This is a genomic window from Bacillus cereus group sp. TH152-1LC, from assembly GCF_027710505.1.
GTDB lineage: Bacteria > Bacillota > Bacilli > Bacillales > Bacillaceae_G > Bacillus_A > Bacillus_A mobilis.
On record NZ_JAQFNK010000001.1, the window covers coordinates 690,196 to 747,866 of the forward strand.

The window sequence follows — 57,671 nt, forward strand, 5'->3', positions numbered from 1 at the left end:
ACAATTTGTTGTTCTATTGGTTTGTGAATTTTATTGTTAAGTGTCCCCCAATATTTCCCTACACAATCTTTATCTAAAGAGAAGTAGTTAGTGCTGTATCCGTTTTTTATGTAGAAAACAACGAAGTCTTCTTTCTCTGTAAATTTCTTTATATCACTAGAAATGATTGAATAATTGTGATTTAACAAATCTAAGTAAGTGTTCTTTGAATTAGAATTTTTTCGTATCAAAAAGCAAATCTCATTGCTCTTTCCTCTATTCAGAGTAACATTTATCATGTGAAATGGTAGAGAATGCAAAACATCTTGGAAAAAATCATGAAGTTTATTCATAGATTTTTCAAGAAGTTCTTGTTTCTCATTCTTCATTTCTTTAACATGGTTACGTACAATTTCATTTGATTGTGTAATCAAATCGTTCATCAGTTCAATGTTTTTTAATCCTTTGTTTGTCATAGTGTATTCCTCCAAAATTGTTTTTTATATTATAAGTTAATATTGAAAAAAGTGTTGGAAAATATCGATTTATATTTTGAAACGCAATAAAAAAGATACCTGTAAAAGACAGGTATCTTAGATGATTAAATTTCTGTTTCAATAAACTCGTTTAAGACTTCAATATTTTCTACATTTTGCTGTAGAATTTGAGAATTGTGATTTATTCTTTTTTGCGTTTCTTCTAAAATAGTTTCTTCAGTTGCCTTTTTAATTTCTTTGAAATTTTGAATCAAGAAAATTAATTGTTTCTCTTCGATAGATTGTACGTATCGACCAGCCCAATACCATTTCCCCCAATCATCATTTAACGAATAATAATCGCCGGTGTTATAGGAGTTAGGGTTAATGTTGATAATAACGAAATCTGGAATTTCTGTCACTGGTGTTGCAAATGAACTTGACTCATTCTTTAAGTAGTCGAAGTTTTCTTTTCTAAGAGAATTTTTTCTTATATAAATATTTAATCCGATACCTTCTATTGACACATTTACCATATTTAATGGAAGTGATTCAAGAACGTTTTCAAAAAATGTATTCATTTTTGCTTTTGCTTTTTTTAACAATTCATCTTTTGATTCGTTTGTTTCTTTTTGATGATTTAATCTAATTTGGTTAGATTCTTTCATTAGTTTTGCCATCATATCGATACTTGCTATTCCTTTGTTTTGCATAGGTAATACCTCCAAAATTGTTTTTAACATTATAAATGAATATTAAGAAAAGTGTTGGAAAATATTTAAAAGTTGCGATATTTTATTTTCTGGATAAAAACGAACTGAAAATTAATTTTATTCAACACAATAACTTATGTGTTGAATGATATATTGAACGGATAAAAATAGAGGTTTTTAAAAGGTCGTTTTTTTCGGGAGTATTGGTAGAGAAGATGTAATTTTGTAATAAAATAACATTAGGTTGGAGTGGTAGAAGAGAAAAAATAAGAGTTATTTTTGGGGATTTCACCAAATTATCAAAAACGATTACAATGACATGTTTTTTGAGATTATTGCTTGTTTTCATTAAGTAAAACATTCTGTGTTTTTAAAATAGGAAAATAATAGTTTTAAAAAGGGGCGAATTCAGAACGAGTGTTGACTGAGATATGGAGATATGATAGTTTATATCTAGAAAGGCAAGAAATTTCTTTCTAAAAAGGTGGTTGAAGTGTAAGTTTCCACGCCTAATTCGTTCCACTCAAGTCAAGATTTATTCTCTAACATGTAAAAACAATGACTAGTTTTTTATAAAACAGGTTCTTTTTTTTATGTCTGAAAAGGGGATAAACAGAGGAATAAAATGTGAATAAACATTATCGGATAAAAATGAGAAGATGCGAAAAAAATCCATTCTATTAAACTATTATTTAGTAAAGATAACACTCTATTATCTATACTAAAGATTCTGGATTAGTTGATAAATATAAATAAATACAGAAAAAATAATAAAATGGTGTTTTCCACGATGTTTTTAAAAAGTACATAAAGATATATGCATATTATTTCTTATAATTGCATAAAAAATCTAGTCATTACTAAATGTTTTTACATAAGTAAGGTATATTTTTATCATTTATAAAGAGAAATTTTTGTCTTAAGCGCGAAGTGTTAAGTAAGAAGGTGGTTGCTCATTATTGCTAATTCCTATAGGTGTTAAAATATATTCCTTATAAACTTCGCATCATTAAAATTAGATTATGAAAGGGAATAGAATGCTCTATTCCTTTTTCTTATTAAGAACCTGTATTTCGTGTTCCTAATGAATAAAAAAGTAATGAAATCCTGACTTGATGTATGTAATATGCTTTTTACAAAAGACAGAAAACTAATTTTTTGTTTTTAGATTTTTTTTAAAAGGAGTGAAGAGTGTGTTTTTTGCTATACCTGGTTTAATAGTTTTATCAATATTTCAATTCATATCTGGTTATAAAAAAGAATTAGGAAAAAGTTTAAAAGGTATCGCATTTAAAAGTGTACTATCTGTTATTTTTTCTTTCATTACAGCTATTTTATATGCTTCATTATTTACTAATCCAAGTGATGCCTTTGGAGACTATATTGGTTTTGTTATGATTATTGAAGTGCCATTTATTTTTATTTTTTCTTGGATTATTCTTGTGATAGTTCACTGGATTGCAACGGTATTACGTAAAAAGAAAGAGAAATCAAGCGACAATAAAAATTTAGATAGTTAATGATTAAAATCCAAACTAATAATAAAATGGAGAATTATATGACTACATATCAAGAGAGTAAAAGAAAAATGGAGTTGGCATTAGAAACATACAACAAGAAGTGGACAGATTATATCTTAAAAATTAGGGATGAATCAGAAGATAGGTTAGAGTATTTAATTGCTTTATCTGATAAATCTAAGAGAATTTTAGAAAATTTATCATTTATTGATGCAAAATGGATAGCACATGAAATATCTACTTCTAAAAGTTATTCGTATATCGGTGCTGTTTCGGAATCTCAAAAATACGTAGTACATATATCAAAGAAAGATGAACAACTAGTAGATTTCAATTTTTATATACGTGGAACAGAAAAGATAGTCGCTGGAGACGAAGAGTATGAAGACCTTATTGAAATTGATGTGTTTACTAAAAAAGAACTAGAATTAGTTCGTACATACTTAGATGATTTTGATATTGTTGAGATGTGTAATGCAGGAAATGCTGCGTGGAGATAAGATAGAATGACATTAAGATTAATAAATATATTGGTGAAAGAATATGTTTATTAAAACTAGTTAATGGTTGACACAATGTGTGTTTTGCATAAAATAAGATATCGTGAAGGTTTTTTAAAAACTAGGAGTCGTTACATTTAACTTTAAGATATTTAGTCCAAAATTATAAATACATGCTATGATTTAAGAAAGATTTGGGAGGAAATACCTATGCATATGCAATTAACAAAAGAAAGAACTACTGTGGAGAATTTATCTAGGGAAGTGGATAGCAAAGAACTAGCCAAGTTGTTATTAGTTACAACTTGCACAATCAACAATTACTCAAGAGAAGGTATGCCACATGAAGAGAAAGTTAATAAAGAGAAGCTAGGATGGAATAAAAATCAACAAAAACGTTACTTTATTATAAAAGACTGTTTGAAATGGCTTACTGAGAATAAGTCGAAAACGAAAGCTGGTAAAAAGGCAAAAGTAATTATTGAAGGAATACACTAGAAAATATATATGGAAAGACTTCTTCGGAAGTCTTTTTTATCTTATAAATAAATGAAAATAAATCCATAATTAAAAATTGAGAAAAGAGGAAGAATTAACATGAAAATTAATCTAAATACAAAATTCAACGTAGATGATAATGGGTATGTATGGGTGTTTAATGCGTATATTCCTGTTCAAATTATAGGGATTAAAGTCCTTGTTGATAAAAAGGGTATCGAAGTTAGTTATGAAGTTGATGATGCGTTAGTAAGAGAAGTAAAAGAATCTGATTTATTAACTGAAAAGGAAGCCGAATTAAATAACGTTTGAAAATAAATAGAATCTACATAATGAATGGAATAAGGTGAACTGCTAATGGCTAATAAGGAAAATGAATTATGGATTAAATTTCTGGAAGATTACAGATTAAAACATGCATTGGAAGTAGGGGAGTTGCAGCAAGAGTTAATATCTTTTTCTGTAGATAAATTTGAAATCATCCCATACTATGAGGGATTAAGAGTTTTTATGAAGTATAGAAATAGAAAGTTTGCCATACACGAAAGACCTAAAAATGCTAAATCGAACATCAAAATAGGTGCTCGTTCTTTAACGTTTAATATAAAGTATGAAGTTGAAGACTTACTAAATGAACTATTTTCATGGTTTGATTTTTATGAGGATGGTAAAGAAAAAAGAGATGGTATGATAAATGTATTGAGTGATTTTGTATTTTACGTAAAGCAACAAGTTAAAGATAAAGAAACGGATATTGTGTTGTACGCAAAGCAATAAGTTAAGAGAAAAGAAAAATCATAAAAAGAGCATCTGTTATGGATGCTTTTTTGTGTTTTAAATAGAATAAAAAAACTAGTGCAAATGCACTAGTTTAAAAAATTTAAATGTTTAACCTTGAAAGTGTTCGGAGAATACAGTGTCTTTAGGAAATTTATTTAATTCTTCTTTGGTTAAATTATATAGTCTTTGGGAATGTCCTAAAACCGTATAAAATTTTCCTGGAGAATTGGCGCTAACATAAGACATTTTTAAAATAAACGTTGAGTCATGTTTTAACTTTTCGTAAAAGTAATTAGAAACAATTATGAATAGAGGTGGATTTAGAGGTTCCTCTGCCCAAGTTTTTATGTCGTTCAATAATTGTTCTTTATCAATGTTTAAAGGCAATCGCTTCTCCAATTCTTTTCCTAGTTCATCTTCTAATAATAAACGACGATTTTTTAAATCATTAATATAATTTTTATCAGAAAGCCGCTGCTTTATTATCTCATCTTTAATTTTAATTAGGGCATTATTTAAAGCAGAAAGGTGATAATTTTCTATCTCATCTTTGATTTCAATTATAGAATTAATTAAAGAAGAAATCTTTTCATCTGTAGACAGTTCCTTAGAAATTTGAATTAATTCATTTAACATGAAATAACCTCCATTTACTCTTTGTTTTTTGTAGTATATCATGGATTGAAATCAAATGGAAAATTTATCATATTCCTATAGTTTGTATGTATAAGATAAGTAAACTCCATTATTTTCGATGTTAGTTAAGATATATTTATCCAAAGATTTATCTTCTAAGAAAGCTTCAATTTTGCCGCCACTCTCAATTACGTATAGTTGAGGACGGAATTCATCTTGCTTAACATGAGCAAAGGTAATTGTGTTAGACATAACCATAATTCCAACGCTGTCAATAATCTTAAGGTTGATTACCACAGCGCCTCTATATTCATGTAAATAGTCCAACATATCTCTCATTGTTGTTCGTCCTTCTTTAAAAGATTTAATCTTTGCAAACGGAATTACATTTGTCATCATTATTTCCTCCAATGTTGTTTTAAATAGTATAGCTTAGTTTGGATAAATGTAAAATGATATTAGAATTAGTTCGTTTGTTGTTGAACTACAATAGGTTATTAAAAGATGGGAAATTAGAATGGATTACATTATATGGTACTTGTTTGCCCTAAATAAAAATTGCATGGTAAAATTAAAGAAAAAAAACACAAAGGATGATTCAGTATGACTAAAAGAGAAAAGATTATGACAAAGAAAGATAAGTTTCGTAGAGTTGCTTCTGCACTCTTTGATATTGTAGGAGTTGAAAATTACTTTTATCATAGATACGAAGCTTTAAAACACAGTTTAACAGAAGAAGAAAAAGCTATTGAGAAAAAGTTGTGGAGAGTTTATATGGATGGATTAAAACCTAGACATGAAAACAATGAAGAATACGACCATTACATTCAAATGGCTTTAACCTTTGTAAAAACGGTAGTTGGAAAGTATGTACCGGAAGAAGAAATGAAACATGCAAATGGTCACGACTTCACTTTCGAGTTTTTAGAAAGAGACTTAGATTGCAAAGAAGTTGAAAGTTGGAAAGTAGGTAGTGAATTTATCTGTATTTTAAATGGAAATGTTTCTGTGAAACGTATTCCATTAGAAACTGATGAAAATGGTAATTGGAAAAACCATCTGTATGGAGCAATATATGAATCTGAATTAATTGATGAAAACTTTAAACCAGAATTTGCTAATATGGATGGAGGCTTATATGAAGTTATTGAAACTGGAGAACGTTTTGATATAAGGGATGCATGGGGAAAAACATTAGAAATTGATAGTGATACAAAGAAATCACATACCATAATTAAAGCATTCGAGTATGAGAAGGAACCTGTTGATGATGAAATGGATGATTTCGGTCTTGGATATGGAGAAGTGTCTGAGTGTTCAAGATGTAGAGGCGGAGGATGTGCTCAATGTGACAGAAGTGGATTTTTCACAGGATTTCCTATTTATGAATAAAACATTATAACCAAACAGGCTGCTCATGAGAGCGGTCTTTTTTTAGTTGCAAAGACTATTGATAAGGATAATTTAATAATGAGAAAAATAATAAAAAAGAAGAAAATAATAGAAATTTAAAATAAACGTGTTTATGTATGAGGTATTTTAACAAAAATGCTTATTTTGATATAAAATATTAAAAATCTATTAGCGAAATCAATAACGGGGAGAGTTTAAAAATGTCAGATATTCTTATTTTTACAGATATAGTAAATGAAGTTGCAGGTCCACATATTGAAAGTTTAAAAAACGAATATGGATTCCCTGGGGAGTGTGCACTTTCTTCTCATTTGATTGGGGGATATTTACAGAAAGAATTTGATGTGAATATTGTGTACGGGACATTTGGCGATGATGATTTTTTCCATTGTTGGTTGGAATATAAAGGAGTAATTGTAGATTTTACATTGTTTCAATTTCTAACTAGGAAAAAAAGACAAAGTTTCTATCAAAAAAGCACGGCGAAAGAAATATTGGACTACATGTTAGAACATCAAGAATCTTATTTTATCCATCAACAGGATGATAGATATTATGATTATAATCCAATAACTTATGTACCGTCTGTATTTGAAAATAGTTATATGCCATCTGAGTGTAAACATACTTGTGGAATAAAAGAATCCTATGAAAAGTTCCTTCAGAAATCAAAAGAACAAGAAATATATATAAATCTAAGTTGGTATCACTCAAAGGACATAAATAATATAACTTTTCATCAATTGCTAGAAAAACTAAACTTAAAATTAAGTAGAAAGTTTGGAACAAAGTGGGTCATCCGTTCATTAAAAAATAGAACGAGAGAATTAACAGTCTAATTAACCTCAGGTGTAAGTATTTCCTTGGAATAAGGATATTCTTACACTTTTTTATCATTTTAAGAGGATAAAACGAAACAGTAGATGAGAGAGCTTAATAGATATAGATGCTATTTAAGAATGTAAATTAAGTAGGTATGAAAATATGTTTCAAATACTTGATTTAATTATAGTTTCATTATATTAAAATTAAAAATCAATTGAAACGGAGGTGAACATGGTTGAAAAAAATCGTAATCATAGTAATAGCTTTACTTGTTATCGGCGGTGGTGGTTTTGCAGGATGGAAGTTTTTCTTGCAAAAAGATAAAGGTAAAGAAGAAACAGTAAAGGTTGAAGATTTATCAGCAAGCGAATTGCTTGGTTTAACTGTAAAAACAGAAGGAGAAAAAGGTGAAATTTCAACAGAATTAGTAGATGGAGGAAGGATAACAGTTGCATTTGATGTTGTTCTTGAAAATGCAAAAGCTAAAAAAGAACTTGAAGAAAGACATTCTCAAATGGTATCTACAGCACTGGAAACATTAATGTCTAAATCAACAGAAGATTTAGCAGGAGCTCCAGGAAAGCAAAATCTTGAACTTGCTTTACAAAAGAGATTTGGTGCATGGATGAAAGAGGGTAAAGTAATTAAAGTTTTTGTTACTAAAATTAGTATTAGCTAATATTGAAGTTTAATTGTATCCAATAAAGCAAAGGGAGTCTAAGTCTAAACACTTAGATTCCCTTTGCTTTTTGTAGGTTTCTTTTTATTTGTAACAGTATTCTTATTCTTGTTTTTAGAGCCTAATTTATATCCCAAAAATAACAATAAAAATTGATATAGTACAAAAAAGAGAAAAACAAGAACGATGCCTATTCCAGATTGTATCCAGCTAACTACTGTGCCCTCTACTATAAAAGCATATAATGTAACAATTAAGATGCTTAGAGATAAAATAAAGAATGTTCTTGCGTTGCCAGGTTCTTTCAAATTGTTCTTCATTTCTTGTAGTGGTGTTAATTTTCTAGGCTTTCGTTTGTACGTGGATTTGTTTTTAATAGTTTTTTTCTTGGGAACAGATTGTTCTATGGATGAATCATTGTTTTGTTCGCTGGGTTCTAATTTTCTCGGTTTGACCTTTTTAGTAACTTGTTTTTTAACTGTTCCTTGGCGTTTTGCCTTTACCGTATTGGCACTATCATTTTGAGAATTTGTCATTATATAAACGTGAGCCTCCTTTGATTGGAATTCATATAGTCTAGTTTGTGTTACACATTTAATGAGAATACGATAATTATAATTAATTAATTATATTCTATGAAATGGGTAAAGTTTCCGTCAATATAAGAAAAAATTATTATTTCTCTAGTTAATATTAATATGTATATGAAAAAAAAGACAAGGAAATTCCTCGTCTTTCTTATTATTCAAATTTAAATTGATTCACTCTATTCTTTAATTCATCAGCAATTTCAGATAAAGTTTTAATAACAGTTACTACGTCTTCTGTTGAAGCAGTTTGCTCTTCTGAAGATTGTGCTACTTCTTGCGCTAACTTAGATGCAACAGCAGTAGCTTCCTTAATGATTTCAACAGCTTCAAGAATAGATTCAACACTATTTTTGATGTATTGGGCAAAGTCAGATGCTTCTTTCATTTGATGATTAATTTCTTTAACAGAAACAGAAATGTCTTCGAATGATTGTTTAGCATCTCCTACTAGAGTTATTCCCTCGTCAACTGAATTAGAACCCTCAGTAATTGCTCCTACCACTGTTAGTGTCTCTTTTTGAATTTGATTAATTAATTCACTAATTTCTTGTGTAGCTTTTCCGGATTGTTCAGCAAGTTTTCTTACTTCGTCAGCTACTACTGCAAAACCTTTTCCATTTTCGCCAGCACGAGCTGCTTCAATGCTTGCATTTAAAGCTAATAAATTAGTTTGTTCAGCAAAGTCAGTGATAGTAGAAACAATATTGCCTACTGCATCAGATTTTTTCTTTAATTCACCCATAGCATTATTAATTTGCAATGTTTTTTCAGCGATGTTTTGCATTTGCGTAATCGTATTTTCAACAACGATGTTTCCTCTGTCTGCTTTATTAGAAGATTCAACAGATGAATTTTCAGCTTCTATAATGATTTGAGTCATGCTATTAACATCTTCAAAGATTTTAGTGATTTCTTGATTTACTTTCACAGAAGTATCTACTTGTTCAACATTACTTGTAGCTACATTTTGAATATGAGTAGATATAGATTTAGAGTTTACTTCTAAGCTTTCAGAATTCATTTTTAATCTTTGTGATGTTTCCGCAACTTGAAGTGAATTTTTTGAAACATGACTAAGTGTTTCTCTGAAATTACGAACAAGTTGATTAAAACTCTCGGTTAGTTCGCTTATTTCATCATTTCCTTTCACTTTCAGTTCTTTGATACTTAAGTCACCTTCAGAAACGGTTCTTGCATAGTTTTTCAACTCAACAAGTGGTTTAATAGTAGCTCTGATTAATAAGATAGTTAGAACTGTAACTATTAATATTGGAATCAAACCGAATAATAATCCTGTTCCAATTGTTTTAATCGTTCTGTCTTGTACTATTTTAGCATCAAAATCTATTGCACTGATTGCTACTACTTTTTTTGAAGAGTCGTGGTCAATATAAATAGGAGCATATCCGCTGATTCTGTCATAGTTTCCTTCTTTATATATATCAGAATATGCAGTATGCTTGTGATGAGTAACCATTTTCAAAGATTCTTCAGAAATTGGGAACTTATCACCTATTTTATAACCTTGTTTAGCCATATTTTCATCTAATGCTAAAATTGTGCCATCTGTAGAAAGAATATATTGATTAAGGAATATCTTTTTGTGAGCAACAGTCCAAGAGATAGTTTCGCCCACTTTTTTCGATAATGTTTTATCCTTACTTACTAATCCTTCGATTTCTGCTGGTGTTAATAAACCAGTGGTAATATTGGCACAACCCACTAATTCTACGCCGGCAGCATCTTTAATTTCTCTGTAGCTGATGTTATAGTTTACGACTGACATGGCTACAACACACAGCAAAAACATAATACTGATAATAAAACCTAGTTTTTTGGTTACAGTGTTCCTCATAATTCAGGAGTCACCTTACTTTCTTATTAAAACGCATTGATTATAGTGCCTTTGTTGTTTGTTTGCAACAAAAAACAAACAAAAGGTAGAAGAGTTACTCTTATATGATAAAGAGACCTATCATATTGTAATACAGGGCTCATTTATACATTATGTATGAATGGGGAAACCCCTACATTTAATCAGTAAAATTAGGCGTGAATTTCGTTTTATAAGGAATTTTCACGAAAACTAAAATTATGTGATATTTTAATAGGGAAAGAGGTGATGGTTACAAATGGAAAAAATATTTGTAAGTGTAAAAAGAAAAAAATATGGTTTTTTGAGTGTGAAAGGAAGAAAATATGAGTTGGATTTCCCGAACTCTTGGGATAAAAAAGAAATTCAAGAACCTGAAATTTCTGAACCAAAACAAATAATAATTAAAGAAATGTCTAAAGCAGCTGCTAATCCAACAATTTCAAAAATAAAAGATGATTTAAATAAAATGAAATATAGTTCACTTTCAACATTAGAACAGAAACTTATTAGTTTTGAAATGCTGAATAAAATGCATAAGGGTGCGAAAGAAAATCTTATTTGGCTTTGTAGGTATATAGCAGAGCAGGCGGGATTACATCTTGTTGATTCTAGAGAAATGAAGTTAGAAATAATGGAGAATGATTCAAAATTGGAATTCTATGAGGTGGGACCGACAGGAAGACCACTATAAGCACCTACATAATTTGTGGGTGCTTTTTATTTTGTTGAGAAAAATTCTTCTTGAAGGTTTTAATGTTTAGGAATGGGAGGATGTAAATATAAATGATAAACCCTTACTTTTATTTTAAAAGTAAGGGTTTTAAAGTTATTTTTTATTTGAGATATATGTCCATTTGTAAGAGAACTCTCCGCCTGTTGGATGGTAATATAAATCTTTTATATTTTCACGTTGCAACATAGCGCGTCCTCTTTGATAAACCGGAGAAATTGCCATATCGTCCAGTAATACTTTTTCAGCTGCTAACTCAGCATCAAAACGCTCTTGAGGGTTAATTGTGTTTTTTGCTTTTTGTACTAATTCATCATACTTTTTATTAGAGTAAGCCATTTTGTTTTGAGCATTTTCCGTTGTGAACATATCTAAGAAAGTCATTGCATCTGGATAATCTGGACCCCATCCAGATAAAGAAATTTGATAGTCTTTATTGGTTTCTAGCTTTAATTTTTGTGCGAATGGCTGTTGTTTAATTTTAATCGTTACACCTGGTAATGTTTTTTCAATTTGTTCTTTATAGTATTCGCCAATGCGTTTTGCACTATCATTGTCGAAGTTTAATAATTCTAGACTAATCGTATTGATACCAGTTTCTTTCTTCGCTTTGTTCCAATATTCTTTTGCTAGAGATTCATCATATTTACCAAGGTCTCCATTTACTTTACGGAAATCTTCGCCTTTTGCATTAGATACAAAGTTATTTGGGATAAAGTAATAGGCTGGAGAAGAACCGTTATTCAGAATAACATCCACTACGGACTTTTTATCTACAGCAGAATCTATAGCTTTTCTGAAGTTAACATTAGATAATAATTTATTTGATGATTCATTAAAACGTAAGAAATATACTGTCGGTTCATTTATTTTTCTTAAATCAGGACTAGAATTGTACTTATCTACAAATTCAGCAGAAATGGTTCCTCCATCAATTTGTCCACTTTCAAATAAGTTAACTGTAGTAGATACTTCTTTTACTACGTTAAAATCAACTTCTTGTAATTTAACTGTTTTGTTATCCCAATATGAATTGTTTTTCTTTAATTCCCAACCTTTTTCATGTTCCCAATTCGAAAGAATAAATGGTCCGTTATATAATGTCGTCTCGTCTTCTAATCCAAATTTACTACCATGAGAAGTAACGTATTTTTCATTCAATGGGAAGAAGGTAGGGAACGCAACCAATTCAAGGAAATAAGGTACCGGCTTTTCTAGTTGAACTTCTAATGTTTTATCATCGATTGCTTTAACACCTAATTGTGATACTGGTAATTCTTTTTTATTAATTTTTTCTGCATTTTTAACATCAAACATAATATATGCATATTGCGCACCGGTTTCTGGATTTACAGCGCGTTTCCAAGCATATTCAAAATCTTTTGCAGTTACTTGTTCTCCATTAGACCATTTTGCATCTTTTAAGTGGAACGTGTAAGTCTTTTTATCTTTACTAATATCAACTGACTCTGCCATTCCAGAAGTTGCTTTGTTGTTCTTATCTAAACGATATAAGCCTTCCATTGTATTCGTTAATACTTTAAAAGATACGGCGTCAGTTGCTAAGGTTGAATCCATAGTAGGGATTTCAGCTGTTTCTACAAGATGTAATACTTGTTTTGGCTTTGCGGTTTCTTGAGTTTCTTTTCCGCAACCCGCCATAGTAAGCGTTGCTGCCAAAGATAAAGAAGTGAGTAATGCGATTTGTTTTTTCTTCATGATGTTATCCTCCATTTTTAATTTTGATAGTTTAAATAACTAAAGTTCTAAGGTGTGATATATATTTACTGATAATTCAGTAGATTCCTTTTTGAAATAAAACAATTTTCTAAAAATTAAAAACAATATATTAAAATGCAGAGGAATAAGTGAGAGAAGAGGGAAATAAAAAATGGGATATATATAGATATATCCCATTGTCATTTAGTATTGTCTTTTTAACATTTGTTCCAATTTAGGAAGGCAATCAATTACTTCTGCTATTAATTCTAATCCGGAAGCATCACAAATAGTTGTAATTTCTAGTCTTGAAGAAATCGATTGTACAAGTTCTGCAAAAGATAATATATGCGCTGCGATGTTTTCAAAATCAGCAGGGTTTCTTATTAGTATATATAATTCATCTAATAATTTAACTACATTTCTCGTCTTTTGAAATAATCCAAGATTACCTTGAATTACTTTGTTGTTAGGAACTATTTCATTATTATCACTTTTACTAATTAAAAAGGAATAATCATATAATTCATGTAGAAAAGGACAAAATTTGAATTCCCTTATTTCTGAAATTTCTTCCTTGGATAATGTATGTCCTTCTAAGAGGTAACATTCAATGCTGTTCTTTAGAGTTTCCATATAACATGCATCGAGATGAGGGAACTGTTTTAGTGTTTCTATGCATAAATCATAAAGCATATAATTTTCTTCGTTTTGATGAAATTGTATATAAGATGGAATTTTCGGGATTGTAGTAAGTCCCATATAGTAGTGTAACCATTTAGATAAGACTGTACTGAAGATATTACGAATAAGATGAATAGCATCTTCTTCTAAAACAATTATTTTATCCTCGTTGTCTTCCATGAGAATTCTTAATTTTTCAGATTCGAATGTATCGTAAAACATTATTTTTCGTTCATCTAAAGTTATGTTTTTATGTACTGTTAATGCATTATCTACACCTAACAAGGCGAGTTTTACAACCCTTAATCGTGTATTTTCCGTCATTCTTTCAATTTGCTTCTTAGTGAATGGAATTAATCGACTAAGAATATCTTTTAAGTCAAAATTCATATATGTCGTCGTAATTGGATTTTGTACCATAAATGGACTAAGCTTCTGTAGGGTTTCGATTAATACATCATCAACTTTGGATATGTTATTTAAAGAATTATTGTTTGGATTATAAGGTTTCCCATTAATGTTTTCCCTTATATAGTAATCATTTTCGCTTTCATTAGTTTGCACTAAATTCATAAGTTGTTTCCTTAAAATGTGCAGTTCAGGTGAGTTTATCATACCTTCAATGTTTGTTTGTAGAGATATAGTATTTTCTTTCATGGAGTTTCTCCTTTTTTCAAAATTATATCATTGTTTTAATTTAATTATAGAAATTGGTAATAAGGTTTTTAATGAAATAGATTAATGGGTTAATTTTCAATGAATAGAAGGGAAGAGGGGATAGCAATTGCTAGAAAGATAATTATTGTAATTAAAAAAAGCGAGCAAATGCTCGCTTATAGATGTTTACTGTTAATTATGAATCTTAAAGAATCAAATTGTCGACTTTTTGACCATTACGTTTTAAATGTTTGTAAAAATATCTAGATATCAATTCGTTTTTTCTATCTTCAAGTGACATATCACTTTCTAGTTCATCCTCATTTACTAACGATGATAAATAAGTTGTCATTTCAGGAGAAACTTCATATAGTATTTCTGCTAGAAAAGCATTTTGTGCGGATTTATCATCCATTTTAATGATAAACAACTTAGCTAAATCATCTTCTTTTTGAATATCTAGTACCTTTTTATTAACTGCTTTCTTTAAATAAGAAATTACAATAGAGCTGGTTAATTTCTGAAATGGTAGGTTAGTTAAACAACATGTATTATCAAAAATTAACTGAATCTCATTGTCATTTAGTATTTGGTTTTCTAAACGATTTTCTAGAATTTTAGCGATTAATGAATTTATGTTTTTTGAGTATTTCAATGCTGATATCTCTTCTTCATTAATCATATCTAGTTCAATCTGTAAAATGTCGTTTGAATAAAAAGAAATTAATTCTTTCATACGTTCCGAAAGACGGACATTAGACAAAGGGAGTATGAATTTGATAACAGAACGTTGAATGTCTTCAATTACATCATATTCCGTAACAGATAGGTCTCCTCTTGGAGCATCGATATAGTTATATCCATTGCCTCGTACTCTAATCGTTTTTCCTTTCCACTTTCCGATTATTTCTCCGTTTACAAGTTGCATCTCGTAAGTTAAGCTATTTTCCCTCAAGTCGCGACCTGTATCCAAAAATATTAATTCATCTAATTCTGTATAAGTAAATGGTGTTGTCCAAATTTGACTTATTTTAGAAGCATCCTTATGTTTCAATCGAGATGTTATTTCTTCTAAAAGAATCTCTGAATGGTCAACAAAATGCTGCGCAAGTGTATCACTTAAATGAAAACTACTTTTTAGAAAACGATAATGAAGATATGTCTTTTCCGTGGAGCCAAATACACCGGTATTCTCCAGTTCATCAAGGAATAAACAATATTCTATATAAAACTCCTCAATTGTTTTGCATGGCAGCGGATGGTAGTACATGTTATTTAGGTCTTCTTTTTTCCTGTTTTTAAAAACCATATGAGGTGCATAAAAATGAAAATTCATTTTCTTTGTTAGTTTTTTCATGGAAGTAATATAAATGGGTAATTCAGATTGATTTGCCTCATGAAAAATTCTTGGTTCATATTTATGAAGTGCATGTTCTACAATTTTATAAAAATCATCTTCTTTATAAAGTTGTAGATTTTCTAAAATACCTAGAAATGCTGTCTTAGACATTTTATAAAGAGGCGAAGTCAATTCAAGCTCACCAAATTTGATAGGTTTCTTTTCTTCTTTGTGTTCTAATAATAGGGGATTAGACTCCTCGATATTGCGAATCACATTATCAAATATTGTGATGATGTCATTATTATTTTTGGATTTGTTTAGAATTGTTTTTAACATTGAAACTTGATGAGATAATAATGAATAATCTCCTTCAAATGCCTTTTTATCAACCAATTTTTCAATTACTAGAATAAACTCTTTAGTCAATGCAAATAAATATTTTGCATGCTCTTGAGGAATCTCGTCTGTAGAAATCGATTCATATTTTGCAATCATATCAATCACTTTGATAGTTTTCGGAAGTGATATATCAATATGCAAAGAAGTTTTTCCAAGATGGAAAGAAAGTTTATTTACGTAGAATGCATTAATTGTTTCTTCATATAAATTGAAATCTCTCTTTTCGTGGTAACGTTGAATCAATTGCTCAAATAACGATAACTTTGTTTTCTCAGATAAAATACTTCTTGTGCTGTTCAGTAAAATCAATAAATCTTCAGTAGTTAGTTTGAATTCTTTTGTGTTCATTTCATCATTTCCTTTCGATTGAGAAGGCATAGTACCTTTTCAAGTTTTCTAGATTGTATCACAAAATATTATTATCGTGGAAATCATATATGGTTGTAGTTAAAATGTATTTTTGAATTAAAAAGACTCGATTATACAAAAATAAAGCCGCGATGCCGCAGCTTTATGATATGTAGACTTTATTTTATTTTTTCGTAGTTGATTACCATTTCAGGCTTTAGATTGTAGTAATTCATGTAGTAATCTAATACTTGCTGTGTTGGAACTTCACGAACTGATACATCTCCGCCCATACGATTATACAGTTTGTCATTCCCACTATCTACATTATTTATTTTCGGAATAATATAAAACCAACCATCAGAGTCTTTTTCTGAATTAACAACTTTGTCTATTACTAATTCAGATTCGACGACTTTACCTCCGCTCTGCTTAACTAAAAGGTAATTGGATGAGCTCATGTGTTTCCCAGTTGCTTGCATTGAATTTGCAGCACCAGAGCAAGCAGACATAATTGTAACAATAGCTGTTAGTAAAACAGTAATCATCATTTTCTTCATATTAAATTCCCCCATCAATTAAATATGGCTATTGGTCTTTATAAGTGAAATACTAGCATAAATAAAATCCATTTTGCGGGATTTACTGTTTTTTATTTATATGGCATAAATAATTTTTACCCATTGAATTTTACTGTGATAAAATTGTAGTATAAGAAATGCAAAAAGGAGAAGAGGGTATGATACATATCGGCGTAGCAATTATGTACATCACAATAGGTTTGGTGACATATAGATTTGCTGACTTTTTCAAAATTAATAAGAATAGGGTGTCTCATAGAATAGGTAAATGTTTATACGTGAGTGGAATTATCATTTTCTTTGGATGTATATCTACACTATTACCAGGAGTACCTAATGTTACTTCTACAATTGTTTTGGGAATAACCGTTACAATTATGGCAATAGTCATGTTAAAAACTATAAGAGAATTTAGAGATAGAATAAACTATGGTGAATTTTATTTTGCAAATTCGATTAGAAGTAGAGACAAAAAGAAGTTTGATATAGGTTTTAAGAAATTTCCAGAAACTATATTTGAACCAGGTCATATATTCGACTTAGTTGAATTGTTAGCAGAAGAGGGATTATTAGAATTGTGGTTAGAAGATAAAAAACACAAATTCACACAAGAACAAAAAGAAAAAATTGAATCTTTTCGATTATTAGATGTAATGAAAAGGGAAGAGTGGTAGAAAATAATAAATGGAAAGGGTGTAATATATACACTCTTTTTTGATTCGAAATTTTAATTCATTATGTTTAATGCATACAAAAAACCCTACTGTACATATAAGTAGGGTTTTCTTTATTATAGTTTCGGATTAAAAATAAACTTACTAGTTTAATAAATTGTTGATTGTGGATTGTACATCTTGGAATTCTTTAATTTTACGTTCCAAAAGAGTTGTTACTTTTTCTAAGGCTTGCTTCTTACAATCTTCAAGATTTTCAAAATCAAGTTGTTCTGTTTCGATGCCTAATGCTCTTGAAGACAATACCCATCCTTTATAGAAAATATGTCGATGAACAGTGATATCTATTTTTCCAATTGTTGCTGTTAATACACTTGGAGCCTGTTCTCGTTGGGCTCTACTATATGAAGATTTATCCTTCCAAATAATATTTTTATCCATCGTTTGCATCCTTCCTGAAAATGTGGTTCTTTGGTCCTTATTATTAGGTTATTTCTTTAGATAGCCCTTGGTTCTCTCCATTTGATTTGTAGTATCTTCAATGTCTTTTTCATGAATATAGATAGCGTTATTAATTGTAGATTTAACTACTTCACTGCTGATGTTTAAGAATACGTCTGATTTAGAGAATGACACCAATTCATTAAGCTTGTGATTTAATTCTTCTAAACTATTTTCTTGGTTTAATACTAATTGAATGCCTGCTCTAGTATTATAATTACGCTTAAATTGTTCTTCACTGACACCTAGTCTCAACGCATGGTCTTTTTGCATTTCCCACTCATCTGATACTCTTTTTTCGTATTTAACAATATCTACATATGTTTTTTGAACACGTCCAATTAATGCCTCGACTTGGGCTCTTTCAACAGTAGAACCGTCAGTGCTAATCCTTGAATCATTTGCATCAAATGGTTCAAATCTATTGAATCCGCCATCCTTTAAACTTTTATTCCATGTAAAGTTCTTCACGCATCCTGCATATACTTCTTTTCCATCTGTAACATCGTATACATGATATTCCTTTTGTCCATCTACTTGTTTTTCTCTTGTTTCAAATTGAATGTTCATTTTAATTTCTCCTTTAATTGTTTTTTTATTTTTTTCCAAAAAGTTAAATCCTTTGAGATATATAAACCTTTACCATTCTGTATGTTTAAGGTTCTTTATTATTATAAGGCTATTTTGAATAAATGTATAAAAATATTTATATATTTGATTTACCGTTATAAAGAAAATAAAAAGCGCAGCGGTTTAAAAACCATTGCGCCTTAAATGTATTTGTATTATCTTGCTTATTTACTAGGAAAAATGCAATTAAGGAAGATACTCAAAAGAGTGCTCAATAACTTAGGTCGTCGAAGTACGGAACTCCCGCAGCTCGTAACCTACTTACTTCAGGAATATGGATTTTTCTAACGTAGATATCATCTGGTAGTAATCCGTTATCGTTCTTCTCTTCCCAATAGTATCCTAGTGCCTCGTAACCACTATGAGCTTTAATTACCGCTAAATATTCTCCGCTTTCGCTTCCTTTTTGTATTGAATAGTAGTTCATTTTAGTTTCCATTGTAGTTCCTCCGTAATCCAAGAATAATTATTTTTTTCAATGCCTGTGTTTAAAAAGATTATTTATTTACATTAAATTTCTCATATGTATCCATAAATAAGTCCCCTTAAAAAGCATTTCATAAATTATAATACAGGAACTAGATTTAGGTACAAAAAGATAAAAGTTATTGTTTTAAGCGAGAGAATCGATAATCTGCACTCATAAATGCAAAATCTATGTTTGGTTTATCATATAAATACTGAGAAAAAGGAGTTATTTTTCTATGCTTAATTTTAAATGACGTTCAAGATAAGGAATTAAATCAGAAAGAGTGATATCAATGTATTCTTCAAAGTCGTATGAATATTGATGGTTATTTATTTTTTCTACGGAAAGCCATACTTCCACAGTAGGAATATAAAATGATTTTGTTTTTCTTTTATTTTCGATGGAAAGCTCATTCTCTGTTGTGAGAAGTATTGATTTTTCTGTATCATGTGAAATGATTTCTAAAATGACAAAACCTAACTTACAATCATTTCTTTTAATGTTTTCCCTGATAGTGCCTGTGTATTTAAAATTAATGTTATTAATCTTTGCCCAATCCATTAATTCTTCTTGAAACAATTCATAATGAATATAATCTAGCATATGAAAGACATCTTTTTTCATGTATTATTCCTCCCAGCGTTGTTTTTCATATTATATAAGTTTGCATGTGAAAAGGGAAGGAAGGCTTATGTTAAGCGTGTGATTAATTGGGTATATTTGTATATGATAAAAAGGTTTCCTGATTTTACGTCGAAAAAAACATATGTTCTAAAAAAATTCTGGATTTGAGTAAATAGAGTTTGAAAACGTCTTAATATTAGGTTACAATATTCTTGTTTCCAAATTCAGAAATCGAAAAGGGGAATTTATGTTGAAAAAAGTATTAATTGGTTGTGCTGGTGTGTTTGGATTCCTGCTATTAACGGCAATCATATCCTTCTCAACCATCTGGACCCACCGTAATGAAGTTGTAGCTTTAGATGAAGGCATCAAGTCGCAGCATGTTGCGAATAAGAGTGAATATGATAAGATGTGGAAATCATTTAAAGAAATGGCGCAAGTTACGGATATGCAAGCAGATGATATTAAAAAGGTTTATACGGATATCATCACAGGTCGTTACAAGAAAGATGAAAATGTTCTAATGAAGATGGTTCAAGAAAACAACCCGCAATTAGACACAGGAGTTTACTCTAAACTTCAAACTCAGATTGCTGCTTCTCGTGAACAATTCAACAACAGTCAGAAAAACATCTCAGATAAAGTAAGAGAATACAATACTGCTGTTAGAAAATATGTCATTATGAATATAATTTTCAGATTTGAAGAAAAAGATGCGAACAAATATGTTGTAACTTCAGAAAAAACAGAAAAAACATTCGAAACAGGCAAGGACAACGAAATTAATATTAAAGGGGAATAATGATGTTCTGGATTCCAGCTATATTATTAGGACTAGCCTATTTTATTTTCGAATTTTGTACAACTCAGAACTGGCTTCGAGTAATCCTAGTCACCATACTTGGTTTTGCTTCTATGGGAATTATCATAGGGATAGACTATGCAGCAAAGACTAGGGCTACAGAAGTTCGGAGTGGTTATATAGAAGATTGGAGCCATGATGAAGAATGGGATGAATGGATTCCACCGAGTACAACATGTACAACGGATTCAAAAGGGAAACAAAGCTGTACAACTACTCCTGGTTATTGGGTGCATCATGATGCAGAGAACCATATTAAAACAACCGATGATGGTTGGATTTATGTTTCAAGGACACCTGATGGCAGAAGAATGGATGATTCGTTCCCAAATCATAAAAGTGAATTAGAAAAGATGTTTCCTTATAAAACTCCAACTGCTTCTACACATGCATATACAAATAAGGTTCAGGCTTCTTATAGTATTTATAAACATCCTGATATTGACTTGAATAAGTTTCCGGATTTGCCAAAATACCCATCAGAAGTACAAAATTATTTTTATGTAGATAGAATAGTAGGTAAAGTTCCAAATAAAATGGAAGCATTGAAAGTTTTAGCTCAAAAGAACACGGAGCTCAATAAAATGGTGCCTGACCCTGAAAAGCCTGGTAAAAAACGTTCATGGAAGCAGGTAAATCTAATTTTCGTGAATGTAGGAGACAAACCTGAAGATTATGGTTTTGCTCTACAGGATGCATGGCAAGGCGGTAACAAGAATGATTTTGTTGTTGCGTTTTCCATGAAAAAGGACGGGACACTTAATTGGGTGTATCCATTCTCGTGGTCAGAGGTAGAAATCTTAAAAATAGAGATTCGAGATTTCATGATGGAGCAAAAAGAGATAAAAGACTTTGTTCCTATTGTGGAAAAGGTAAGTGACATGGTAGCGGATAAGTTTAAAAGAAAAGAATTCGCAGATTTTGACTACTTACATATCGAACCTAGTAACGGTGCTCTTATTACAATATGGGTAATGAATATACTAATTGGTGCGATAGGGGTATGGTTCTCTGTAGCTTACAGACATGAATCCTATAACAATAGAAGAAGTTTCTAAAAGATATCGATTGAATTCGATATCTTTTTTATGAAAGATGGAATTTGGACGAAAAGAGGAATTTTTTTGGATAGGGTATTTTTAGAAAAATTATTAATCTGGCTTGGCATTATATTAGGGATTATATTTTTTGATATATTAATAGTTTTTTCTGCTAATGTGGAATACTAATAGAAATATAGAGCAATGGAATCACTTCCATTGCTCTTTTTGATGAAAATAAACCTTTTTCTGAAATTATATATATAATATAAAAAACAAAAACAATATCGGAGGTTATTCTCATGGAAAAACAAAATGATTTTAGAATGTTACTTATTGAACCAGAAGTGGATGAAATTATGGAGAAAGTACAAGATGTTCTATTTAAAGACCATCGAATGAATGAAGATAAGAACATTGCAGTAGAAGATATTTGGGGAGAAAATAACAATGTAACAGTAGATGGATTGCCACACTTCTTTCAAGATTTAAGAAATCGAAATATCATACAAACAACTTTAATGTTACATTTTAGTGTATATGATTCAGAATCAAGTTATGAAGATATGAATAGTCGTATTATCATATTTGATTCATTAAAACCAATATATGTAACATGGCATGATGAACTGATTGATGGAAGTAACTTTGAATATGAAGGATTACTAAAAGGAGGCTTTAGAAATCTGCTAACAGCTGTTTTAATGTATGAGAAACATAAGGAAATAACGATTGAAGATATTTAAAAAATAAATAGAAAGTAAAATAAGAGAGTCCAAATACATATTTGGGCTTTTTCTTATGATAAGCAGACACATAACCAAACAAAAAGAACGCCATTAGGCTTTTGTTCAGGAGGATGCGAATAGCATGCTCCTTTTGTAAATGTTCTCATAGAAACAAAATATAATTGATAGGTGTTGTCGGATGGATAGTAAGGATTGATTGGGAAAAGAAAGGGATATGTATTTCTAAGTGATTATAATCCTTGCTACTATAAATAAAGAAAGGTGAGGAAAGATAGGGTAAGATTTATGGTGATTAATACATAGGAATAGGAAGTAATTGTACATAGATAAAACGGAGTGCAGTAAACAATAATATATATATGTACAGGTATCTTATATACAATGTATATAAATAATATAAACAGAATGTAAAAAGGTTATATACACAACTTCGAGCGTAATAATGTATTTTGCTATGAGCAATTAGCGATGGTTTATTTAGTTGTTATAACAAAGCGAAGAAGTTTGCTTTCCCCATATAGAGGCGGGGATAAAAACATATAAAATCAACTAAATAAATATATATATTCCTCTTTACTAAAATGATGAAAAATTATATGAATGAGATACATAGAATATCGTCATAAGTTTGCGTGTTTAAATGAGGGTAAATAGGAATAGATAAGGAACAAAAACTCGAAACGAAGTGAAGAGTGAAATATATGAATAAGACTGAAAGAACAAATAGGAATAAATAGGGGTAAATAAGGAGGTTTAAAGAAACAGGAATCAACTTAGAACGAAGTGATAATGAACAAATGGAAAGGAAACAAGCGAAGCGCTGAATAGGCGACAGAAGCCCGGATACGGAGTGAAGGGCGGTGTTTTTAAAATAAAGAACTACGCAAGGCGTAGAAAGCAGCTCGCTGCTTTTTTATTACAATACATATATGTTTGTTGACAACAACTAGATGTCTCTTATTATATATAAAATATCAAAGGAGAAATAAGATATGTTGCTAACTAAAGAATATAAAGATAATAAGAAGCTTTCTAGCAAAACCGGAGTGGAAATGATGAATGTAAATAGTTTTGTGGAATTAATAAAGAATGAACTATTAAAGGAGACAAGCATAAGAAGTGAAGATGAATTTGAGCCTGTGGTAGTTAAATATATTCCTAGAGCTTGGAAGTGTCTAGGAACAGGTAATTATGCCGCAGTATTTATGCACAAAGAATATAAAGAATGGGTAGTGAAAGTTTACGCGCGAGAAGGAGAAGGCATTGACAAGGAGTCAGAAGTATACCGAAGAATTGGAAATCATCCTTCTTATTCGAAGCTTATATATAAAGGAGAAAATTTCATAGTATTGAAACGATTAAGAGGAATTACATTATATGATGCTATTCATAAAGGTATTAAAATTCCAAAGCAAGTAATCCTTGATATAAACGAGGCTTTACAATACGCAAGAGAACAGAGGTTAACTCCTTGTGATGTTCACGGAAAAAATGTGATGATGGAAAATGGAAAGGGATATGTGGTCGATGTATCGGATTTCTTAAAAACAGAAGAAGATAGTAAGTGGAAAGACTTAGAAAAAGCATATTTTACATTTTACTTGCCTTTCATTTATAATTTACCTTTCCCTGTTAAGATACCGTATTTCATGTTAAACATTGTTAGACGTTCATATAGAAAATATAAAAAGTTGAAAAAGAAATTTAAAGTGTAAAAGGACCGAATTCGGTCTTTTTCTTATGTTCAAAAGCTTTAGTAAAGATGAAAATGCCATATACTTTTATAAATCCAAAGAATCACCAAATGCGTTTTTATGCAAGTAATCAAATATTATTACGGAAAATACGGGTTTTTATATTCATAAGATGTATTTTTATAGATTAAGGTCGATGTGAATAATCATTTTTTTTACTGGTTATTTGTTTTAAAAGATAACTAAAAATGATGATATAATAATACAAAAAACAAAAGGAGAATTTTAAAAATGGGAGCACCTAAACATTACACAACACCTATCTATCAAGCTTTGAAAATAAACGCATATGGAACGGCTGGAAATTTCTTAGACCAATATGATGAAAAAAATAAATTAGTCGTTTTCCAAGAATACTATGGAATCATATCAGAAGGAAGGAATAATGAATTTATATGGAAGTGCATTGAAAAATTCCATGTTTTGCAATACGACAATACTATTACGTATCATAAATTTTTCAGAGATATCGAAGAACTTAAAAGTCATTCTAGAAGATTAAACTTTATGCTAAAATCTAGTATAAGAGACGACGCCCCTCATTTGTTTAAAAGTCATATGTTACCATGTGCACATGATAATAAAGTTGGACAAAAAACAGATATTATTATTGAATTATTAAAGCAAGGAGCTGACCCAAACGAAAAAATTGAACAATTCAAATTCCAAGGACGAACATTTTTAGAGAAAATAATCCAAAAAGAAGACAAAGAAATGTTTGATATTATATGGGAACATAGTCAAGAATCTGTATTTTTTGGAAACAATGATGATTATGACGTAATAATCTTGTTAGCAGAAAGTGGTTTATTAGAAGAATGGTTAGAAGATAAAGTTCAACAAATGAACCCAGAGCAGCAAGAAAGATATCAAGAAAATTTGTTATTAAATCTTATTAAACTAAGTGAAAGAATCAATTAGGAGGAAATGTCATGGGAAGAAAGAAAAATGGTCTATTAACGGAATTAGAAAAGGATAATCCTATTGGGAAATTTATAACAGGAGGACTATCTACAGTACAAATTATCGATAAACTAAAAGAAGTGGATTTCTTAACTGATAACTTAGAATTAACTCGTAGAGGGAAAGAATATGCTATAGGTAAATTAGAAAAAATGGATAGTGTTGAAAGAATCATGTTAGAAAAATTCATTTTAGAACATCACAAATTGAAACCAGAAGTGAATTATAGTGATAGTGATGAATAACAGTATAATTTTAAAGAGTGCAAATGCGCTCTTTTTTTATAATGAATAAAACAAATGATATAATTACCAAAAACAAAGGAGAAAATTTGTGGAAACTGTTATTTTTGAGACTATGGATAATATGAATATATGGAGAAGTTATATAGAAGAAAATCGCTTGAAATTTCTAATGGAACTTGGAGAAATAGTGGAAAAGATAGAAGAGTTAAATATAGATAGAATAAGGCTTATGAAAGAAGACTTCGAGCGAAACGAAGAAGATTTGCGTAACAGCAAGAAATACTTATATAAAGATATGAATTACAAGGTTAGTCTTTATACTTTAGAAATTATGTTTCGTATAGAGGATAAAATCATTCCACTAAAGAAAATGGAGATTTCAAACGAGTATCTATCGGATGAAATAACATCATTTGAATTTGTAGTAATAGGCGAACGAAAAAATGAATTTACAGTAAAAAAAGAGAAAGAAGAAGCCATAAAAAGATTTATGTCTAATCTAGGAATAACAATTGATGAGCAAATGGAAATCATTATGGAAAGGTTTTTTATTAGATTCTTCCCTGTATTAGAAAAAGCATATTTATATGAAACAAACATATTAGATAGACATTTAGCGAAATGTTGATGAAAAACTAATGTAATAAGAAACCTGTTTCTATGAAGTTTTGTAATTTTAATCAAAATCTGCATTTGTATACTATAATAGCAAAAAAACAAAGCTGCGAAATGCAGAAAGGATGATAAATATGGCGGAATTCAATCGAGAAGAAACAAACAAATTAAAAGAAAAATATACAAGTGATAATTGTTGGGCACAGGAATTGTTTAGGCTGTTTTATAAGCTTAATTGGCATCTACCTAATGAAATAACGGCTATGAGAGAAATTATGTATGAAAAAACAGGTGTTCGTGTAGTCAAACCAGGTAGTGCAAAAATTGTAAAAGATAGTTTCCGTCTGAGTGACCTTCACAAAAAAACATCCGATGGAGACCATGAAGATGATTTCGATTGGTCGAATTATGATAAGTAATTATAATTATAAAAAAATCTTGAACATTGTATTTGTTCAAGATTTTTGTTTGTAATGTGATTTTTAATTATTTCTTATTCCATTGCACTACACGAGTGCTGCTTTCATCATGTAATTCAGATACAGATTCTAGAGCTTTTTTTGTTTTATCTTTTAATTCTTCGTATATCATTTCTGTTCTCATTATCTGTTTTTTGATTGCTTGGATACTTTTATTAACTCCATCTGTATATTCAGGAGAATTCTTTAAAAGCAAAGCATCGTCATGTTTTTTCTTTGCTTCTATTATTTGGTCAATTAAGCGTTTGAATGTACCCTCGCACTCTTTAAGAATTCGGTCTTTAGGGATATCTATAAATTGTAAATACACGGAAATATCCTTTAAGATAGTTGTACTTAATTTATAAGAGTCTGTTTCTAAAGCTTGTTCTACAGATTCATCTAAAACTTTGTATTTTAAGTTTTTATAACGAATAATATCTTTTGAATCGATTTCTTCCTTTTGAATAATTCTCTCAAAGTGGTCTTTTACATAAAATTTTGCTTCTGAGTTTAAGTTTGAAGTAGCTTCAGCAGCTCTAAGAGATATTTGTACTATTGCTTTAGACGCTGCAAAAGCAGTTTTTTTATCAATAATGACTTGTTTTGTTAAATACACAATGGGTGATGTAAAAATATAAGCTAATGCTTCATCTGAAATATCTAAATCAATATTTTCTAAGATTTCTTCTTTGTGATTAGAGATATTAAGTTTGATTCCATCTTCCCATTTCTCTAATACTGCTTTTGTACCTGCTTCACCTAATTTTTTTGTAATAGCATTAGATAAAGGAAATAGCTTTCGAATATGACTTTCTATTTCTCTATAAGAAGAATGATTGTATTTCATAGAATCTTGAAAAGGATTTACCATATTGATAAATTGAATTAACTCCTCGTTATTTTCCGATAATTTCGCTAGAACGCTCTCTCTTGGGATGTAATTTTCATCTTTTTCTTCTCTCTTTTGTGCATTTTTATCCTCAAAAATTTCTAGTTCTAACATTTTAGCGAATGGATTATTTTTCATAATAATTCTCCTTAAAAAATATTTTTAATACTATACCACAATTATTTTGAATTAAATAAAAATAAATAAATATCGTGGGTATATTTATTTATTCTTAAAGTAAAATGAAAATTATATGCTATGATAGTAAAAAACAGAGGTGCAAATATGGAGCAGATTGTATTTGAAATGAAGGATGAAAAGAACGTATGGAACAATCATATTAAGGAAAATCTACTACGAATATTAATAAAAGCAGAAGAATTAGAACAAGTATTATTAGAATCAAAAGTATTAAATATGAAACTTACAAAGGAATACTTTGAAAAGTACAACATTGACTTATACACATTCGAGGTTAAAATTTCATATAAAAATACGGAAATAAACATTCAGAAGTTTGAACTTCTTAATTCAGTTGCATGGCAGCGGAATAACATCAAGTTTTTAAGAAATATGTTGGTTAATGGTGAACGAATCGATGAATTTTCAACAAGAGGTCAAGAATTCCTTATTTTTGCTAATAATAATTATTATTTGAACAGGGATGAAAATATTTTTAGTGAAAACATGTGCGTGGCATATGAAGGGCAAGAAATGTTTATATCTTGTTTTGAAAAACTAGAAGAAGAATACGTATATTCTCTCAATAAAATGCCTCGTAGATTCGAAAAACTAGAAACGGTGCATCCGGATGACTTACCATTTTAAAAAAGATATATAGGAAATTTTAAAAATAAACTTATGACAAAAGGATACAGCTATTGTATCCTTTTTAATAACGAAAGCAAAAAGAGGTGAATAAACATGGAACAACTACTGTTCTCTGTTGTAGATAAAAAAGAAATATGGAAAGAAACCTTTGAAGAAGACAAACTATTAAGGTTAGTACAAATAGGAGAAGTATTTGATGATTTTTTAAATATGGAAATACAGAAAATATCTCTTTATGAAGAGGATTATAATAAAACTCAAGAAAAATTACGAACACTTGAAATAGTTTTAGATGATAAAGGGAATGAAATTGTACTTAGATGTATTGAGATTATCAGTATAGATATATTGAAATTGCATCATAGATTGGGTAATTATGTTCAGATAGGTGGAAAAAGGGTAAGTCCGAACAAGGTAGAGAATGGAATTGCATTACGCAATTATATAGAAAACAGATACCAAGAAAAAAATAATTATCAAATTCTAAATTTAATAGTAAAGTGTTTGGATAATATCCAAAATGAATATCTCATAAAACAAGGTCATGAAATCATGAGAGGCTCAATTGTTTTAGGATGAAAAAACTTCGAATATGAAAAGTGGAGGAACCAGAAGTGAAACGACAAAAACTAGTTGCAAAAGGTGAAACAGCAATAGAATTATTACAAGAAATATCGGACCCAAATCGTTTTAAAAGAGCGGAAAAGTTGTATAAAGAAGCAATGGCGCTGCGAGAGAACAAGCATAACAAGAATAAGTGAATATGCACTATTTGGATATTCTAAATTCGTGTATCTATAATCTTTAAGTTTTTTGATGATAATATGGAGCAGAAAGAACTAAAAAAGACAAAAGGGATATATAATTCCTTTTGTCTTTTTTGAATTGATTTCTATTTTTGTTCTCTCTGTTTTTTGAATTGAGATAAAAGAATTGATATAATTACACCGCACAAAACATAAGAAATATTTAAAAATAATTCTGGTGTTTCAATCATTGGGAGTTCAAAATTCTTTGTTGTTTTAATAGTATGTACAGTGTCGTATACTATTTTAAGCGCAAACGTAATCACCAAAAAAATAACGATACGATTTAATAGTTTCATCACTCATTCACCTGTTTCCTTATTGTTAATGATAAAATCATTATAGCAAATTCAGAAACAAAAAAGTATAGAATCCAGAAAAACATTTTCACATATTTTAAGGTTTTTTGTTTTTTATATTTTTTGTATTAAACCTTACTATTCATTGGTGTTGGTAAAAGCACCGAAAAGAGACAACTTTTTTGCGAAAGAAGTTAAAAATAAGAAGCCTATATATAATCAATAGGCTTCTTGTGATAACTTTATAAAAAACTTAGTTATTATTGTTCAGATTAGAAATCATTTCTTCCATACCTTTTGCACCAGAGTCTATCCAATGCTCATACCAATCTAAAAAGCCATAGGGGATAGTATAATGACCAAAACCATATTTTACTTGGTGCATACCGTAACTAGCTGCTCTGCTATCATTCCATATGTTGCCGGATTCCTCTACAGTTAACGCTAGTACGTAATAATAACCACATCCTTCATGAGAAAGTTGAAGAAATTCTCCTTCGAACATTTCTGTTTGCAATTCGTCTTTTAAATCATCATTATTAACAGATTCAACTGCTGATTTTTGCAAAGGAATAAGACCATAATAAGGTCCAGGACCACCATTTCCTACAAATTTTAAAAATTCTCGGTATTCTTCAGGTAATGTTATCTTATGTGTATCCTCAAAATTCTTAATTTCTTCTTCCGTAAGAACTGGATTTAATCGGATATTTTTCTCGTTTAGTTTTCGAATGATGTTTCCTAATTGTGTAAAAATAGCTGATGATGATTTCATCTTTTTCAACTCCTGTTTATTAATAGTTGTAACATACTATGAAATGTATGCGAATAGCAACCAAAATAACAAAATAGAACGTTTTTGTGGAAAATTAAGATATACAAAAAACTATGTTATACTTATAATGAAATGACATAAATAAAAAAACATTGGAATGAGGGAGATTAAATGGATAAAACTATTTTATTGAGTTGTCCAAATTGTCACGCAAGACATAGTACAGAAGCTTGGACATATAAGACGAGAAAAGAACTGGATTTAGATGATATAGATATTGAAGATATTGTGCATATGAACCATATTGAAACATTATTAAAATCAGAAAATGAATTTTTCTGCCCAAGTTGTCATGAAAGCACACTAGCAAAAGTAATTTATGATTTCGAAAATAAAACCATACATGAAATTAAAGAGAAATTAACAAATATACTTATTCATTTACAACAAGCCGAAGAAGAAATAAATTTAAAAGGATTACAAGCTGAAGATAACAGTGAAATTCAAGTTTCATTTGAAGATGGAAAGTGGTATGTAAACACTTCTTCCTTGAATGATAATTGGGATAACTTTTCTGCTATCGATGAAGCATTAGAATATCTACTAAAATGTAAAGTAAGCTTATTTTTGTAAACTAGAACTAGTTGTTTAATCTAACTCGATGAAGGTACATAAATTAAAGAAAAATTTTTTCCTTACTAACTACTAGACAGAAAATGCTTAGCTATATCAATTGAAAATATAAATTATAAAGAAAACCAGTTAATAGAATAAATATTAACTGGTTTTTTGTATGTAGAATGTCGCTTAACGGAATCGATAGAAATAACCGTCTTTTTGTTCTCTTAATTTAGATAACCGAATAAGAGCATCTTTGTAATTATCAAGGATTTGGAATTCTTCTTGATTTCCATCCGTACTCTTATATCTATAAATCGTATACATATTAACAGTAGATACGTATTCGATTTTTTCTAAAGCTAATCCTTTAGGACCGTTCTGTTTTACGATGTCTTTCACAGTGTAAAATTCTTTGTTGAAAGAAATTACTTGATTCTTATTTACTCGTCCTTCAGTAGATAAGAGAACATTTTCAAATTGATATAACTGCGATGGTTTCAATTGATTTTCCTCAGGTACCACGGAAAGATTCAATACCTTTACAAGAGCTGCATTCAATTTGTTGTCATGAATGTTTTTGACCTTAAATAAGGCATTATCATCCTCGTAAATTTCATCATAAATCGTAATGTATTGTTCTGGATTAATAGCATCTTTCGAATAAATTGTTCTAAATCCATCTAATTCTGTTTTGTAATACATATTCAGTCACCTCAAAAAGTTTTACAGTTATTATACTTTGTTTTTGAGAGTCTAGGAGGAAAAATAAGAAAAATATTATGAATTAAGATAAGAAAGTGTCATACAAAAAGATGACCATTTAAACAGTCATCTTTTGTTGTTTTAAAAACAAATATCGTAGAAATAAGAAGAATTCAATATGTTTTAAAGATATTAATCCAATTGAAGTATATCTTTAGCCATAACCATTCTATCCTTCCAATATTGCGAGAACGTAGTGTAATTTACGCCTTTTGAAGTAGTAGCGTGTAATAAAGTGTTAGCATCAATATAAATAGCCACATGAGATACTTTGCCTACATTTTCAATATCAAAGAAAATTAAATCTCCTGTTTTTAGTTTATTCATATTCACTATTGAGCCAAGTTGTGATTGTTGAATAGATGTTCTAGGAAGTTGAATTCCACTTTCTCCAAATACCTTTTGTACAAAAGATGAACAATCGAATTTTTTATCTTTTTCATATGTGCCACCAAATAAATAAGGTGTTCCTATATACTTTTGACTATTATTAATTACGCTGGTTGCAATAAAACCTCTGTCTGTTGTGATAGAAACAGTTTGTGCCGTTCCTGACCAATCAACACGATATCCAAGTATTTCATTAATAAATCGTAATGGTAGCATGGTTCTGTTGTTTAAAACAAATGACTCAGGTAATTCAGTTTCCACGCCATTAACTAACGCCTTGTTGGTTCCTATAACGAATTCTATTGTTGTGCCCTTTTTTTGAATCGTTACCTTTTTGTCTAAGTTGCCAGAATATTGTACATTAGCTCCTGTGTCTTCAGAGATTCCTCTTATAGGTATAAATACTCGATTGTCTCGCATGATTGGTGTTTGGTCATATCCACGAGTTTCTCCATTTATTTTTACTTGAATTGAATCTGCGAATGTTTCTGTATTTGAAAATAAAAGAAACATTCCAAAAGCAGAAAAGAATAATGTTTTTTTCAAAACTTTCACCTCCAACTGACGGTTCAATACTAGACATTTTGAAATAAATCAATAAAAAGATAATAAAAGGTTTTCAGAAATAACAAGAATTATATAGAGAAGTCTTTTTATGAAAGGGGATATGGATTCGTTTTTGAATCCATGAACAACGATTATGAAAAAGCAAATTAAATTAGTTTCCACCAATGTATCTATTGCATTGGCTATGTTATGTTCTTCTGCTCCAGTACATGCTCAAAGCAACAAAGAGTCTGGAACAACAGAAGAAGAAATTAAGGCTCGTTTTGATAATATTGAGAAGGATACATATAAGAAAGAGATTCAACCATCTATGAAAAATGTAGTTACAACTAAGGCATTGGTAAGGTCTTTATCATTAGATGAACCTTCTTACTCTTATACAGCTTATGTACATAATAATGAAAGATTAAATTTACACTTAAATCCAAATGTTGATAGTGTAACGAACAGTACGGTATCACCGCAAAATCTTCAAGTATATCAAATACATGGAGAATGGATACAAGTCAATACATGGATGGGTCCTAGATGGATACGAAATGTAAATGGAGCTGTAGAAGAAATAAAAGCGATGCCATATAGGAAACAAATAAAATTAACAGAAAGAGTCTTTTTGTATGAACTGCCATTTGAAGAAACGAAAAGAACAGAATCAATCGCTCCACAAACTGTTCAAGTAGTAGGGAAATCAAAAAATGGATGGTTTAAGGTTAAAACATGGTTAGGGGAAAAATGGACATATACCACTTCAGGAGAAATTCAAGAACCACCTGTAAGAAACGATATTATTCTCCCTAAACCTATGGCTCTAAAAGCAGTTGTCAATGCAACAGACTTAAATGTGCGTAGTGCACCTTCTACTAATGGTGTCGTTTTAGGTAAATTGACTCAATATTCAAATATAGATGTGAAAGAAGTGCAGTCAGGATGGGCTACGATACAATACAACAATCAAACAGCTTATGTCTCTGCGGCATACTTAAATTTATATCAAGAGCCACAACCAGAAACAAACGTATATAAAGAGGGGACTATGCTGCTTAATAGTCAAAGTAGATTGAATCTATATAGAACGCCTTCTAGTGATACGTATGTAGGTGCTACAGTAGCTCCTCAGGTATTAACTGCATCAAGGCGTGTTGATAAATATTGGTATGAAATTCAAACATGGCTTGGACCAATGTTTGTGAATTTAGAAGAATCATCTGGTGCAGAAGCAACGGATGTAATTACGTATTCAAAAGGGACATTGAATCTGAATAAAACTACGGAAATATATGATTATCCATTTGCTTCTAGTCCAGTTATACAAGCAGTTGCAGCACAACCAGTTCCATATGTAGCAAAAACAAAAGGATATTATTTAATTGAAACATGGCTTGGGCAGAAATGGATTAAAAGTGAAGAATCAAGTTATCCTATTATTGATGGTGGTTCTTCCGAGGTTCCTATGAGTTCGTATAAAGTTACAACAACAAAAGGAAGTAACTACTACAAGGACTTAAATACTGCAAAGATTAATTTTGCTAATTCAACAGATAATGATGCATATTTAACAGTAAATGATGCTGTCATAGATATGAAAAGCGGTTTTGCAAGAGCGAATAAAGTAGCAGATATTTATAATCTATCAGGAAGCAAAGTTACCTATGTAGAAGCAGATACAGAAATGACAGTAACAAAAATTACAGATGATAAAGTGTATATTAGTTATGCTGGAAAAGATGGATTTATTGCAAAAGCAGATGTTAACTTAATTCCATTCGCAAAAGGAGAAAATCGTTCGTCATTTAAAAAAGATTCTAGAGGGAAGTTAATCCATAGAATCTATAAAGGAAATAGTAGTTATTATGATTTAGAAGTTGGTACTGCGCCGGATTATTTAGTAACAGGACAACAATATTACACATATAATCCGAAACAAATAGATGGGAAAGATAGTTACCAATACTTTATGTATATGCCAATTAGAATGAAAGCTTCTTACACAGCTGAAGAAATAGATAATTATATTCGTGCTAATTCTCCAGATAGTCCACTGATTGGTACTGGAAAGTATTTTGTAGGAGCAGCTAATAAATACAATATAAATGTTGGTTATTTCTTAGCACATGCGATTCATGAAAGTGCTTGGGGTAAAAGTAAAATTGCGAAAGAGAAGAATAATCTATTTGGATTTAAAGCGGTGGATTCAAATCCTTATGATGGGGCAGCAGCATTCGCTACATTAGAAGAAGGTATTTATTATTGTGCGGATTATGTATCTAAGAATTATATAAATACAAGCGATTGGAGATATAACGGAGGATTTGTGGGAGATAAAGCAGAAGGTATGAATGTTTATTATGCTTCCGATGCGTATTGGGGAGAAAAAATTGCAGGTTACATGAATAAATTAGACGCAATGTATGGAAATCGAGAAAGAAAAAAATATCCACTAGGAAAAGTGTCTGCTGGTGTAACTGCATATACGATGAGCAATAATAATCCAATTAATGCGAAAAAATTAGCTATAGGTACTTACGCTTTAAAACTATCGGAAGTTCAAACAACACAAGGAACTTTCTATCAAATCACTTCAGATGATGCAGTTTATAATAATCAATTGTATATCAAAGCATCGGATTTCAAAACAGTAAGTAGTTATTGATAAAACTATTTGCATTTAAAAGGATAAACTCACCTTAAATTAAGGTGGGTTTTCTTTTATATGAAATGAAGAAGCAAGGATAGTGTTTTCTGCATTAAGTCATTGATATTTTTTAATGATTTTTATATAATAAAAGCAACAATCAGAACATTTGTTCTTGCGGAATCGAGATGAAAAGATGAAAGAGCTATATAATGTAGATGTTGCAAAATTAGCTGATTATGAAATAATTGGTTTTGAACACGAAGAAGTAAGAGGAAAACAGGCATGTTCACATTGTGGAACGGCTATTAAAAACATATTCATTGTCTCAAACGGTAAAACCATCGTGAAACTAGGTTCTGAATGTGTGAAAAAGGTTGCAGAGAAAACAAATACAGAAACGTTAAAAGGAATTGAAAATGTTCCTAAAAAGTATCAGAAATCAGCAAAAAGAAAACTAACGAGCAAGGAAATGGATGATTTACTTCCGTTTTAACAAATGATATAAAAAACAAAAAACATATTACAAGGAGGAATAAATATGGATAAAGAAGCATTAGAATTCTACGTCAAAGAGTTACTTAGTGGTGAAGAAGTGAAGCTTTATGAAAAAGAACATGAAATACAATTCGAAAAACATCTTGAAGACATAGGTGAGTCTCAACATGTTAATAAAGACTACGGTTTTGACTATGTTGTTTTTTGGATTGGTTAAATGAAATTCTCTTTTAAAGGGGGATGATGATTATGGATTATGGTCAGTTAACTTTAGAACAATTATGTGGAAAATTATTGAACTTAGGATATCTTTTCCACCATACTCCAAATAAGGAAGAGTTACATAAGCAAGTTGAAGAAATAAAGAGAGAATTAAACAAAAGAATAGAAACTTAATTTTCAAAAGGAATAAATATTCATATAATATGTCGAATAATCCACCTAGATATAGCTTAAGAGGTTTTTCATGAAAAGAAGAATAAAACGTATATAATAGAGTTATAATTATTTAAATCCAAAATGGAATAGGGGAATATATATGACAAATGAAGAGATATTGAAATGCGCTCAGGGGTTGTTCGGAAATGATTTAGTTAAAAATGCTTATGCGGAAGACTTAAAAGACTATGATAAAAAATGGGATATAGTAACAGAAGATGATATTGACGTGTGTAGCTTGTCAATAATTGTGGAGTTTATAAATGGAAAAACAATAAAGATTTGGTCCTCCGGGTCAGGTGGGGTATCTCGTTACTAAATAATGTGTGATTTACTTCCAAGTAGTAATAAAAGCATTGTTTTGTGAAAAACTAGGGCAGGAAATAGTATGACTAAAAAATAGATATAACTAGACGAAAAACCGCAAAAATAATTTTTGCGGTTTATTTTTTATGATTCTATTTGCTCGATACTTTTTCAAAATCCCCTAGAAATTGATTAAACTAAGAAACTATCCTTTTACATGTATTGAAAATGAGATTCTGAAAAGGGATTTTTAATTTTTTTTGAAAAAGTTTCTCCTTAATTCCTAAATTTCTGTTTTAATCTAAAAAACAAAAAAACAATTCAGGGGGAACTAAAATGAAAACATGGAAAAAGACCTTTGCTAAAGTTACTGTGGGAGTTCTAACAGTTGGTATTGCGTTTGGTGGTGGTATGCATTACTACAGTGAACAAGCGAAAGCAAAAACAATTGAGGAGAATCATCGTAAAGCTGAATTATTAAAAGCGCAGCAAATTAAAGTATCTAAGATAATTACAGATAGACTTCGAGATGAGCTTAGAATAGGTGGTCCTGTAAATGATTTTAAATATACTTTTAATTCAGTAGATGCTTTCCATAAATCACTATTAGACAGTGAAGAGGATGGCATGGTAAAGAAAGCATTAAAAGAAGTTGCGAAAAAATTGATTGGAAAGGAATATAATGCTGACTTAAAAGCAACATATACTATGGACTATGTGTTTCCTGATAAGAAAGAATTTGTTAAAGTTGATGGTAAAAACATTACCATTTACTTAGACCAACCGAAATTAGATTTTAGGACGGATTTTGATAAATCGAGATTCGATACTGAAGTTGGTGTAGTATTGCAGAGTATAGAAAGATTAGTTCCATTTGTAAATTTCACTTATACGGACGAAGACAGAAGATTACTTTATCTAAAGGCTGTTGAAACAGGTAAAAAACAACTGATGAGCAAGAACAAAGAAGATGTAGAAAAATTGGAAGAAGACACAATTTCAAAAATAGAAAACTTCATTTCTGGTATGGTAGAAGCAGAAGGTTATAAAGTAAATGTTGAAAAAAGGTATGACCAATTAAAAATTTAACAATAAAAGCTTGAGAGAGAATTCATTATGCATATGAATTCTCTTTTTTTATTTTAAAATCCAAAATGGTTATTTTTAACAGCGAGGGATTTAGTAAATAAAAGCTTATAAAATCACATAAAAAAGAGATTTTTTTGTTGAAAATGTTGAAATCTGTAGTATAACTTAAAAAACTAAAAAAACTTTCCCTCAGACAGAAGACATCGGACAGAAAATAAAGGGAATAAAAAGGAGAATTCACATGAACTTAAAGTTAAAGAAAACAGAAAAAACAACAACTGGACTATCAAAAAGACAAATCGAATTGAAACTAAAAGGAAAAAAAGTAGTGTTATTTAGTAAGGTATTTGGCAAGGTAGTGCAAGAAACTGCTGTAAAAACAATTAGAGAAGGTTGGACGAAATTTAAAAATGCATCAGACGCTTTAAGCGAAGAAGCTAGTGTAAAAATTGTTCAGGCGGAATTAAACAGATTCAAAGAGCAGAAAATGAAACTAAAAAAACTTCAGGCAGATTATAAGGCTGTTAAAAAAAGATTGGATTGTCTAAAGAAAGATATTAGTGTTTATGACAAAAAGCAAATGCGACAAAATGCTGAAAAACTTGAATTAGACCAAAAGAGAGAAAAAATGGCACCTGAAAATCCTACTTATGAGTATTTACTGCAAAAAATCGATGATATAGAAGAATCTCTAGCAAGAGATGAGAAAAAGGTACGGAAAATTCAAGCAGATATAGAAGTTCTTAATATGGAGAAAGAAGAAATAATTTCTCGTTATGCAAAACTTAAACCACAACATAATGAAGAGTGGAATGAGTTTAAGAGAGCGCATAACATTGGAATTGAACAGAAAGAGGAACAACCGAATTTTCAACTTGTTGATTCTAATCCAATTGCACAACAAACTGAAAAAGTTTCTTTCGAAGATTTCACTGTTGATGAAGAACTATTCAAAAAAACACCTCGTAATCTAGCTTTTCTAGCTGGAAATCCAGCAACAAAAGCAAGAGCGAAAATCAAAGATGTTGAGGTGATTAAAGAGTCGTTGTTATTTGAAATTATGTACATGGCTCAAGAGTACGATTTAAAGCAGAACGACGGACTAGGATTATGGGAAAAAGATGGAGTTTCTGTTTGTTTTTATCAAGATGCTTACCTGATTTTTATTGAAAAAGACACAAATCAAGTAAAGGTTGCTGAATTCGATAAGCAAAATAGCAGACAAGATATCATTGGAGAAGGAACATCACTTAGAGATATTATTTGGAATGATGTTGATAAAAAACAAAACTATGAAAATCTATTAGTAAATATCTACAATGACATCATGGAATTAAAGCTGGCTATATAATAAATAGATTCGTGAAAAATAAAAAAACAAAAAACAAAAAAACAAAAAAACAAAAAAGGAAAAGAGGCAAAAAAATGAGAACACCAAAACACTTGGTACTAGTAGAAGATTTAGGATTTATGGACCCAGAATTAGATGTGTTAATTGCAAAATTAGCGCCAGAGGAAAGAAAAAAGATAAATCATCTACTTACTTCTAAAAATGTAAAAAGAGCAACAATTATTGCTGCTTTGTCTGCGATGGGATTTACTGGAGCAATGCAAGTAAAGGAAACATTTTCATCGTTTCCAACAACTTCATCGTCAGATACAAATCACGTAGCAAATGTTCAAAAAGCAAAGCAAGCTGATACAAAAGTTCTTGGAGAAGTAGTTTATTCACCAGAAAGTAAATTTGGTGTAAAAGGAGAAGACTTCAAAACTTCTGCTGGACATGAAAAAATTGGTACTCTTTATAAGTCACAGTCTGAAAAAGTAAAATACTCAGCTATTCGTCCTGTCTTAATGAAAGAAGGAGTAGCTGTGTCTACATCAGAGGTGAAAGATAATCAATTTAAAGAATCTGTTACCTACAAGGCTGCGGACCAAAAAGTATATGCACCAGATAAAGGAGAAGTTTTTCAAGTTTCTAAAGACGGTTTAGTAATCGAACATCAAAAAGGGAAATTAACATACTTCTCAGTAATGAAGGGAATCACACCTGCTGATTCTATAAAAAAGGGTCAAAAGATAGACCAAGCTACTTTTCTTGGTTCAGCATCGGAATTAGACTACTCTGTTGCTATGAATTACGATAGCAAAGCAAAAGAGTTTTATGAATTTGTTCATCCGAACGAATTCGTAGATATCGAAAAAAGTGATAACTTCCGTTATGCAACTGGGGAATATAAAGCAAAATCTGAACCAGTTATCAAGGCAAAAAGCGCAAGTCTACAAAAAGAACTTGAAAGCGAACTAGCAGAGCTTCCGAAAGAAGTGAAGGAATCTGTGGTGACTAGGGGTCTTGTTATTGAAAACAAACAACAAATGGCATCCCTAAAAGGAAATAAAGACTTCTATAGAGAAGAAAACCTCCCTATTCAATACTTAGAAAATGGGAAGGCAAATGTATCTCCAAAAGTAGAAGCATTACGTCCTATGCTAATGGCTGAATTAAAAAAGAAAGGATTAGAACGTTTTTGTGATTTCTTGTTAGCAAAAATTCAACAGGAATCAGGCGGAGATGAAAAAATTCTTTCAGCTGACCCAATGCAAAGTAGTCAATCGAAAAATGAGATTCCGGATTCAATTACGGACCCTAAAGAGTCTATTGAATATGGAGTAGCTCATTTTGAAAATATGATGAAGTTAAACAATATGTTTGACCCACTTGCATACGGTGATGTAAGACAAGCTATTCATTCCTATAATTTTGGTTCTAGGGTTTCAGTAATTGCAAAGAAAGAGGGAATCCCTTATTCTTTAGCATTTATGAAAGAACAATCTAGTAATCTTGCAAAAGAATATTATCAAAAAACAGGAATGGCACGTTTCAAACCGAACCATGATTGGCGCGGAGAAGCTGCATATGGTGACGTAACTTACGTTGCTAAAATCTTTAATGTCTTTGAACCATCTAAGGACTGGGAAAGTCGTTCAGAAGAAGCTATTAAAGAAGCTCACCAAAAATTAGAGGAAAAAGAAAAGCAAGAAAATGCGGTTAAAAAGGCTGCACCAGTTGAGAAGAAAGAGGAAGTTAAAAAATCCGAACCAGTTGAGAAGTCAGCATCTGCTGAAAAGAAAAAAGAGGTTCAGAAACCTGCAAAGGGAAATGGTAATGGTCTACCGTATGAACTGTATGATGGATTTAAAAACAATCAAGCAGCGGTTATTGCAGAATACAAGAAAGAAGAAGATAAACTTAATAGTATTTCTTCTGATTATAAAACAACTACACTTACAGAATTACCAGATTCTAAAAGCTTAGAGGGAGTTATCATTGCAATAGATGCAGGACATGGTAAACATGATACAGGAACAGTTGCACTTGATGGGCATCACGAAGCGGATGACACAAAAAATACTGCTGATTTTGCTGAAGAATACTTCAAACGACAAGGAGCAACTGTTATCAGGGTTCGTAAGAATAACGATGACTTTGTTCCAGTTGTAGAAAGAGGAAGAATCTTCAACAAAAATAATGTTGACATGGCATTTTCATTCCATGAAAATTCAGCAGATAATCCATCTGCAAATCGTTCTGAAGTTTTGTTTAAAGCGGGACATCCTGAGAGTCAACGATTAGCCGAAATTACAACAGGTTATGTAAAACAAGCATTGCCTAAGGTTCAAAGTGGAAAGGCTATTTCAAGGTCAGATTTAGGAATGTTCAATGCAAGTAAGAGACCAACGGTAATTTTGGAACCATATTTCGTTTCTAGTCCTTATGGAAATGATTTATCCAAAACAGATAATGCACTGAAAAGTGTAGCATTAACAACGGTTTATGCTGCATATGAATACCTAGGAAAAGAACTTCCAAAGGAAGAAGTGAAAAAAGAAGAAGCTCCTAAGGATTCTAAAGAAAAAACAAAAGAGAATAAATCTGAAACAAAAGAAACTCCGAAAGAAGAGAAGAAATCTTCTGGAGTGACAGAAGAAATTGAGAATTTCATTTCTAACGTTTTCAAAAAAGACAAAGAAAAAGAAGAGCCTAAAAAAGAAGAACCGGTTAAACAAGAAGAAACGAAGAAAGAGGAAACTTCTAAAGAGGAACCTAAAAAAGAAGAAACTAAAGAAGAAGATTCAAAAAAAGAAGAAACTTCTAAAGAGGAATCCAAAAAAGAGGAAACTAAGGAAGATGATTCTAAGAAAGAGGAAACTTCTAAAGAAGAATCTAAAAAAGAAGAATCTAAAAAAGAAGAATCTAAAAAAGAGGAATCTAAAGAAGAGGAATCTAAAGAAGAACCAGTTAAAAAAGAAGAAACTTCTAAAGAGAAATCTAAAGAAGAATCTAAGAAAGAAGAGTCAAAAGAAGAAAGTAAAAAAGAAGAATCAAAAGCTGTCAGCGTGAATACAAATGATAATGTAGTTCATTATGATTTTGTAAATAAAAAACAAGTTGCAACAGCTTCTCCTAAAGAGGAGAGTACAAAAAATGAAACAAAAGAGTCTGCTGATGATGTATCATTCGTTTGGGACTTTGTACAAAAAAACAGAACGCGTGTGTAATAACACATGCGTTTTTTTATTTTTATAAAACAAGTTTTGAAATTCAGAAGTGGAAAGACGAACGAAAACAACGTTTGTAATTTATAAAAGAATTTATAAAAGAATTTATAAACGATATGAATAGAAAATAATTGAATCAGAAAAAGCAATGGGAGAATGAACACCATTGCTTTTTCTATTGATATATGAACTACGTACTTCTCAAACTATTTTTAGTCTACTTTAATCCTTTGATAACATTTTTATTTTGCATATTTTTCGCAAATGCATCTACACTGCTCTGTGATGTTCCAACACTGAAATTATAATTATCATGCTTTGCACTAAACCATAAAGCTATTTTAATGTTTGGGTATTTTGTAGGTATTTTTGCAAAGAAATCTGAAATGAATTTTGCTTTACTACCACCGTTTTCTACGCTACCAAATTCACCAATCAACATAGGTTTGGATGAAAAGGCACGGCTATAGTCATAATAAAGATTTTCATATAAAGAATCAAAGTATAAGAAACGACTAAATGTTCCATTTCCGAAATTATAAGCTGTTAACCCTATCCAATCTACATATTTGTCTCCTGGATAATACATCGTCGCATGATTCCATTCGTAATTGGGTGAAGATGAAATATTCGGATTCCAAACGAAGTAAGCATTATTTGTGTTATTTTTCCGGAAAATATCTACAAAATGACGATAGGCAAGTTTATATAAATCCGGGTCATTATAGTTGTTTTGGTGACTCCATTGCGCCCAACTTCCATTCATTTCATTTCCAAAACGAATAAAAACAGGACCATTTAATTTTTTAATTTCTTGCGCCCAGTTTTGAATATTAGAATCATATTTTCCAGAAATAATGTCTCGTGTAATTTGTGGATTTTTAACACCATTTCCCTGTTCTAATAAAAACGTTACAACAGGTAAACGTTTCTTATTAAGAAGTTCTTTTGTGTATGAATCAAAGTTAGAATCGATTGGTTTATAGAAGAACTGTGAACCAATATCACTTTTTAATTTACTACTCAACAACTCAACATCACGACTATTTGATGTATATAAACCCATCATAAATGAATTTTTAGGAATACGTAGTGAATTCCCTGGATAAGAATAAGAAATATCTGGATTACTTAGTTTTGTTGTCTTTTTTAAATCAAATTTTTTAGGTGTTGTAGCTTGGAAAGTTGACGCGATATACAATAAGTCTTTTCGTTTTTGTGCATAGTGTTTGTCACTTGTTTTAAGCTGGAACGTGTAAACAAAGTTTCCTTTTTCAACAAATAAATACGCATATTTGTTCATATCATCAGAAATTCCTTTGATTACAGGTCGGCTGTATTCAACTAAACGGAATTTTCCATTAGATTTGGACCAACTAGAATCTTTTGTGATGTATTTTTTAATATCGGCGGTCGTTTTAGATATATACGCAGCATTCGTCGAATAAATTTGAGCTGTGTTTTGAACTGTAATATCTATTCTGAAATTATAATGATACAAACGTGCATAATTTGGAATTTGATGAGCATCTAAATTCCATGCATAGGGATAATAAAATGTATAACCAGAATACACATTTTTAAAAAATGCTCCTTTAACAGGCTTTCTATATAAATAATACGTATCACTTGGATTTGAACTTTTACTTTTAGATTCATCAGTCCATAAATCTAAAAGTGGTGTGGTTGAAGCAGCTTGTACATTCGTTACTTGAACAAACAAAGTTGGTAACGCAATAGAAGCTATTAAAATTGGTTTAATAAATCGCATATAAACTCCTTTCTTTTCATAGTATATAAGTTTTACCCATTAAATAATTTAATAACGAGTCTTAAATTCCCTTTGTTTTAAATGTTCGGTTCTCTGAAAACAGAGGAAGTTCCTCATATCTTTTGTTTATTAATAACATTTAAATTAAAAAAAGCAGCGAATTTTATTTTCGCTACTTTTTAATAGATTTTTAATGTTTTATTCTTCGTATTTACCAAGAAGTAATCTATCATGAATACAATCCCATTGCTCGTAGTTATTCGCAGCATTTTCAAATAATTCATCGTTTGTTATACGCTGAAAATGATTGAAAAAATTATCGTTTGCAGTGCATCCACCGGGTCCTTCTCCAATATAAACGACTAATGCATTCGGATTGATTTCGTGCAATTTTTTTATTGTTTCATATGCTGTGTTATCCATAAAAGCCCAACACATAATGACGATATCTATTTCAGAAGCATACTTTTCAACAGCTGAAACAGCATCTATTTCTTCAAGTGATGTAACAGTATTTTTCCAGGAAGAATAATTTTCACCATTGTGCCATGAAAAATTGTCTGTTGCGATAACATCTACGCCTTTTTCTCTTAAGGCATAGGAAAGCCATCCACGTCCAGCCATTACTTCTAAACACTTACGGTTCCCAATCCATTCTACAAATGGATTTATCCATTTCCAACTTACAAATCCAAACATACCGTTAGCAATGTAAGCTTGTCTTAAGCGTGATTCTTTCATGAATCCAAATGGGTCGCGGTCAGCATCCATAAATGAATATAACGAATTTGAAGTATACTTAGGCATTTTATCTGGAATTTTATCTTCTAATACGATATTAGTTTCCATAATCTCAGTAAGGTTTTTTGCATCTTTGAAAAAATCAGTCATTGTTTTCTCCTTTAAATGTGTTTTTGTAAATTATAGCACGATTTAACAACTTTCAATTAATTTAAAGGTAACTTGCTATTTGCTGCTGAGAATATAAGAATCAAGGCATTAAAAATGACTTTTTAGTTATATTTCTTGTTGTTTCTTAGGGTATAATTTAATATAGAAATTCAAAATCAAAAATGTAATATGGAGGAAAAGAAATGAAAGAGCATGGGAAAATAGAAGGATTTGGAGAAAATATTAATTACGTAATCGAAGGGGAATATGAAAAGAAATTTTCTCATTTCGGAGGTTTAGACTTAATGCTCCGTGCTATAGAGGAACTAATTACGGATATGGATTTTAAATTTGCTGAAGAAAATGATGGGGAAGCTTCGAATAAAATTTACACTGAACTGTTTAAAATGATTGCTCAAAAAATTAGAATTGAAGCAGGTTTTGAAATACCTTTAACGGATAAAGAGTTAATTTTAGAGTACATAAATAACTGGAAAGAGTAGAAAGAGCCTGCGGGCTTTTTTATTTATAAAAAAATAAAAAAATTGCTTTTGAATGTGATTGTTTGACCACTAATTCTGGATAAGTATAATGAAACTAAAGGGACAAAACCTAATATTTGAATAAGAACAACTTTAAATTTTAGATGCAAAGATTATATGTTTTTTCTTAATTATAAGATAAAAGGTATAAAAAAATATGAATTGCTTATATATTTAAAATATTAATGGTAAATGAAACAAAAAACTAATAGAAAACAAAGGGGTGTTATTAAATGGATATAGAAAAAATTGAAAAGTTATTAATGGAAACGTTTAAAAATGATAAAAACGTAAAAGCAGTTGAAGGAATAAAACACATAGAGTATGGAGTCGTTAAAAATGTTGTTATCGTGGATTTCGAAAGTGACCCTGGGAAAAAATATGAAAATCTAATAACAAATGTATTGGGTCAAGTTGGAGCTGTTCATCACTTTAAATACGGAAATGGTTATGCTTTAAATGTGTGCCTAGAAGAAAAAGAACACTTTCAAATGCAGGAAGGAATGGAAATCGTACCGAATGAATGGTACAACCCAATCATCGATTATTTTATTTTTGAATTTTTTGTAGGTAATAGAAAATTTCATTTGCATGTAAGTAAAGAAAACGACACATTCTTTATAAAAGAAGAGAAAAATGAATTTCCCTTATTGGACCTATTGCTCTACAGGGAAGCCATAGAAGCGCATAAATTGTTAATGTTGCTAGAAGGGATTGAAAATCCTTTAGAAACATTAAAACTCAACATTCACATGTATGTAGGGAAGGAACCTAGGTATTGGATTCGAAATGGAAAGGTTGAGAAGGCAGATAAGAGATTAATTAAAGAATATTCACAACCGGGATTTTTATCATTTTAAGATGACCTCTGAATAGGGGTCTTTTATTATGCAATTTTTTACGTCTTAATAGATTTTTGATTAGATTTTTGGCGTTCATTGATGATTACGTATGGCGAACCTCTAATTTTTTCGATTTTTTGTAATTTGTTGTTGTATAAAATGATAAACGGAATAGTCCAGAAAATAACGATTCATACGTAAACAATGATGTGAAATAATTTCTATTTTTAGTAGACAAATATAGGGAAATAGTATATAAATTTTAAAAAAATTAAGGGGAGATAGATATATGAAAAAATTAATTTTACCAATGGTTATGGTAACTACTTTAGTTTTAGGAGCTTGTGGTAACGAAGCAACAAACAAAGAAAAACCGACTGTTCAAGAAACGTCTGGTAGTGAACTTGCTTTTAAAGTGAATGGAAAAGAAAAATCTATAGAAGCAAAAACAATAGATATGAAAAACAATAATGTTTCTGTGAAAACACCAGAAGGGTTTAAAGTTGATGCAAATCCAGATGGCGATATCTTAAACGGAACAGGAAAATATAAGGGCTTTCAAATAGTTCCTGAAAAATTACCTTCAACAGGGAAAGTAATTGCTGCTAAGAGTTCTGCTTTATCTGCTACAAAAGTAAATACAAATGAATTACCAAAAGAAGTTAAACTAGCAGATTTCCCTAAGTTAAAAGACAAATATGATGCTTACTATATTGGACAAAACAATGAATTTCGTGTTCATGCATTACGTAAGAACGTGGGGAAAGATAAAATGTTCGGATTAACAATCAAAGTACCTGTTTCACAAACTAGTGAAGAAACAGATGCTTTAGTTCGTTCTATTGCTGAGACATACAAATTCGAGCAAAATTAAACAAAAGCCCTTGAAGTTTCAAGGGTTTTATTTAATTTTTCGTCAAAAAGGTAGTTTTTAATGTATAACTATAAAAACCTATAAATTATGTATAAGAAGGCGGTGATGATTATGAATAAATTACTCTATTCTACAGGATTAATATTATCTGTTGGAATAGGATTACTACATGCACAAACAATAAAGGTTCATGCTGAAAGCTGTGTTCAAGATGACGTTTCCTATGGTTATAAACCGGAATATCAATATACTCCGACACAATACAGCGACCCAAATATTAAATTAAATATCACTGAACCAATTTATGATAAAGATTTGACAGCAAGTGATGTAACAGCTACACAAGATTGGGAATATACTACGGCACATGATTATTACCAATATACATCATACAAAGCGTCCAAACCCGATGAAACTTGTAGTATGTCAACAAGTGAATCCTTTGTCAAAACAGAAATAGTCGGTAAAAAAAGCGGAACTAAAGATGTAACTGTTTCTATTTCTAGTAGTGGAAGTAAAGCAAATGGTACAGTTGTAAACACAATTACAGCAAGTGCAAATGGAAAGACTACAACAAAAACTGTGAATACATACTGGGTAAAAGATGTGAAAATCGATGCTGGTGTGAAAAAGGATTTTGAATATGCTAGTAATTTTAACCCATCAATTACTTGTAAAATAACTTATGGAGATGGAACTGTGAAAGATTGTTCCTCTGGTACCATAGATAGTGCAGGAGTAAGCGGTTTGATTGACTCTAAAGTTGCAACGGAATCTCCTATTATGAAAGCTATGGTGAAAAATCCATCACTATTAAATTTTTGGAGTAAAGATTCTAATAATGGAGAAGTAACTCCGGGATTAGGATATGGAAATAGAATTCATCCAGCTTATAGAAAGCTTTCTGAAGATAATGCAAATAGCAACTTGATTAAAAATTCGAGTGCAATTCAGAATGGGGCACAAAAACAAGTTTATCGAGCTGGATTCGGAGATTTGTTAATGTATGCATATAAAGATAAACATACAGGCAAAGAAGATTATGCTTTTCTACGAACATGGCATGCTGCAACAATAGATGTAGAGGATGAAACTAGAAATAGAAAAAAAGAAATTTATGCACAAAATCATGTATGGAATGATGGCAAGTTGTTCGAAAAAGATGTAATGACGGATGTATCATGTACAGTGTATTTCTTTGGACCAATTCCTACAAAACAATGTGAACCAAGGGTAGAAGATGATAATTCGAATGTTCCAAAAGGTAAAAGACATGTACTTGGAGGAGAATCTATAGACAACATATTTAATGGGAAATCTGCCTCTAAAGGAGATGAATATCGATTCATTAAGTATGTATCCGAGTATGATGATGGTGGAACATTGCTTGAAGATGAAGATTTCAGAACGGTTATATTTGCGGATGGAGTATATGTAAATCAAGGATACATGAAAAGAAGTGCTTCGGGTTCAGATAATTTTGATATAAAAAACAATCCAGAAGAAAACATAACGGTGCTTGAAACAAATAATAAAGGTGTTTCTATATCAAAAAATTATGCAACTTATGAAGGATACAATTGGAATGCTTATACGGAAGAATATGACCATTTCAGCATACCGACCTGTACGGTGAAGTATGCATCTAGTTTAGTTAGTCCTGGATATGTAAGAGAAAAGGATTGTACAAATATGCAATATAATATTTTTGATGATAATGCCAAATCTCCAACGGGCGGGAAAAGTTTTACATATAAATATGGACAACCGCTTCGAGAAGGCGCAATTGGATACATTGAAAATGGTGTTAGCATGAAACAAACTAATAAGTTCCATTATGCTACAAAGGTGGACATCAATATAGCAAATAAGTACACATACCAAGATGAGAAATATCCGATTATAACATGTACGAAAGTATATGATTTTGGTAATCTGTCTTGTGCAGATAAAATGTATATTACGCAAGATACTGGACAAAACGATACGATGGGTGGACAAAGACACCTTACATTAAGTTATTTAAATAACGGATATTCGAGCCAAGAATCCATGACGAGAGTATATGCAAACAAAGTTGATATTACAGCTCCGGCTAAAAGTGGAAAATCAGGATTCCGTGGGAAGTATTATGCTACGGTACTTTGGCAAGACGGCGTAAGAAAAGATATTTCGCTTATTGAAAAAGTTTGGAAAAGCGAAGTGTGTAGTACAGGAGAAGAAGTAAAATACCTAGATGATGTATGGAATTATACAGATTCAAAAGGTGATGTTCATGGGAATAGTTCTAGAAACGAATTTTACATACCTGACCCTGTTTCAAAACGCTATTGTATCTCTGCAAGATATCCAGTAAACGTTCCATTTAATAATGGTCTAACAGATGGAGATGGATGGAGTTATATGGAAGAGACCCTTGCACAAAAAAGAAATGATGTAACTTTCGATTTAATTGGAATTAAATCTGTTCAATGGCAAGATAATACAGTGTATGTCCATGATATAGATAAAGATAGCAGCGGAAGTCAATTAACAAATTCATTCCCTGTTACAACAGCTACAGACTTTAAAGGTGTAAAAAATGCACCTAATTATGGGGGACGTACTCCGTTAGCGTTTAATGATAAAACTTATCAAACGGGGCATTGGTATGACTTTAGGACTCGTTTGGAATGGGATAATGGAGATGTCGAATATTTAGAAGATACTTCGTCTTACCCAGAAGCTACTTGGAGATACAAAGATAAAGATGGGAACTATAGATTTGATTACAAAGATTACCCAGTAGACGGTACAAACGGACATTTCCCATACAATGCTAATGACCATAGGTTATTATTAGAGGGGTGGAACGCGCTACGATTCGACATATTTGCCGAACCTGGCATTAGACAACCAGCAGCGCAAGATAACAATATTTATCAAAAAACATTCAGCGTTGCACATGCTTGGGCTCATAGTCCAAATAGCATTGTAATAGCTGGACCATCAGTTGTTGCTGACCCTAAATCCGAAAATGAATATAAAGCATACTTAAACTGGGTTGATGGGCGTGGAATTAAACAAAATGGAAATATTGTAGGTTCTGATAACAATCCTTGGGGTGAAAATCACGGTAAGAGAACGGATGTAACAAATTCCTTATGGACAACATGGAAAAAAGAAGAAGAAACGTTAACAACTCCTACTTCGGGTCCAGTGAAAATTAATTTCCCAGAATTCAACGGAAATAATTTCTATAGAACAATATCAGTTAGTTGGGGTGACAAACATAGGACCTTACCTGGATTCACTTATTGGGATTACTTTACAAGTCAGTTGCAAGTAATGTTCAATAATGGAAATGGTGGAAATGGTGGAAACCCATCAACAGACACTTGCGCAAACATAGTAGTACCAACTATGAATTGTCCATTACCAGTCGATAAAACGTACAGAATACCATCAAACGATGCAGTTTCTACTCTTAGAACAATCGAATTTGGTATTAAATTCAGAGTTACAGGTGTATCTCAGGGAAGCGGAGAGTAAAATAAAAAACAACCAATTATAATTATAATTGGTTGTTTTTTTACCAGGTGATTTCAAAGAAACACCTTGAAATCAAGGTCTGTAGTAATCCATTAAAAAATATAAAATACTTGGTAAAAAAATGTTTATTTCTTGATATGATAGGTGTTTTTATGTATAGTGGAGATAGAAAAAGCTGATTCATCCGGTGTTGAACAATAACAAAGGTTGTTTTTAAATATAGTCTATTACTTTAAATCCAAATGGAAGAAGTTGAACAATAACAAAGGTTGTTTTTAAATGCTAGTTTGTTTATAGTTTTTGATGGCGGTATCCTAGTTGAACAATGACATAAGATGTTTTTAAAAAGACAACGCAAAAAACACCCAAAAGAGAAATTGTTGAACAATGACATAAGATGTTTTTAAATTTCTTAGTTTTACCAACACTACCTTTCGCCATCTGTTGAACAATAACATAGGATGTTTTTAAATTAGTAAAAAACAAACCACACCATTAGGCGAAGGGTTGTTGAACAATAGCATATGATGTTTATATTTTTATTAAAAGACCGTAATCGCGGTCTTTTTGCTTTATAAATCCTATAAAAAATAATCATATTAATAAGTAATTACATATTTCAGAAAAAAGAACTTGAATTTGGTGTTCCTTTCCGAGTTATTGGTGTATCTGAGGGAAGTTGGGATTAAGATAAAAAAACAGCTAAATGTTAGCTGTTTTTTCGTGTTTAATTATGATTTCTTATTTTTTTAACGAAGACGGACGCACTGTGCACGCTCCAATCGAAAGCATTTTTGACATATGATTAGATGCAATGAATGGAGAGTGACTAGCTACAATGACTTTGCAAACATTGGGTAATTGTATTAGGTCATTTATTAGCATTTCTTGAAATTCAATCGAAAGATGTCTCTCTGGTTCATCAATTATAACTACGATGTCATCTTCTTCTGTAGTCATAATACTTCCAAAAAAATTTACGATTTGGTGAAATCCTGAATATATATATTCATCTTCTATTTGTTTAATATCTAAATATTTAACATCAACGCCGTATTTTGCCAATTTGTCTTCAATTAGCAAATACCATAATGAATTTGATATGCTTTTATTAAAAATACGTTGTTCTGGAAAGTATAAAACAAATTTCTCTTCGGATTCATAATAATCTTTTAACATCTTTAAAAGCGTTGTTTTACCTGTTCCGTTATTTCCAATAAGGATGGTTAAATCATTATCGACAGGGAATTGCACCTCGAATTGATTAAACAGTTTTTCCTCTAATTTTCTCATAGTTATCACCTTGTTTTTTAAAATATTTTAACATGAATTCTAATAATATATATTTTTCTTTTTCTGAACTTTTTAGATATTTTGTTTTATAATAATAAAAAACAATGGAGGATTATCACATGATAATGGATTTGAAAAAGCCAAATTATATTCGATTTAAGGATTTTAATCTTGTAGGTTCTGACTTCAATGGAAGGGATGAATACATAAAACAAATGAATATGTTAACCCCAGTTCTGTTGCATAGAGAACCTAGAAATCCCAATGACCCTAATGCGATTGGTGTTTATGTAAAATTAACCGAAAATACTGCATGGGCACAAGTTGGATATATTCCAAGAGATATCGCTTCAAAAATAGCTTATTATATGGATAGAGGATTCGATATTCATTACGTTATGATAAAGGATATTCGACGTGAAACCTTATATAACCATCAATTAGAAACCCATAAAAACTTTTTTACTTTCAATATGGATGTTTGTATTCATACTAGAAATAGAGAAGATTTAGAATTAGAAAGAGATAGGTATCTAAAAAATATAGATTATATGGAAAATCGCTTTTATTTTGAGAGTATATTCCAAGAAGAATTAGATAATCGATTACTACACCTATATAGAAAAAACGGAAAGGAATTGTCTAATTTCAGAAAATTCCAAGTGGAAAAGGAATCTAAAAAAATATTAAGACAAATGGAATTTAATGATTTCGCCGGAAACGTAGGTATTGTGAAAGACTTTATAGAATTAATAGACCTAGAGATAGCTTATGATGATGAGGATAAAAAAGAAGTGTCTCTCGTGTATAAAGGCTATCCTTTCGAATGCGGGTTTATTAATCGTGATTTTACCTTAGTATCTGACCTAAGCAGAGAAGAAGTGGAAAGATTGCAAGAATATGATGCTTATAAAAATATGTTTTTTAAAGAAAACTAAAAGAAGAGGAAGAGTGTTTTATGATTCAAATCATAGATGAATGGTTTAGAAAAGAAGAAATAGAAAATGCTTGGAAAGAAGAGATGGAGCAGCAAAAGCTTCTTTTCTTATCAAAACTGTCCGAACACGTTGTTCATTTTTTCGACAAAGCAGATATACAAGAAATGCGATTGTTTTCACTAGAAGAAGAATGGGGAATGCATTTTGTATTTGTATATGAAGAAAAAGAATACAAAATGTATACCAAAACAAGTTTTTTAGGTGAATATTTATATTGTGAAGAACAAATCTTAACAGATTTTTGGAACATAGAACACGGGGAATGCTCCATTATTTATGACACTATGATGGAGTTTATCAAGAAAAATTTAGTTAAAAGAAATATAAATTTATAAAGCCTCTATTTAATAGGGGTTTTTTTCTTGCTAATGTTATCAATAGAGGGGAGCATAAACTTAACAGTGTAAAAAAATAGGACTATATAAAGTCCTATTTATAGATTAAAACCGTTGTTATCCTATAGTTTGTTGTTTTTTAATGCTTTTGCTAAGTCTTCAACTTGCGTTAAGAAAGAGAATAACTCTGTAGAGAATGTAAATTTATCTTGTGCTAAATGATACAATTTAGAGATTTGCTCATCATTTTCATCAGAAGAACCCGTAATTTCTTCTAAACGACTCATAAAGTCAGTAATTTCATTTAACGTACCATTTGTTGCATCTTTAATGTCTTCCATTTTGTTAAATAATCTTTGCTCAGAGTCATAGATTTCTTGGAAGAATTCCCTAGTTTTGTCTGTTAGCGTTATTGTTCTCTCAATTTCAGTTGTTTTCGCGTTTACATTTGTAGAAAACCCGGTAACATTTTCAACAATAGCGTTCACTTTTTCTTTGATTTCTGTCAGAGCTTCTTTGCTTTTATCTGCTAATTTTCTAACTTCGTCTGCAACAACAGCAAATCCACGTCCATGTTCGCCGGCACGAGCAGCTTCTATAGAAGCATTTAAAGCTAATAGGTTCGTTTGACCAGCAATACCTTCAATTACATCAGCGAAACTAGAAATTTCTTGGATTTCTACTTCTAATCCTTTAATAATAGATTCGAATTCAGAAAACACATTTTTCACTAAATCCATTTGTTTAATTAATAAATCTATACTATCGTTTCCTTTTTCGACGAATTGGATGTTAGTTTTACTTTGTTCTGAAACTTCTTCTGTAATATCGTTAATGTTATTTGTACTATTAATGATGTATTGTATGTTGTTTGTCGTCTCACGAAGAGCTTCGTTTTGAGCATAAATATTACCTCTAACAATTTCAACATATTCAGTAATTTCGCTATCTTTTCGAGAGTTTTTATTACTTGTTTCTTTTAATAAACCAAGTAACTCCTCGATGCCTTTGATAATTTTTATTTGTTCTTCTTGAGATAAGCTCTCTAATTCAGCCGATACCTTGTTTGCATCTAAATTTTCAATATCATTACCTTTAAAAAACTTTAATAAATTCATACGATTGCCCCCTTATTTTTTCTTTCCGAAACCTAATAAAATTAATGTTTGATTTAATTGATTTTTATCTAATTGTTCTCCATAACTCGAAAAACCACACAAGTTAGGTAATTTTTGAAGTTCTTTATTTAAAACGGAGACAATTTTTTGGTTTTCAAATTGCAGTTTTCTTAAAATGCAATTGACAGCTACAACACCTTCTATGTGTTGGAATTTATTTTTAAATTGTTCTACACTCTCTTGTAAAGTTTCAATTGCTGGTTTTGGTTCCAATAAATATACAACAGAGTCTTGGAAAATCTGACAATAAAATTGAATGCCTCCATTAGGTAATACTTGGAACGGAGAAGCTATCCATAATTCATCATTTATTTTTCTTCCTAATGGATTAGACATAAAGTAGTTAGGAAGAGAACTTTCTGAAACACCTAGAAGTCTTGCGTATTCAGCGCTTGCCTTTCTACCATTTATTTCATAGACTGTTCTTTCTTCAGGATTAGCTTTTGTGATTTTCATAGATTTCCCAGATGATTGGAATATATTTTCTTTATGAACTGCAAAATCAGAATCTGATTTTAAAAATGCAACCAATCCACCTTTAGAAGAAACATTACCATTATAAGAAACGAGTGTTTCAACAAATTTTGCATTATCACCAGCAGTTCCTCCGAAAAGCGGAAACCCTTCGTTCTTAAATAAAGAATTAACAATAGATAACATTTTTTCTTCAGCTGCAATTAATCCATTCGGAAATACAAATCCAATTTCATTTTGATTAGAACTGTGGGAACTTGGGTCAATTCCAGTTTCTCTTAATGCTTTCGATAAATTATCTTTATAAAAAATAGGATATTTCTCGATATCTTCCATTAAAACACCTTTAGCTCTCACATCAGCTCCAGAGAAACTAGTTGCTGTTAAACTGAATTCATTAAAACCTAGAGGAGTTATTTCTCCTGTAGTAGTAATTCCTAAAACTTCGCTTCCCTTAAAATGCTCATGAAACAAAGTTGTTAATTCGCGGAAATCGTAATTTGTACTAGCAAAAAACATAATAAGTTTAGCACTAGAGTCAAGCTCTCTCTTTACTTGGTTAAAAGCATCGAGTGTTATTTTATTTGTTGAAAATGTAGATTTGATTTTCAAAAAGATACCTCCTTACAACTTTCTCTTAAAAATTTCGGAGATAATATCACCTTTTTATTAAAAAAGTAAATAAAACGTAACAATTTTCGACATTTGAACTACTTGATAGATGATTGGTAGAATGTTTTGCATAAATTATGGAAAATAAGGGCTTTATATCGAATTATGAAAATATATTATAAAAAATTATTTTTTTAAAAAAAGTATTTTATAATCATATAGATTGAGAGGTGATAAATATGATGATAATTTCTACAGGGGAAGGATTGGATATATTAGGTGATGGTCATGGCTGTTTAAAGGAGCGAATTGATTTACTTGAACAAGCAGGCTATATAAAAGGAGAGGACGGTTTATACCGCCATCCAAAAGGAAGGAAATTGGTTTATCTGAATGACGAAGCAAACAAAGGTTATTCAAAAGACGAACGTATTTTATATGGAGAATTTCCTTCGATTGCAATGATGCAAATAATGAAGCAACACGTTGAAGCAGGACTAGCATACGCAGTTACTTCTAATAATAATGAAAAAATATGTAAATATTTAGACCCATCTATAATAAATACTGACCATTTAGAAGCAATGGACTTTGCTATAGAAATGAATCAATTCGAAATAAAATATGGCGCTAAAGAGCGTGAAAAACTTGGAAATGAATTATACTTATTTTGTAAAAGTTTACCTAGTTATATTATTGTAGAAAATGAGCAAGGTGAAACATCTGCTGTTATCACTCACGCAGGAATACTAGATGATATGATTGGCAAAGATTCCGCAGACATCAGAAAATTTTGTGCCTGGGGAGGAACAGCTGCTAACATTAAAAATTGGGTAGAATTACATAAATATGAATTTCCGATTATATGGGGGCATAAACCACAAAGGGAGCCTAAAATCCAAAATAATACAATTAATATTGATACAGGAGGATATTTTGGAAACTATTTAACTATGCTTCGTTTTCCAGAAATGAATTTCATAAAACAAAAAGTAGAGACTTCGTATGAAACATACGAAGATGAGGAATGAGCAACAAAAAAGGTTGCTTTTTTTCTTCCTATAAATAAAAGAAGTAAAGAAGTTTTCGAGATTTTGTTATAAAAATTTAGACAATAAAAGGACGTGGTATGAAAATTCTAAAAACACAGGAGTATTATTTGCATATTAAGTATATGACATGATAGCATATGAATATAGAAAAGGAGGGGAACAAATGATTCCTTATACTATTTTAGGTCTTGTTGCTGCATCAATTCTAATTAATTTTATAGTTTACAAGAAACTAACAAAAATATCTAAAGAAATTAAACCTTCATCCATTTCAGGAGAAGACATGGCACAAAGAATATTAGGTGAAAATCAAATACATGATATCAAGATTGAGAAAACTGATAAGGTCGGTGATAACTATTTCCACCCCATTCACAAAAGAATACAACTAGGTCCAGAAGTATATGGAATGAAAACAATTTATTCACTAACTATTGGCAGCCATGAAGCTTGTCATGCGGTTGATTACAATTATTTCCGTTTTCTGAACTTAAAAATTAGTAAATTCAAAAACTTTGTTTTTCTTCCAGCTTTTGTATTATCATTTTTTGTTGATGTTTCGTGGTTCCAGTCTTGTGTTCTTTGGTCATATGTAGCATTGGTTGCTTTTTACTTTTTTGTAGAAGTATGTGATGAATTGGCTACAAACCGCAGAGCATACCGTGCATTGGAACAATTTAAAGGACTATCAAAAGATGAACTAAGAGAAGTAAAGAAAGTTCAAAGAGTAATGAACCTTACTTATTTAACAAGTATACCGTCTTCTATCGTTCGATAGTCATTGTGCTTATTTCCTACATAAATCTAGTTAAGGAGATTTTCATATGTTGTTACCGAAAAATAAACTTAAGGAAGACATTTCCTTTATTCGAAAAAATAATCTAGAGCATGTGCTGAAAGAAAAAGGCTATGATTTTTACTATTACAGCCACAAACCTCTTTATGAGTTTACGATTGAATATAGAACAGATAGTCATATTATAAGAATTCAACATATTGAAAGAAGAAACAATAATAAAAGAAATACTACTAATAAAGAACAAACAGCAATAAGTGTAAGATTCGATATTGTATTCCGAGATACAATTGAAGTTAAAACAATTTCAAAAGAAATATTTAAATTTTTATATGTAAAAAACGATGCGAAATGGACAACTATTATCGAAAAGTTAATTTCGGATATTGAGCAGATTAAAGAGGAGCACGAAAAGAGCGCATCCTTATCTGCGTAAACTGGATAATTTAACACCAAGACACCACATGGTTAATAATTTTAACTGTGC

Annotated in this window: 63 protein-coding genes and 1 CRISPR repeat array (1 of these 64 running past the window's edge); of the genes, 39 read left to right on the plus strand and 24 right to left on the minus strand. The window is 30.6% G+C overall.

Annotation, left to right across the window (positions count from 1 at the left end):
• Positions 1-455: the 5' portion of a hypothetical protein gene (locus tag PDL00_RS03600; RefSeq protein ID WP_270726468.1), read on the minus strand. 151 nt of this gene lie to the left of the window's left edge; 455 of the gene's 606 nt are visible here — the first part of the coding sequence; the start codon lies at positions 453-455; its stop codon lies beyond the left edge, outside the window.
• Positions 456-580: 125 nt separating this feature from the next.
• Positions 581-1,168 (minus strand): hypothetical protein, encoded by a 588-nt coding sequence (locus PDL00_RS03605; RefSeq protein WP_270726471.1) that lies wholly within the window; start codon positions 1,166-1,168, stop codon positions 581-583.
• A 1,193-nt stretch (positions 1,169-2,361) separates the two neighbouring features.
• Here PDL00_RS03605 and PDL00_RS03610 point away from each other — a divergent pair.
• The 5 genes from PDL00_RS03610 (at position 2,362) to PDL00_RS03630 (ending at position 4,463) form a co-directional block, all read left to right on the plus strand.
• On the plus strand, positions 2,362-2,688 hold the full coding sequence (locus PDL00_RS03610) for a hypothetical protein (RefSeq protein WP_270726474.1): 327 nt from the start codon (positions 2,362-2,364) through the stop codon (positions 2,686-2,688).
• A 38-nt stretch (positions 2,689-2,726) separates the two neighbouring features.
• Entirely contained in the window at positions 2,727-3,188 is a 462-nt protein-coding gene (locus tag PDL00_RS03615; protein ID WP_270726477.1) for a hypothetical protein, read from the plus strand.
• Positions 3,189-3,398: 210 nt separating this feature from the next.
• Positions 3,399-3,686: a hypothetical protein gene (locus PDL00_RS03620; RefSeq protein WP_270726479.1), complete on the plus strand. Its 288-nt coding sequence runs from the start codon at positions 3,399-3,401 to the stop codon at positions 3,684-3,686.
• Between the two features lie 99 nt (positions 3,687-3,785).
• Positions 3,786-3,998, plus strand: coding sequence for a hypothetical protein (locus PDL00_RS03625; protein ID WP_270726482.1), 213 nt, complete (start codon positions 3,786-3,788; stop codon positions 3,996-3,998).
• Positions 3,999-4,043: 45 nt separating this feature from the next.
• Positions 4,044-4,463, plus strand: a complete 420-nt coding sequence (locus tag PDL00_RS03630; protein ID WP_270726484.1) for a hypothetical protein — start codon at positions 4,044-4,046, stop codon at positions 4,461-4,463.
• 111 nt (positions 4,464-4,574) lie between these two features.
• On the opposite strand, the gene PDL00_RS03635 is transcribed toward PDL00_RS03630, so the two are convergent.
• Positions 4,575-5,102 (minus strand): hypothetical protein, encoded by a 528-nt coding sequence (locus tag PDL00_RS03635; RefSeq protein WP_270726486.1) that lies wholly within the window; start codon positions 5,100-5,102, stop codon positions 4,575-4,577.
• 75 nt (positions 5,103-5,177) lie between these two features.
• The gene (locus tag PDL00_RS03640; RefSeq protein WP_270726488.1) at positions 5,178-5,498 is read right to left on the minus strand and encodes a hypothetical protein; all 321 of its coding nucleotides are present in this window, start codon (positions 5,496-5,498) and stop codon (positions 5,178-5,180) included.
• Positions 5,499-5,705: 207 nt separating this feature from the next.
• Here PDL00_RS03640 and PDL00_RS03645 point away from each other — a divergent pair, with 207 nt between their 5' ends.
• The 3 genes from PDL00_RS03645 (at position 5,706) to PDL00_RS03655 (ending at position 8,019) form a co-directional block, all read left to right on the plus strand.
• Positions 5,706-6,494 carry a hypothetical protein gene (locus tag PDL00_RS03645; protein ID WP_270726491.1) on the plus strand — a complete coding sequence of 263 codons (789 nt, stop codon included), beginning with the start codon at positions 5,706-5,708 and terminating at the stop codon, positions 6,492-6,494.
• A gap of 221 nt (positions 6,495-6,715) precedes the next feature.
• A complete protein-coding gene (locus PDL00_RS03650) occupies positions 6,716-7,354 on the plus strand; it encodes a hypothetical protein (RefSeq protein WP_270726493.1) in 639 nt (212 codons plus the stop codon).
• Positions 7,355-7,575: 221 nt separating this feature from the next.
• The gene (locus PDL00_RS03655) at positions 7,576-8,019 is read left to right on the plus strand and encodes a flagellar basal body-associated FliL family protein (RefSeq protein WP_270726496.1); all 444 of its coding nucleotides are present in this window, start codon (positions 7,576-7,578) and stop codon (positions 8,017-8,019) included.
• Between the two features lie 44 nt (positions 8,020-8,063).
• Here the strand turns inward: PDL00_RS03655 and PDL00_RS03660 are convergent, their stop codons facing one another.
• Together PDL00_RS03660 and PDL00_RS03665 are read right to left on the minus strand one after the other, a co-directional pair.
• The gene (locus PDL00_RS03660) at positions 8,064-8,555 is read right to left on the minus strand and encodes a hypothetical protein (protein ID WP_270726499.1); all 492 of its coding nucleotides are present in this window, start codon (positions 8,553-8,555) and stop codon (positions 8,064-8,066) included.
• Between the two features lie 205 nt (positions 8,556-8,760).
• Positions 8,761-10,464, minus strand: coding sequence for a methyl-accepting chemotaxis protein (locus PDL00_RS03665; RefSeq protein WP_270726502.1), 1,704 nt, complete (start codon positions 10,462-10,464; stop codon positions 8,761-8,763).
• A gap of 277 nt (positions 10,465-10,741) precedes the next feature.
• On the opposite strand from PDL00_RS03665, the gene PDL00_RS03670 reads away from it, so the two are divergent.
• A complete protein-coding gene (locus PDL00_RS03670; RefSeq protein ID WP_270726503.1) occupies positions 10,742-11,176 on the plus strand; it encodes a hypothetical protein in 435 nt (144 codons plus the stop codon).
• 135 nt (positions 11,177-11,311) lie between these two features.
• On the opposite strand, the gene PDL00_RS03675 is transcribed toward PDL00_RS03670, so the two are convergent.
• The 4 genes from PDL00_RS03675 to PDL00_RS03690 form a co-directional block, all read right to left on the minus strand.
• On the minus strand, positions 11,312-12,934 hold the full coding sequence (locus PDL00_RS03675) for a peptide ABC transporter substrate-binding protein (RefSeq protein WP_270726505.1): 1,623 nt from the start codon (positions 12,932-12,934) through the stop codon (positions 11,312-11,314).
• 204 nt (positions 12,935-13,138) lie between these two features.
• Entirely contained in the window at positions 13,139-14,275 is a 1,137-nt protein-coding gene (locus tag PDL00_RS03680; RefSeq protein ID WP_270726508.1) for a hypothetical protein, read from the minus strand.
• Between the two features lie 205 nt (positions 14,276-14,480).
• Positions 14,481-16,364, minus strand: coding sequence for a hypothetical protein (locus tag PDL00_RS03685; protein WP_270726511.1), 1,884 nt, complete (start codon positions 16,362-16,364; stop codon positions 14,481-14,483).
• A 179-nt stretch (positions 16,365-16,543) separates the two neighbouring features.
• Positions 16,544-16,924, minus strand: coding sequence for a hypothetical protein (locus tag PDL00_RS03690; RefSeq protein WP_098007401.1), 381 nt, complete (start codon positions 16,922-16,924; stop codon positions 16,544-16,546).
• A gap of 179 nt (positions 16,925-17,103) precedes the next feature.
• Here PDL00_RS03690 and PDL00_RS03695 point away from each other — a divergent pair, with 179 nt between their 5' ends.
• Positions 17,104-17,619: a hypothetical protein gene (locus PDL00_RS03695; protein ID WP_270726513.1), complete on the plus strand. Its 516-nt coding sequence runs from the start codon at positions 17,104-17,106 to the stop codon at positions 17,617-17,619.
• A gap of 144 nt (positions 17,620-17,763) precedes the next feature.
• Here PDL00_RS03695 and PDL00_RS03700 read toward each other — a convergent pair whose 3' ends face one another.
• The 4 genes from PDL00_RS03700 to PDL00_RS03715 form a co-directional block, all read right to left on the minus strand.
• The gene (locus tag PDL00_RS03700) at positions 17,764-18,060 is read right to left on the minus strand and encodes a hypothetical protein (protein ID WP_270726516.1); all 297 of its coding nucleotides are present in this window, start codon (positions 18,058-18,060) and stop codon (positions 17,764-17,766) included.
• A gap of 48 nt (positions 18,061-18,108) precedes the next feature.
• Positions 18,109-18,690 (minus strand): hypothetical protein, encoded by a 582-nt coding sequence (locus tag PDL00_RS03705; RefSeq protein ID WP_270726518.1) that lies wholly within the window; start codon positions 18,688-18,690, stop codon positions 18,109-18,111.
• A 271-nt stretch (positions 18,691-18,961) separates the two neighbouring features.
• Positions 18,962-19,189, minus strand: coding sequence for a hypothetical protein (locus tag PDL00_RS03710; RefSeq protein WP_270726520.1), 228 nt, complete (start codon positions 19,187-19,189; stop codon positions 18,962-18,964).
• A gap of 255 nt (positions 19,190-19,444) precedes the next feature.
• Positions 19,445-19,843, minus strand: a complete 399-nt coding sequence (locus PDL00_RS03715; RefSeq protein ID WP_270726522.1) for a hypothetical protein — start codon at positions 19,841-19,843, stop codon at positions 19,445-19,447.
• A gap of 250 nt (positions 19,844-20,093) precedes the next feature.
• Between PDL00_RS03715 and PDL00_RS03720 the strand changes: the two genes are divergently transcribed.
• From PDL00_RS03720 to PDL00_RS03755, 8 genes are all read left to right on the plus strand, one after another.
• Complete coding sequence (locus PDL00_RS03720; protein WP_270726525.1) at positions 20,094-20,645, plus strand: hypothetical protein; 552 nt, start codon at positions 20,094-20,096, stop codon at positions 20,643-20,645.
• A 2-nt stretch (positions 20,646-20,647) separates the two neighbouring features.
• Positions 20,648-21,763, plus strand: a complete 1,116-nt coding sequence (locus PDL00_RS03725) for a hypothetical protein (protein WP_270726527.1) — start codon at positions 20,648-20,650, stop codon at positions 21,761-21,763.
• Positions 21,764-22,047: 284 nt separating this feature from the next.
• Positions 22,048-22,491: a hypothetical protein gene (locus PDL00_RS03730; RefSeq protein WP_270726530.1), complete on the plus strand. Its 444-nt coding sequence runs from the start codon at positions 22,048-22,050 to the stop codon at positions 22,489-22,491.
• 1,055 nt (positions 22,492-23,546) lie between these two features.
• Entirely contained in the window at positions 23,547-24,209 is a 663-nt protein-coding gene (locus tag PDL00_RS03735) for a serine/threonine protein kinase (protein ID WP_270726534.1), read from the plus strand.
• A gap of 270 nt (positions 24,210-24,479) precedes the next feature.
• Positions 24,480-25,169, plus strand: a complete 690-nt coding sequence (locus tag PDL00_RS03740; protein WP_270726536.1) for a hypothetical protein — start codon at positions 24,480-24,482, stop codon at positions 25,167-25,169.
• Positions 25,170-25,180: 11 nt separating this feature from the next.
• The gene (locus PDL00_RS03745; protein WP_270726539.1) at positions 25,181-25,456 is read left to right on the plus strand and encodes a hypothetical protein; all 276 of its coding nucleotides are present in this window, start codon (positions 25,181-25,183) and stop codon (positions 25,454-25,456) included.
• Positions 25,457-25,544: 88 nt separating this feature from the next.
• Complete coding sequence (locus tag PDL00_RS03750) at positions 25,545-26,084, plus strand: hypothetical protein (RefSeq protein WP_270726541.1); 540 nt, start codon at positions 25,545-25,547, stop codon at positions 26,082-26,084.
• 121 nt (positions 26,085-26,205) lie between these two features.
• Positions 26,206-26,490, plus strand: coding sequence for a hypothetical protein (locus PDL00_RS03755; protein WP_270726544.1), 285 nt, complete (start codon positions 26,206-26,208; stop codon positions 26,488-26,490).
• Positions 26,491-26,557: 67 nt separating this feature from the next.
• Here the strand turns inward: PDL00_RS03755 and PDL00_RS03760 are convergent, their stop codons facing one another.
• On the minus strand, positions 26,558-27,559 hold the full coding sequence (locus PDL00_RS03760; protein ID WP_270726546.1) for a hypothetical protein: 1,002 nt from the start codon (positions 27,557-27,559) through the stop codon (positions 26,558-26,560).
• A gap of 147 nt (positions 27,560-27,706) precedes the next feature.
• On the opposite strand from PDL00_RS03760, the gene PDL00_RS03765 reads away from it, so the two are divergent.
• The 3 genes from PDL00_RS03765 to PDL00_RS03775 all read left to right on the plus strand — a co-directional run bounded on the left by PDL00_RS03765 (position 27,707) and on the right by PDL00_RS03775 (position 29,013).
• On the plus strand, positions 27,707-28,249 hold the full coding sequence (locus tag PDL00_RS03765) for a hypothetical protein (protein WP_270726549.1): 543 nt from the start codon (positions 27,707-27,709) through the stop codon (positions 28,247-28,249).
• A gap of 96 nt (positions 28,250-28,345) precedes the next feature.
• Positions 28,346-28,831, plus strand: a complete 486-nt coding sequence (locus tag PDL00_RS03770) for a hypothetical protein (protein ID WP_270726552.1) — start codon at positions 28,346-28,348, stop codon at positions 28,829-28,831.
• Between the two features lie 35 nt (positions 28,832-28,866).
• Positions 28,867-29,013 carry a hypothetical protein gene (locus PDL00_RS03775; RefSeq protein WP_270726554.1) on the plus strand — a complete coding sequence of 49 codons (147 nt, stop codon included), beginning with the start codon at positions 28,867-28,869 and terminating at the stop codon, positions 29,011-29,013.
• Between the two features lie 131 nt (positions 29,014-29,144).
• On the opposite strand, the gene PDL00_RS03780 is transcribed toward PDL00_RS03775, so the two are convergent.
• Together PDL00_RS03780 and PDL00_RS03785 are read right to left on the minus strand one after the other, a co-directional pair.
• Positions 29,145-29,357 (minus strand): hypothetical protein, encoded by a 213-nt coding sequence (locus PDL00_RS03780; RefSeq protein WP_270726557.1) that lies wholly within the window; start codon positions 29,355-29,357, stop codon positions 29,145-29,147.
• A gap of 253 nt (positions 29,358-29,610) precedes the next feature.
• Positions 29,611-30,132 carry an SMI1/KNR4 family protein gene (locus PDL00_RS03785; protein WP_270726560.1) on the minus strand — a complete coding sequence of 174 codons (522 nt, stop codon included), beginning with the start codon at positions 30,130-30,132 and terminating at the stop codon, positions 29,611-29,613.
• A 171-nt stretch (positions 30,133-30,303) separates the two neighbouring features.
• On the opposite strand from PDL00_RS03785, the gene PDL00_RS03790 reads away from it, so the two are divergent.
• A complete protein-coding gene (locus tag PDL00_RS03790) occupies positions 30,304-30,765 on the plus strand; it encodes a hypothetical protein (RefSeq protein WP_270726562.1) in 462 nt (153 codons plus the stop codon).
• A 174-nt stretch (positions 30,766-30,939) separates the two neighbouring features.
• Here PDL00_RS03790 and PDL00_RS03795 read toward each other — a convergent pair whose 3' ends face one another.
• Both PDL00_RS03795 and PDL00_RS03800 read right to left on the minus strand, forming a co-directional pair.
• Positions 30,940-31,455, minus strand: coding sequence for a hypothetical protein (locus PDL00_RS03795; protein ID WP_270726564.1), 516 nt, complete (start codon positions 31,453-31,455; stop codon positions 30,940-30,942).
• 192 nt (positions 31,456-31,647) lie between these two features.
• Complete coding sequence (locus tag PDL00_RS03800; RefSeq protein ID WP_270726568.1) at positions 31,648-32,451, minus strand: C40 family peptidase; 804 nt, start codon at positions 32,449-32,451, stop codon at positions 31,648-31,650.
• A gap of 154 nt (positions 32,452-32,605) precedes the next feature.
• On the opposite strand from PDL00_RS03800, the gene PDL00_RS03805 reads away from it, so the two are divergent.
• The 8 genes from PDL00_RS03805 (at position 32,606) to PDL00_RS03840 (ending at position 41,995) form a co-directional block, all read left to right on the plus strand.
• Positions 32,606-35,122: a glucosaminidase domain-containing protein gene (locus PDL00_RS03805; RefSeq protein WP_270726570.1), complete on the plus strand. Its 2,517-nt coding sequence runs from the start codon at positions 32,606-32,608 to the stop codon at positions 35,120-35,122.
• Positions 35,123-35,300: 178 nt separating this feature from the next.
• Entirely contained in the window at positions 35,301-35,600 is a 300-nt protein-coding gene (locus PDL00_RS03810) for a hypothetical protein (protein WP_270726572.1), read from the plus strand.
• Positions 35,601-35,645: 45 nt separating this feature from the next.
• Positions 35,646-35,819, plus strand: a complete 174-nt coding sequence (locus tag PDL00_RS03815) for a hypothetical protein (RefSeq protein WP_270726574.1) — start codon at positions 35,646-35,648, stop codon at positions 35,817-35,819.
• A gap of 32 nt (positions 35,820-35,851) precedes the next feature.
• Positions 35,852-35,998 (plus strand): hypothetical protein, encoded by a 147-nt coding sequence (locus PDL00_RS03820; protein ID WP_270726577.1) that lies wholly within the window; start codon positions 35,852-35,854, stop codon positions 35,996-35,998.
• Positions 35,999-36,140: 142 nt separating this feature from the next.
• Complete coding sequence (locus PDL00_RS03825) at positions 36,141-36,359, plus strand: hypothetical protein (RefSeq protein WP_270726578.1); 219 nt, start codon at positions 36,141-36,143, stop codon at positions 36,357-36,359.
• A 323-nt stretch (positions 36,360-36,682) separates the two neighbouring features.
• Positions 36,683-37,435 carry a hypothetical protein gene (locus PDL00_RS03830; RefSeq protein WP_270726580.1) on the plus strand — a complete coding sequence of 251 codons (753 nt, stop codon included), beginning with the start codon at positions 36,683-36,685 and terminating at the stop codon, positions 37,433-37,435.
• Between the two features lie 241 nt (positions 37,436-37,676).
• A complete protein-coding gene (locus tag PDL00_RS03835) occupies positions 37,677-38,786 on the plus strand; it encodes a hypothetical protein (protein WP_270726581.1) in 1,110 nt (369 codons plus the stop codon).
• A 74-nt stretch (positions 38,787-38,860) separates the two neighbouring features.
• The gene (locus PDL00_RS03840; protein ID WP_270726583.1) at positions 38,861-41,995 is read left to right on the plus strand and encodes an N-acetylmuramoyl-L-alanine amidase; all 3,135 of its coding nucleotides are present in this window, start codon (positions 38,861-38,863) and stop codon (positions 41,993-41,995) included.
• Positions 41,996-42,212: 217 nt separating this feature from the next.
• Here PDL00_RS03840 and PDL00_RS03845 read toward each other — a convergent pair whose 3' ends face one another.
• Entirely contained in the window at positions 42,213-43,766 is a 1,554-nt protein-coding gene (locus tag PDL00_RS03845; protein ID WP_270726585.1) for a glycoside hydrolase family 26 protein, read from the minus strand.
• 198 nt (positions 43,767-43,964) lie between these two features.
• On the minus strand, positions 43,965-44,657 hold the full coding sequence (locus PDL00_RS03850; protein ID WP_270726588.1) for a hypothetical protein: 693 nt from the start codon (positions 44,655-44,657) through the stop codon (positions 43,965-43,967).
• A gap of 203 nt (positions 44,658-44,860) precedes the next feature.
• Here PDL00_RS03850 and PDL00_RS03855 point away from each other — a divergent pair, with 203 nt between their 5' ends.
• From PDL00_RS03855 to PDL00_RS03870, 4 genes are all read left to right on the plus strand, one after another.
• Positions 44,861-45,160, plus strand: coding sequence for a hypothetical protein (locus PDL00_RS03855; RefSeq protein ID WP_270726590.1), 300 nt, complete (start codon positions 44,861-44,863; stop codon positions 45,158-45,160).
• Positions 45,161-45,432: 272 nt separating this feature from the next.
• On the plus strand, positions 45,433-46,059 hold the full coding sequence (locus tag PDL00_RS03860; protein WP_270726592.1) for a hypothetical protein: 627 nt from the start codon (positions 45,433-45,435) through the stop codon (positions 46,057-46,059).
• Positions 46,060-46,330: 271 nt separating this feature from the next.
• The gene (locus tag PDL00_RS03865) at positions 46,331-46,915 is read left to right on the plus strand and encodes a hypothetical protein (protein ID WP_270726595.1); all 585 of its coding nucleotides are present in this window, start codon (positions 46,331-46,333) and stop codon (positions 46,913-46,915) included.
• A 111-nt stretch (positions 46,916-47,026) separates the two neighbouring features.
• Positions 47,027-50,446, plus strand: coding sequence for a hypothetical protein (locus PDL00_RS03870; RefSeq protein ID WP_270726597.1), 3,420 nt, complete (start codon positions 47,027-47,029; stop codon positions 50,444-50,446).
• 189 nt (positions 50,447-50,635) lie between these two features.
• Positions 50,636-50,918: direct repeats of the CRISPR family, unit length 29 nt; unit sequence GTTGAACAATGACATAAGATGTTTTTAAA.
• Positions 50,919-51,187: 269 nt separating this feature from the next.
• On the opposite strand, the gene PDL00_RS03875 is transcribed toward PDL00_RS03870, so the two are convergent.
• The gene (locus tag PDL00_RS03875) at positions 51,188-51,739 is read right to left on the minus strand and encodes an ATP-binding protein (protein ID WP_270726599.1); all 552 of its coding nucleotides are present in this window, start codon (positions 51,737-51,739) and stop codon (positions 51,188-51,190) included.
• Positions 51,740-51,858: 119 nt separating this feature from the next.
• Between PDL00_RS03875 and PDL00_RS03880 the strand changes: the two genes are divergently transcribed.
• On the plus strand, positions 51,859-52,677 hold the full coding sequence (locus PDL00_RS03880; protein ID WP_270726602.1) for an HIRAN domain-containing protein: 819 nt from the start codon (positions 51,859-51,861) through the stop codon (positions 52,675-52,677).
• A gap of 20 nt (positions 52,678-52,697) precedes the next feature.
• Positions 52,698-53,072: a hypothetical protein gene (locus PDL00_RS03885; protein ID WP_270726606.1), complete on the plus strand. Its 375-nt coding sequence runs from the start codon at positions 52,698-52,700 to the stop codon at positions 53,070-53,072.
• Positions 53,073-53,194: 122 nt separating this feature from the next.
• Here PDL00_RS03885 and PDL00_RS03890 read toward each other — a convergent pair whose 3' ends face one another.
• Both PDL00_RS03890 and PDL00_RS03895 read right to left on the minus strand, forming a co-directional pair.
• Positions 53,195-54,190, minus strand: a complete 996-nt coding sequence (locus tag PDL00_RS03890) for a methyl-accepting chemotaxis protein (RefSeq protein WP_270726608.1) — start codon at positions 54,188-54,190, stop codon at positions 53,195-53,197.
• A gap of 12 nt (positions 54,191-54,202) precedes the next feature.
• Positions 54,203-55,336: an FIST signal transduction protein gene (locus PDL00_RS03895; RefSeq protein WP_270726611.1), complete on the minus strand. Its 1,134-nt coding sequence runs from the start codon at positions 55,334-55,336 to the stop codon at positions 54,203-54,205.
• A gap of 239 nt (positions 55,337-55,575) precedes the next feature.
• Here PDL00_RS03895 and PDL00_RS03900 point away from each other — a divergent pair, with 239 nt between their 5' ends.
• From PDL00_RS03900 to PDL00_RS03910, 3 genes are all read left to right on the plus strand, one after another.
• Entirely contained in the window at positions 55,576-56,367 is a 792-nt protein-coding gene (locus PDL00_RS03900) for a hypothetical protein (RefSeq protein ID WP_270726613.1), read from the plus strand.
• 184 nt (positions 56,368-56,551) lie between these two features.
• Positions 56,552-57,166 carry a zinc metallopeptidase gene (locus PDL00_RS03905; protein WP_170953036.1) on the plus strand — a complete coding sequence of 205 codons (615 nt, stop codon included), beginning with the start codon at positions 56,552-56,554 and terminating at the stop codon, positions 57,164-57,166.
• 46 nt (positions 57,167-57,212) lie between these two features.
• Complete coding sequence (locus tag PDL00_RS03910; RefSeq protein ID WP_270726616.1) at positions 57,213-57,620, plus strand: hypothetical protein; 408 nt, start codon at positions 57,213-57,215, stop codon at positions 57,618-57,620.
• Positions 57,621-57,671: the final 51 nt, after the last annotated feature.

What these genes read in the sequence shown, in the direction of transcription:
- PDL00_RS03730 (WP_270726530.1), top strand. Translation starts at nt 22,048, where the DNA reads ATGGAAAAACAAAATGATTTTAGAATGTTACTTATTGAACCAGAAGTG.
- PDL00_RS03785 (WP_270726560.1), bottom strand. Translation starts at nt 30,132, where the DNA reads ATGAAATCATCATCAGCTATTTTTACACAATTAGGAAACATCATTCGA.
- PDL00_RS03910 (WP_270726616.1), top strand. Translation starts at nt 57,213, where the DNA reads ATGTTGTTACCGAAAAATAAACTTAAGGAAGACATTTCCTTTATTCGA.
- PDL00_RS03815 (WP_270726574.1), top strand. Translation starts at nt 35,646, where the DNA reads ATGGATAAAGAAGCATTAGAATTCTACGTCAAAGAGTTACTTAGTGGT.
- PDL00_RS03870 (WP_270726597.1), top strand. Translation starts at nt 47,027, where the DNA reads ATGAATAAATTACTCTATTCTACAGGATTAATATTATCTGTTGGAATA.
- PDL00_RS03810 (WP_270726572.1), top strand. Translation starts at nt 35,301, where the DNA reads ATGAAAGAGCTATATAATGTAGATGTTGCAAAATTAGCTGATTATGAA.
- PDL00_RS03890 (WP_270726608.1), bottom strand. Translation starts at nt 54,190, where the DNA reads ATGAATTTATTAAAGTTTTTTAAAGGTAATGATATTGAAAATTTAGAT.
- PDL00_RS03670 (WP_270726503.1), top strand. Translation starts at nt 10,742, where the DNA reads ATGGAAAAAATATTTGTAAGTGTAAAAAGAAAAAAATATGGTTTTTTG.
- PDL00_RS03635 (WP_270726486.1), bottom strand. Translation starts at nt 5,102, where the DNA reads ATGTTAAATGAATTAATTCAAATTTCTAAGGAACTGTCTACAGATGAA.
- PDL00_RS03675 (WP_270726505.1), bottom strand. Translation starts at nt 12,934, where the DNA reads ATGAAGAAAAAACAAATCGCATTACTCACTTCTTTATCTTTGGCAGCA.
- PDL00_RS03735 (WP_270726534.1), top strand. Translation starts at nt 23,547, where the DNA reads ATGATGAATGTAAATAGTTTTGTGGAATTAATAAAGAATGAACTATTA.
- PDL00_RS03650 (WP_270726493.1), top strand. Translation starts at nt 6,716, where the DNA reads ATGTCAGATATTCTTATTTTTACAGATATAGTAAATGAAGTTGCAGGT.
- PDL00_RS03780 (WP_270726557.1), bottom strand. Translation starts at nt 29,357, where the DNA reads ATGAAACTATTAAATCGTATCGTTATTTTTTTGGTGATTACGTTTGCG.
- PDL00_RS03630 (WP_270726484.1), top strand. Translation starts at nt 4,044, where the DNA reads ATGGCTAATAAGGAAAATGAATTATGGATTAAATTTCTGGAAGATTAC.
- PDL00_RS03865 (WP_270726595.1), top strand. Translation starts at nt 46,331, where the DNA reads ATGAAAAAATTAATTTTACCAATGGTTATGGTAACTACTTTAGTTTTA.
- PDL00_RS03620 (WP_270726479.1), top strand. Translation starts at nt 3,399, where the DNA reads ATGCATATGCAATTAACAAAAGAAAGAACTACTGTGGAGAATTTATCT.
- PDL00_RS03840 (WP_270726583.1), top strand. Translation starts at nt 38,861, where the DNA reads ATGAGAACACCAAAACACTTGGTACTAGTAGAAGATTTAGGATTTATG.
- PDL00_RS03860 (WP_270726592.1), top strand. Translation starts at nt 45,433, where the DNA reads ATGGATATAGAAAAAATTGAAAAGTTATTAATGGAAACGTTTAAAAAT.
- PDL00_RS03760 (WP_270726546.1), bottom strand. Translation starts at nt 27,559, where the DNA reads ATGAAAAATAATCCATTCGCTAAAATGTTAGAACTAGAAATTTTTGAG.
- PDL00_RS03715 (WP_270726522.1), bottom strand. Translation starts at nt 19,843, where the DNA reads ATGAAAAAAGATGTCTTTCATATGCTAGATTATATTCATTATGAATTG.
- PDL00_RS03805 (WP_270726570.1), top strand. Translation starts at nt 32,606, where the DNA reads ATGAAAAAGCAAATTAAATTAGTTTCCACCAATGTATCTATTGCATTG.
- PDL00_RS03685 (WP_270726511.1), bottom strand. Translation starts at nt 16,364, where the DNA reads ATGAACACAAAAGAATTCAAACTAACTACTGAAGATTTATTGATTTTA.
- PDL00_RS03705 (WP_270726518.1), bottom strand. Translation starts at nt 18,690, where the DNA reads ATGAACATTCAATTTGAAACAAGAGAAAAACAAGTAGATGGACAAAAG.
- PDL00_RS03900 (WP_270726613.1), top strand. Translation starts at nt 55,576, where the DNA reads ATGATGATAATTTCTACAGGGGAAGGATTGGATATATTAGGTGATGGT.
- PDL00_RS03850 (WP_270726588.1), bottom strand. Translation starts at nt 44,657, where the DNA reads ATGACTGATTTTTTCAAAGATGCAAAAAACCTTACTGAGATTATGGAA.
- PDL00_RS03885 (WP_270726606.1), top strand. Translation starts at nt 52,698, where the DNA reads ATGATTCAAATCATAGATGAATGGTTTAGAAAAGAAGAAATAGAAAAT.
- PDL00_RS03790 (WP_270726562.1), top strand. Translation starts at nt 30,304, where the DNA reads ATGGATAAAACTATTTTATTGAGTTGTCCAAATTGTCACGCAAGACAT.
- PDL00_RS03880 (WP_270726602.1), top strand. Translation starts at nt 51,859, where the DNA reads ATGATAATGGATTTGAAAAAGCCAAATTATATTCGATTTAAGGATTTT.
- PDL00_RS03740 (WP_270726536.1), top strand. Translation starts at nt 24,480, where the DNA reads ATGGGAGCACCTAAACATTACACAACACCTATCTATCAAGCTTTGAAA.
- PDL00_RS03690 (WP_098007401.1), bottom strand. Translation starts at nt 16,924, where the DNA reads ATGAAGAAAATGATGATTACTGTTTTACTAACAGCTATTGTTACAATT.
- PDL00_RS03820 (WP_270726577.1), top strand. Translation starts at nt 35,852, where the DNA reads ATGGATTATGGTCAGTTAACTTTAGAACAATTATGTGGAAAATTATTG.
- PDL00_RS03765 (WP_270726549.1), top strand. Translation starts at nt 27,707, where the DNA reads ATGGAGCAGATTGTATTTGAAATGAAGGATGAAAAGAACGTATGGAAC.
- PDL00_RS03605 (WP_270726471.1), bottom strand. Translation starts at nt 1,168, where the DNA reads ATGCAAAACAAAGGAATAGCAAGTATCGATATGATGGCAAAACTAATG.
- PDL00_RS03695 (WP_270726513.1), top strand. Translation starts at nt 17,104, where the DNA reads ATGATACATATCGGCGTAGCAATTATGTACATCACAATAGGTTTGGTG.
- PDL00_RS03745 (WP_270726539.1), top strand. Translation starts at nt 25,181, where the DNA reads ATGGGAAGAAAGAAAAATGGTCTATTAACGGAATTAGAAAAGGATAAT.
- PDL00_RS03660 (WP_270726499.1), bottom strand. Translation starts at nt 8,555, where the DNA reads ATGACAAATTCTCAAAATGATAGTGCCAATACGGTAAAGGCAAAACGC.
- PDL00_RS03770 (WP_270726552.1), top strand. Translation starts at nt 28,346, where the DNA reads ATGGAACAACTACTGTTCTCTGTTGTAGATAAAAAAGAAATATGGAAA.
- PDL00_RS03755 (WP_270726544.1), top strand. Translation starts at nt 26,206, where the DNA reads ATGGCGGAATTCAATCGAGAAGAAACAAACAAATTAAAAGAAAAATAT.
- PDL00_RS03830 (WP_270726580.1), top strand. Translation starts at nt 36,683, where the DNA reads ATGAAAACATGGAAAAAGACCTTTGCTAAAGTTACTGTGGGAGTTCTA.
- PDL00_RS03825 (WP_270726578.1), top strand. Translation starts at nt 36,141, where the DNA reads ATGACAAATGAAGAGATATTGAAATGCGCTCAGGGGTTGTTCGGAAAT.
- PDL00_RS03905 (WP_170953036.1), top strand. Translation starts at nt 56,552, where the DNA reads ATGATTCCTTATACTATTTTAGGTCTTGTTGCTGCATCAATTCTAATT.
- PDL00_RS03665 (WP_270726502.1), bottom strand. Translation starts at nt 10,464, where the DNA reads ATGAGGAACACTGTAACCAAAAAACTAGGTTTTATTATCAGTATTATG.
- PDL00_RS03700 (WP_270726516.1), bottom strand. Translation starts at nt 18,060, where the DNA reads ATGGATAAAAATATTATTTGGAAGGATAAATCTTCATATAGTAGAGCC.
- PDL00_RS03680 (WP_270726508.1), bottom strand. Translation starts at nt 14,275, where the DNA reads ATGAAAGAAAATACTATATCTCTACAAACAAACATTGAAGGTATGATA.
- PDL00_RS03725 (WP_270726527.1), top strand. Translation starts at nt 20,648, where the DNA reads ATGTTCTGGATTCCAGCTATATTATTAGGACTAGCCTATTTTATTTTC.
- PDL00_RS03875 (WP_270726599.1), bottom strand. Translation starts at nt 51,739, where the DNA reads ATGAGAAAATTAGAGGAAAAACTGTTTAATCAATTCGAGGTGCAATTC.
- PDL00_RS03795 (WP_270726564.1), bottom strand. Translation starts at nt 31,455, where the DNA reads ATGTATTACAAAACAGAATTAGATGGATTTAGAACAATTTATTCGAAA.
- PDL00_RS03645 (WP_270726491.1), top strand. Translation starts at nt 5,706, where the DNA reads ATGACTAAAAGAGAAAAGATTATGACAAAGAAAGATAAGTTTCGTAGA.
- PDL00_RS03625 (WP_270726482.1), top strand. Translation starts at nt 3,786, where the DNA reads ATGAAAATTAATCTAAATACAAAATTCAACGTAGATGATAATGGGTAT.
- PDL00_RS03845 (WP_270726585.1), bottom strand. Translation starts at nt 43,766, where the DNA reads ATGCGATTTATTAAACCAATTTTAATAGCTTCTATTGCGTTACCAACT.
- PDL00_RS03640 (WP_270726488.1), bottom strand. Translation starts at nt 5,498, where the DNA reads ATGACAAATGTAATTCCGTTTGCAAAGATTAAATCTTTTAAAGAAGGA.
- PDL00_RS03710 (WP_270726520.1), bottom strand. Translation starts at nt 19,189, where the DNA reads ATGGAAACTAAAATGAACTACTATTCAATACAAAAAGGAAGCGAAAGC.
- PDL00_RS03615 (WP_270726477.1), top strand. Translation starts at nt 2,727, where the DNA reads ATGACTACATATCAAGAGAGTAAAAGAAAAATGGAGTTGGCATTAGAA.
- PDL00_RS03835 (WP_270726581.1), top strand. Translation starts at nt 37,677, where the DNA reads ATGAACTTAAAGTTAAAGAAAACAGAAAAAACAACAACTGGACTATCA.
- PDL00_RS03855 (WP_270726590.1), top strand. Translation starts at nt 44,861, where the DNA reads ATGAAAGAGCATGGGAAAATAGAAGGATTTGGAGAAAATATTAATTAC.